The 55,785-nt window shown below is 61.4% G+C and carries 57 protein-coding genes, 1 pseudogene and 1 riboswitch; of the genes and pseudogenes, 27 read left to right on the forward strand and 31 right to left on the reverse strand.

Annotated features, from left to right (window positions below; translation table 11 throughout):
- Positions 1-119: 119 nt before the first annotated feature.
- Positions 120-314 (reverse strand): annotated as a pseudogene (locus tag ASU23_RS24610) (alcohol dehydrogenase catalytic domain-containing protein); the annotation flags it as partial.
- A gap of 181 nt (positions 315-495) precedes the next feature.
- Here ASU23_RS24610 and ASU23_RS34345 point away from each other — a divergent pair.
- Positions 496-642, forward strand: coding sequence for a hypothetical protein (locus ASU23_RS34345; protein ID WP_003945804.1), 147 nt, complete (start codon positions 496-498; stop codon positions 640-642).
- Between the two features lie 139 nt (positions 643-781).
- Here the strand turns inward: ASU23_RS34345 and ASU23_RS24615 are convergent, their stop codons facing one another.
- Both ASU23_RS24615 and ASU23_RS24620 read right to left on the reverse strand, forming a co-directional pair.
- Positions 782-1,420: a PAS and ANTAR domain-containing protein gene (locus tag ASU23_RS24615; protein WP_037132380.1), complete on the reverse strand. Its 639-nt coding sequence runs from the start codon at positions 1,418-1,420 to the stop codon at positions 782-784.
- A 168-nt stretch (positions 1,421-1,588) separates the two neighbouring features.
- The gene (locus ASU23_RS24620; RefSeq protein WP_058038889.1) at positions 1,589-2,464 is read right to left on the reverse strand and encodes a haloalkane dehalogenase; all 876 of its coding nucleotides are present in this window, start codon (positions 2,462-2,464) and stop codon (positions 1,589-1,591) included.
- A 62-nt stretch (positions 2,465-2,526) separates the two neighbouring features.
- On the opposite strand from ASU23_RS24620, the gene ASU23_RS35350 reads away from it, so the two are divergent.
- Positions 2,527-2,985 carry a MarR family transcriptional regulator gene (locus tag ASU23_RS35350; RefSeq protein WP_172827091.1) on the forward strand — a complete coding sequence of 153 codons (459 nt, stop codon included), beginning with the start codon at positions 2,527-2,529 and terminating at the stop codon, positions 2,983-2,985.
- Between the two features lie 125 nt (positions 2,986-3,110).
- Here ASU23_RS35350 and ASU23_RS24630 read toward each other — a convergent pair whose 3' ends face one another.
- From ASU23_RS24630 to ASU23_RS24640, 3 genes are all read right to left on the reverse strand, one after another.
- A complete protein-coding gene (locus ASU23_RS24630; protein WP_003945583.1) occupies positions 3,111-3,725 on the reverse strand; it encodes a hypothetical protein in 615 nt (204 codons plus the stop codon).
- Between the two features lie 49 nt (positions 3,726-3,774).
- Positions 3,775-4,563, reverse strand: coding sequence for a hypothetical protein (locus ASU23_RS24635; RefSeq protein WP_003945568.1), 789 nt, complete (start codon positions 4,561-4,563; stop codon positions 3,775-3,777).
- Positions 4,564-4,633: 70 nt separating this feature from the next.
- Positions 4,634-5,506 carry a hypothetical protein gene (locus tag ASU23_RS24640; RefSeq protein WP_058038890.1) on the reverse strand — a complete coding sequence of 291 codons (873 nt, stop codon included), beginning with the start codon at positions 5,504-5,506 and terminating at the stop codon, positions 4,634-4,636.
- 369 nt (positions 5,507-5,875) lie between these two features.
- Here ASU23_RS24640 and ASU23_RS24650 point away from each other — a divergent pair, with 369 nt between their 5' ends.
- Positions 5,876-7,252: a wax ester/triacylglycerol synthase family O-acyltransferase gene (locus tag ASU23_RS24650; protein ID WP_003945789.1), complete on the forward strand. Its 1,377-nt coding sequence runs from the start codon at positions 5,876-5,878 to the stop codon at positions 7,250-7,252.
- Positions 7,253-7,267: 15 nt separating this feature from the next.
- Here the strand turns inward: ASU23_RS24650 and ASU23_RS24655 are convergent, their stop codons facing one another.
- The 6 genes from ASU23_RS24655 to ASU23_RS24680 form a co-directional block, all read right to left on the reverse strand.
- On the reverse strand, positions 7,268-8,479 hold the full coding sequence (locus tag ASU23_RS24655) for a serine hydrolase (RefSeq protein ID WP_042452453.1): 1,212 nt from the start codon (positions 8,477-8,479) through the stop codon (positions 7,268-7,270).
- Between the two features lie 74 nt (positions 8,480-8,553).
- Positions 8,554-9,879, reverse strand: a complete 1,326-nt coding sequence (locus tag ASU23_RS24660) for an MFS transporter (RefSeq protein ID WP_058038891.1) — start codon at positions 9,877-9,879, stop codon at positions 8,554-8,556.
- Positions 9,880-10,011: 132 nt separating this feature from the next.
- A complete protein-coding gene (locus tag ASU23_RS24665; RefSeq protein ID WP_058038892.1) occupies positions 10,012-10,326 on the reverse strand; it encodes a DUF202 domain-containing protein in 315 nt (104 codons plus the stop codon).
- A complete protein-coding gene (locus ASU23_RS24670; RefSeq protein WP_081557457.1) occupies positions 10,323-10,694 on the reverse strand; it encodes a YidH family protein in 372 nt (123 codons plus the stop codon). The genes ASU23_RS24665 and ASU23_RS24670 overlap by 4 nt, the downstream gene beginning before the upstream one ends.
- Before the next feature lie 59 nt (positions 10,695-10,753).
- Positions 10,754-11,938, reverse strand: a complete 1,185-nt coding sequence (locus ASU23_RS24675; protein ID WP_007734683.1) for an acyl-CoA dehydrogenase family protein — start codon at positions 11,936-11,938, stop codon at positions 10,754-10,756.
- 12 nt (positions 11,939-11,950) lie between these two features.
- Complete coding sequence (locus ASU23_RS24680) at positions 11,951-13,507, reverse strand: long-chain fatty acid--CoA ligase (RefSeq protein ID WP_058038893.1); 1,557 nt, start codon at positions 13,505-13,507, stop codon at positions 11,951-11,953.
- Positions 13,508-13,622: 115 nt separating this feature from the next.
- Here ASU23_RS24680 and ASU23_RS24685 point away from each other — a divergent pair, with 115 nt between their 5' ends.
- Positions 13,623-14,231, forward strand: coding sequence for a TetR/AcrR family transcriptional regulator (locus tag ASU23_RS24685; protein WP_007734687.1), 609 nt, complete (start codon positions 13,623-13,625; stop codon positions 14,229-14,231).
- Here the strand turns inward: ASU23_RS24685 and ASU23_RS24690 are convergent.
- From ASU23_RS24690 to ASU23_RS24720, 7 genes are all read right to left on the reverse strand, one after another.
- Positions 14,189-15,391, reverse strand: coding sequence for a CaiB/BaiF CoA-transferase family protein (locus tag ASU23_RS24690; protein WP_058038894.1), 1,203 nt, complete (start codon positions 15,389-15,391; stop codon positions 14,189-14,191). The two genes, ASU23_RS24685 and ASU23_RS24690, sit on opposite strands and share 43 nt — an antisense overlap.
- A gap of 138 nt (positions 15,392-15,529) precedes the next feature.
- Complete coding sequence (locus ASU23_RS24695; RefSeq protein WP_058038895.1) at positions 15,530-16,390, reverse strand: hypothetical protein; 861 nt, start codon at positions 16,388-16,390, stop codon at positions 15,530-15,532.
- A 25-nt stretch (positions 16,391-16,415) separates the two neighbouring features.
- Complete coding sequence (locus ASU23_RS24700) at positions 16,416-17,189, reverse strand: ABC transporter ATP-binding protein (protein ID WP_058038896.1); 774 nt, start codon at positions 17,187-17,189, stop codon at positions 16,416-16,418.
- Positions 17,186-18,226 (reverse strand): iron ABC transporter permease, encoded by a 1,041-nt coding sequence (locus tag ASU23_RS24705; protein WP_042452436.1) that lies wholly within the window; start codon positions 18,224-18,226, stop codon positions 17,186-17,188. The genes ASU23_RS24700 and ASU23_RS24705 overlap by 4 nt, the downstream gene beginning before the upstream one ends.
- Positions 18,223-18,975, reverse strand: a complete 753-nt coding sequence (locus ASU23_RS24710) for a trans-aconitate 2-methyltransferase (RefSeq protein WP_058038897.1) — start codon at positions 18,973-18,975, stop codon at positions 18,223-18,225. Before ASU23_RS24710 ends, ASU23_RS24705 begins: the two co-directional genes overlap by 4 nt.
- The gene (locus ASU23_RS24715) at positions 18,976-19,989 is read right to left on the reverse strand and encodes an ABC transporter substrate-binding protein (RefSeq protein WP_042452430.1); all 1,014 of its coding nucleotides are present in this window, start codon (positions 19,987-19,989) and stop codon (positions 18,976-18,978) included.
- Between the two features lie 57 nt (positions 19,990-20,046).
- A riboswitch (cobalamin riboswitch) is annotated at positions 20,047-20,228 on the reverse strand.
- 41 nt (positions 20,229-20,269) lie between these two features.
- On the reverse strand, positions 20,270-21,127 hold the full coding sequence (locus ASU23_RS24720; protein WP_003945614.1) for a siderophore-interacting protein: 858 nt from the start codon (positions 21,125-21,127) through the stop codon (positions 20,270-20,272).
- A 184-nt stretch (positions 21,128-21,311) separates the two neighbouring features.
- Here ASU23_RS24720 and ASU23_RS34045 point away from each other — a divergent pair, with 184 nt between their 5' ends.
- Together ASU23_RS34045 and ASU23_RS24725 are read left to right on the forward strand one after the other, a co-directional pair.
- The gene (locus ASU23_RS34045) at positions 21,312-21,470 is read left to right on the forward strand and encodes a hypothetical protein (RefSeq protein WP_156423192.1); all 159 of its coding nucleotides are present in this window, start codon (positions 21,312-21,314) and stop codon (positions 21,468-21,470) included.
- A gap of 166 nt (positions 21,471-21,636) precedes the next feature.
- Positions 21,637-22,428, forward strand: coding sequence for an SDR family NAD(P)-dependent oxidoreductase (locus ASU23_RS24725; protein ID WP_058038898.1), 792 nt, complete (start codon positions 21,637-21,639; stop codon positions 22,426-22,428).
- A gap of 50 nt (positions 22,429-22,478) precedes the next feature.
- On the opposite strand, the gene ASU23_RS24730 is transcribed toward ASU23_RS24725, so the two are convergent.
- Positions 22,479-23,834: a DUF1254 domain-containing protein gene (locus tag ASU23_RS24730; RefSeq protein WP_058038899.1), complete on the reverse strand. Its 1,356-nt coding sequence runs from the start codon at positions 23,832-23,834 to the stop codon at positions 22,479-22,481.
- Positions 23,835-23,935: 101 nt separating this feature from the next.
- Here ASU23_RS24730 and ASU23_RS24735 point away from each other — a divergent pair, with 101 nt between their 5' ends.
- The 4 genes from ASU23_RS24735 (at position 23,936) to ASU23_RS24745 (ending at position 26,491) form a co-directional block, all read left to right on the forward strand.
- Complete coding sequence (locus ASU23_RS24735; protein WP_042920157.1) at positions 23,936-24,337, forward strand: nuclear transport factor 2 family protein; 402 nt, start codon at positions 23,936-23,938, stop codon at positions 24,335-24,337.
- 164 nt (positions 24,338-24,501) lie between these two features.
- Positions 24,502-24,657 (forward strand): DUF6131 family protein, encoded by a 156-nt coding sequence (locus tag ASU23_RS34350; RefSeq protein WP_003945564.1) that lies wholly within the window; start codon positions 24,502-24,504, stop codon positions 24,655-24,657.
- Positions 24,658-24,792: 135 nt separating this feature from the next.
- Positions 24,793-25,269 carry a hypothetical protein gene (locus tag ASU23_RS24740; RefSeq protein ID WP_003945539.1) on the forward strand — a complete coding sequence of 159 codons (477 nt, stop codon included), beginning with the start codon at positions 24,793-24,795 and terminating at the stop codon, positions 25,267-25,269.
- Between the two features lie 64 nt (positions 25,270-25,333).
- Positions 25,334-26,491 (forward strand): AI-2E family transporter, encoded by a 1,158-nt coding sequence (locus ASU23_RS24745; RefSeq protein WP_042453495.1) that lies wholly within the window; start codon positions 25,334-25,336, stop codon positions 26,489-26,491.
- Positions 26,492-26,498: 7 nt separating this feature from the next.
- Here the strand turns inward: ASU23_RS24745 and ASU23_RS24750 are convergent, their stop codons facing one another.
- Positions 26,499-26,714: a hypothetical protein gene (locus ASU23_RS24750; protein WP_003945874.1), complete on the reverse strand. Its 216-nt coding sequence runs from the start codon at positions 26,712-26,714 to the stop codon at positions 26,499-26,501.
- A 187-nt stretch (positions 26,715-26,901) separates the two neighbouring features.
- On the opposite strand from ASU23_RS24750, the gene ASU23_RS24755 reads away from it, so the two are divergent.
- On the forward strand, positions 26,902-27,171 hold the full coding sequence (locus ASU23_RS24755) for a DUF4235 domain-containing protein (RefSeq protein ID WP_003945929.1): 270 nt from the start codon (positions 26,902-26,904) through the stop codon (positions 27,169-27,171).
- A gap of 22 nt (positions 27,172-27,193) precedes the next feature.
- Here the strand turns inward: ASU23_RS24755 and ASU23_RS24760 are convergent, their stop codons facing one another.
- On the reverse strand, positions 27,194-27,601 hold the full coding sequence (locus tag ASU23_RS24760) for a RidA family protein (protein ID WP_003945735.1): 408 nt from the start codon (positions 27,599-27,601) through the stop codon (positions 27,194-27,196).
- A 111-nt stretch (positions 27,602-27,712) separates the two neighbouring features.
- Between ASU23_RS24760 and ASU23_RS24765 the strand changes: the two genes are divergently transcribed.
- Positions 27,713-27,928, forward strand: a complete 216-nt coding sequence (locus tag ASU23_RS24765; protein WP_003945782.1) for a BldC family transcriptional regulator — start codon at positions 27,713-27,715, stop codon at positions 27,926-27,928.
- Positions 27,929-28,000: 72 nt separating this feature from the next.
- On the opposite strand, the gene ASU23_RS24770 is transcribed toward ASU23_RS24765, so the two are convergent.
- The 3 genes from ASU23_RS24770 to ASU23_RS24780 are packed head-to-tail and all read right to left on the reverse strand — an operon-like array spanning position 28,001 to position 30,623.
- The gene (locus ASU23_RS24770) at positions 28,001-29,200 is read right to left on the reverse strand and encodes an acetyl-CoA C-acetyltransferase (protein ID WP_058038900.1); all 1,200 of its coding nucleotides are present in this window, start codon (positions 29,198-29,200) and stop codon (positions 28,001-28,003) included.
- Positions 29,197-29,859 carry a 3-oxoacid CoA-transferase subunit B gene (locus ASU23_RS24775; RefSeq protein WP_020906493.1) on the reverse strand — a complete coding sequence of 221 codons (663 nt, stop codon included), beginning with the start codon at positions 29,857-29,859 and terminating at the stop codon, positions 29,197-29,199. Before ASU23_RS24775 ends, ASU23_RS24770 begins: the two co-directional genes overlap by 4 nt.
- On the reverse strand, positions 29,856-30,623 hold the full coding sequence (locus tag ASU23_RS24780) for a CoA transferase subunit A (protein ID WP_172827097.1): 768 nt from the start codon (positions 30,621-30,623) through the stop codon (positions 29,856-29,858). Before ASU23_RS24780 ends, ASU23_RS24775 begins: the two co-directional genes overlap by 4 nt.
- A gap of 167 nt (positions 30,624-30,790) precedes the next feature.
- Here ASU23_RS24780 and ASU23_RS24785 point away from each other — a divergent pair, with 167 nt between their 5' ends.
- Positions 30,791-31,570 (forward strand): IclR family transcriptional regulator, encoded by a 780-nt coding sequence (locus ASU23_RS24785; RefSeq protein WP_058038901.1) that lies wholly within the window; start codon positions 30,791-30,793, stop codon positions 31,568-31,570.
- On the opposite strand, the gene ASU23_RS24790 is transcribed toward ASU23_RS24785, so the two are convergent.
- The gene (locus ASU23_RS24790) at positions 31,567-32,178 is read right to left on the reverse strand and encodes a helix-turn-helix domain-containing protein (protein WP_216637135.1); all 612 of its coding nucleotides are present in this window, start codon (positions 32,176-32,178) and stop codon (positions 31,567-31,569) included. The two genes, ASU23_RS24785 and ASU23_RS24790, sit on opposite strands and share 4 nt — an antisense overlap.
- A 103-nt stretch (positions 32,179-32,281) precedes the next feature.
- Between ASU23_RS24790 and ASU23_RS24795 the strand changes: the two genes are divergently transcribed.
- The 10 genes from ASU23_RS24795 (at position 32,282) to ASU23_RS24840 (ending at position 45,906) form a co-directional block, all read left to right on the forward strand.
- Positions 32,282-33,685, forward strand: a complete 1,404-nt coding sequence (locus ASU23_RS24795; RefSeq protein WP_058038902.1) for an MFS transporter — start codon at positions 32,282-32,284, stop codon at positions 33,683-33,685.
- 109 nt (positions 33,686-33,794) lie between these two features.
- The gene (locus ASU23_RS24800; protein WP_058038903.1) at positions 33,795-35,702 is read left to right on the forward strand and encodes an alkyl/aryl-sulfatase; all 1,908 of its coding nucleotides are present in this window, start codon (positions 33,795-33,797) and stop codon (positions 35,700-35,702) included.
- 17 nt (positions 35,703-35,719) lie between these two features.
- Positions 35,720-36,700 (forward strand): linear amide C-N hydrolase, encoded by a 981-nt coding sequence (locus ASU23_RS24805; RefSeq protein ID WP_054780862.1) that lies wholly within the window; start codon positions 35,720-35,722, stop codon positions 36,698-36,700.
- Between the two features lie 104 nt (positions 36,701-36,804).
- Positions 36,805-38,136 (forward strand): MFS transporter, encoded by a 1,332-nt coding sequence (locus tag ASU23_RS24810; RefSeq protein ID WP_058038904.1) that lies wholly within the window; start codon positions 36,805-36,807, stop codon positions 38,134-38,136.
- A 46-nt stretch (positions 38,137-38,182) separates the two neighbouring features.
- On the forward strand, positions 38,183-39,379 hold the full coding sequence (locus ASU23_RS24815) for an anhydro-N-acetylmuramic acid kinase (RefSeq protein ID WP_058038905.1): 1,197 nt from the start codon (positions 38,183-38,185) through the stop codon (positions 39,377-39,379).
- Positions 39,376-40,251 carry a MurR/RpiR family transcriptional regulator gene (locus ASU23_RS24820; RefSeq protein ID WP_003941452.1) on the forward strand — a complete coding sequence of 292 codons (876 nt, stop codon included), beginning with the start codon at positions 39,376-39,378 and terminating at the stop codon, positions 40,249-40,251. Before ASU23_RS24815 ends, ASU23_RS24820 begins: the two co-directional genes overlap by 4 nt.
- A 97-nt stretch (positions 40,252-40,348) precedes the next feature.
- Positions 40,349-41,266, forward strand: a complete 918-nt coding sequence (gene murQ / locus ASU23_RS24825; RefSeq protein WP_047269010.1) for an N-acetylmuramic acid 6-phosphate etherase — start codon at positions 40,349-40,351, stop codon at positions 41,264-41,266.
- On the forward strand, positions 41,267-42,046 hold the full coding sequence (gene nagB, locus ASU23_RS24830) for a glucosamine-6-phosphate deaminase (RefSeq protein ID WP_058038906.1): 780 nt from the start codon (positions 41,267-41,269) through the stop codon (positions 42,044-42,046).
- 60 nt (positions 42,047-42,106) lie between these two features.
- Entirely contained in the window at positions 42,107-43,522 is a 1,416-nt protein-coding gene (locus ASU23_RS24835; protein WP_058038907.1) for an FAD-dependent oxidoreductase, read from the forward strand.
- An 86-nt stretch (positions 43,523-43,608) separates the two neighbouring features.
- The gene (locus ASU23_RS24840; protein ID WP_054187591.1) at positions 43,609-45,906 is read left to right on the forward strand and encodes a serine/threonine-protein kinase; all 2,298 of its coding nucleotides are present in this window, start codon (positions 43,609-43,611) and stop codon (positions 45,904-45,906) included.
- A 27-nt stretch (positions 45,907-45,933) separates the two neighbouring features.
- On the opposite strand, the gene ASU23_RS24845 is transcribed toward ASU23_RS24840, so the two are convergent.
- Complete coding sequence (locus ASU23_RS24845) at positions 45,934-46,242, reverse strand: amphi-Trp domain-containing protein (RefSeq protein ID WP_037129603.1); 309 nt, start codon at positions 46,240-46,242, stop codon at positions 45,934-45,936.
- Between the two features lie 248 nt (positions 46,243-46,490).
- Between ASU23_RS24845 and ASU23_RS24850 the strand changes: the two genes are divergently transcribed.
- The 3 genes from ASU23_RS24850 to ASU23_RS24860 all read left to right on the forward strand — a co-directional run bounded on the left by ASU23_RS24850 (position 46,491) and on the right by ASU23_RS24860 (position 49,746).
- Entirely contained in the window at positions 46,491-46,934 is a 444-nt protein-coding gene (locus tag ASU23_RS24850) for a Fur family transcriptional regulator (protein ID WP_156423193.1), read from the forward strand.
- Between the two features lie 36 nt (positions 46,935-46,970).
- A complete protein-coding gene (katG, locus tag ASU23_RS24855) occupies positions 46,971-49,193 on the forward strand; it encodes a catalase/peroxidase HPI (protein ID WP_058038909.1) in 2,223 nt (740 codons plus the stop codon).
- A gap of 79 nt (positions 49,194-49,272) precedes the next feature.
- Complete coding sequence (locus ASU23_RS24860; RefSeq protein ID WP_003941446.1) at positions 49,273-49,746, forward strand: NUDIX domain-containing protein; 474 nt, start codon at positions 49,273-49,275, stop codon at positions 49,744-49,746.
- A gap of 17 nt (positions 49,747-49,763) precedes the next feature.
- On the opposite strand, the gene ASU23_RS24865 is transcribed toward ASU23_RS24860, so the two are convergent.
- Positions 49,764-50,582 (reverse strand): universal stress protein, encoded by an 819-nt coding sequence (locus tag ASU23_RS24865; RefSeq protein ID WP_058038910.1) that lies wholly within the window; start codon positions 50,580-50,582, stop codon positions 49,764-49,766.
- Positions 50,583-50,803: 221 nt separating this feature from the next.
- Entirely contained in the window at positions 50,804-52,546 is a 1,743-nt protein-coding gene (ctaD, locus tag ASU23_RS24875) for a cytochrome c oxidase subunit I (protein WP_058038911.1), read from the reverse strand.
- 199 nt (positions 52,547-52,745) lie between these two features.
- Here ctaD and ASU23_RS24880 point away from each other — a divergent pair, with 199 nt between their 5' ends.
- Positions 52,746-53,126, forward strand: coding sequence for a VOC family protein (locus tag ASU23_RS24880; protein ID WP_007726436.1), 381 nt, complete (start codon positions 52,746-52,748; stop codon positions 53,124-53,126).
- Between the two features lie 3 nt (positions 53,127-53,129).
- Here the strand turns inward: ASU23_RS24880 and ASU23_RS24885 are convergent, their stop codons facing one another.
- Both ASU23_RS24885 and ASU23_RS24890 read right to left on the reverse strand, forming a co-directional pair.
- Complete coding sequence (locus ASU23_RS24885; RefSeq protein WP_039972680.1) at positions 53,130-54,830, reverse strand: GAF domain-containing protein; 1,701 nt, start codon at positions 54,828-54,830, stop codon at positions 53,130-53,132.
- Positions 54,820-55,551, reverse strand: coding sequence for a response regulator transcription factor (locus tag ASU23_RS24890; RefSeq protein ID WP_058038975.1), 732 nt, complete (start codon positions 55,549-55,551; stop codon positions 54,820-54,822). Before ASU23_RS24890 ends, ASU23_RS24885 begins: the two co-directional genes overlap by 11 nt.
- Positions 55,552-55,785: the final 234 nt, after the last annotated feature.

A 55,785-nucleotide genomic window follows, 5' to 3' on the forward strand; every position in this document is an offset into this window, starting at 1 on the left:
TCGACTGCGTCGCGGCGGAACTCTTCGGAGTAATTTTTCTTTGCCATCGGGTTAGATCTTCTCGCTTTCCCTGGTCTGAGACCAGGATCAAGCGTGTCCAACCCGCGGGGTCAAGGCCCGATTCCCATCGGTTCATGGCCGAGAATGTCGCCGGCATTCATGAACGCACCCAGAGTCTCGTACAGGTGCAGATCGGATCCGCAGATATTCGTCGTGGTGACCTTGATGATTGCGTCGGTGGGTTCGACGATCTTCGGGTCCGGAACCGTATCGACGCTTACTTTCCGTTTGCCTTGCCAAGTCACTGCGCGCACTGGGATCGACCTCTCATCGTGGAAATGCTGTTCGCAGTCACCTGCCCGAAAGCACTGAAATGCAAACAAAATCGGTGAGGGTTGCGAGAAGTCCTGAGCGCGTTAGATTGAGATGGAGCTGGGTCCCGGTCTCTTTGCGCCGGCTCCAGGACCGAGACGACGAGATGATGAGGACGATCGCATGACCGACAAAGACGACAACGACCAGTCGCCCAAGGGCGGGCACCCAGGACCCGTGGACAAGGGCGGCGACGGCGGAATGGCAACGCGAGAACAGGCGCCTGAACTGGTCGAGGAGACCTCCGACGAGAAGTCTGACGACGAGTAGTTTCCTTTTACTCCGCGTTGGGTAACAACGGGGATAGGCCGCATCGGACCGTCCCGGAATCAATGCGGGCGAGGTTCTTCGAGGTTGAGCAGCCAGCCACGGGAACCGCCTTAAGCAGATCCCTCAACCCTGTTGTCATTCAACCCTGTAACAGCACGTGATCGAATCGGGTCCGCAGTAGTGTCGGGACCCGGAAGTCGTCAAGCGTTCGAACTATCAACTGTTCGGCAACATCCCGGAGTTTCACGTTGGTCTCTTGAGAACGCCACACGAGGATGTCGAAGGCGCGATCGGCCGAAATGCCGTAGATCACCATGAGCATGCCTTTGGCTTGCTCGATTACTCCGCGAGAAGCGGTGATTTCGTTGACCAGCACGTCGACAGACGCTTTCACCGTACTGTCGAGGGTTTCGGTGACGTCGATGTAGAAGCCTGAGCTGCCGACCACGGCACCCGACTCGTCCACGACGCTGTCGCCGACGACGATTACCGAGTGAGTGTCCCCTGCAGTGTCGATGATGCGGTGGCGGCTGCTGAACGGTCCGCCTGAAGTGCGGATGGCGTGCAGTGTTTGAGCAACGTGTCTTCGGTCGTCGGGATGCTTGTGCGAGAGCATCAATTCTGTCGTCGGAGCTACTTGGTCGGGTTCGTATCCGTGAATCCGTGCAACTTCGTCCGACCACTCCCACCGATCGCCGTTGCGGTGATAGAGAAAGCCGCCCACCCGGTGTGGAGCCCCCGATCCTGACGTTCGCCCCAACCCGTCCTCGTTCACCACACACGCCCCCTCGTTCTCGACCTCGTCCCAACCGGCGTACTCGCCAGTTAGTTATATCGGACAAATCCGGCGGAGGTGGTGTCGGTCCCATATTTCGGAGCATCGTCTGGATCGCTACCGCATGGGTCGGGGAAACCGGCCCTCAGAGTACTTGGCGACAGTCCCACGTCACTCGCGGTTGAAACAGTGTTGCCGCTGTGTCCATTCGGTGATCGCCGCCGCGATGGCCGCAGGCTGATCCTCGGGGGCGAGATGTCCTGCGGGACCGCACTGTTCCACCTCGAGATTTGCGATATTCGATCGGCTCCACGTGACTTCGTCAGGTCCGATCATGAGAAGTTCTGCGGGGCCGCTGAAGGTGAGAAGAAGTTTGGGTACGTCGGTGCTTTCTGCGAGCCAATCGCTGTACGCCGCCACACGTGAATTCACGTCACCGGGAGTTCCTTCGATGGGGAAGGATCGTGGCCACTCGAGAAGGGGTCGGCGACTCTCTCGTGACGGATAAGGGGAGCGATAGGCCTCGGCATCGGTTTCGGTCATTTCACCGAGAACCGTTCTGTGAAGCGCTATTTCGAGAAAGAAGTTCTCGTCGAGTACCTTCGTCTCTCCTGTGTCGGAGTCCCTCAGAGCTTCCACCCGTGCCCGTGCCTCTCCCGGGAAGTGTTCGTCCCAGGTCATCGGACGAAGGATCGTTTCGAAGAAGGCCACACCTCGGACGCGATCGGGGTGGCGGGCAGCCCAGTCCAGTGCAAGTGCCCCGCCCCAGTCGTGTCCGACGAGTACGACGTCGTCGAGTTCCATCTGGTCGAACCAGGCGTCGAGGTAGCGGGCGGTGTCGAGGAAGCCGTAGTTGATTGGCGGTTTGCCTGACCGCCCCATTCCGATGAGGTCAGGGGCAAGTGCACGGCCCAGATTTCCTATCTGCGGCAGGATGTTTCGCCACAAGTGCGAGGATGTGGGGTTTCCGTGGATGAGTACGAAGGGTGGTCCTTCACCGCGCGAGCGGTAGGCCATGGTCGAGTCGAGCACGGGAATTGTGGGCATTGCGACTCCTCAAATAGTTTCCATATACTCTAATTGAGATAGTAGCCATGTATTCTATTTGTATGCAAGATCGAGAAACATGGACGACAGGGTCGCTGGTGTGGCACCTTGGCTTGCGCTGGCGGGCGGGGGTTGACCGAGCGATCGCGCACCTGGGGTTGACTCACGCCCAGTATTCAGTGCTCGCGTCTCTGCATGGTCTGGTGAGTGCGGGGGAGAGGCCGAGTCAGCGAGAACTCTCAGCGCACACAGGATTGCAGCGAATCTACATATCCAAGCTCGTGCGAGCGTTGGAGAAGAGCGGGTTTGTTGTCAGTGAACGCGATAGTCGCGATGCGCGAGCCGTTCGCCTCGATCTCAGTGACGAGGGCAAACGAGTCATAGAGCTCGCTAAAGACATTGTCCGCCAATTGGATGCAAAGAATACGGAAGTGCTGACGAAAACCGGAGGGCGGGAACTCGCCGAGCTCCACCGCGCCCTTGACGCGTTACTCGACGCCACCGAAGCAGGAGATGGATAATGCGCCGGTCCGCTTCGTGGCGCAACCGAAGGCGATCGTGTGCGGACCCGGTCCACAAGACGTTCGTTGGGGGAGCGACGGAAGCGTCGATCCCCCAACGAGCCCTATTGTCTAGCTGTCGATCGTCACGGTGTCACGTTGATCGGTGTGGCTGATGCGAACTGCAGTGTGCCCGACATTGTTGCCGTCCCAGTGGCTGCGGCGGGGCAGACGGGTCCGGTGCCGGTGCGTGTGTAGTTCACGGTGCCGGTGTTGCTTGCCACGACGCGCTGGTTGGGAATATCGAATGGCAGCGGTCCGACAGTGCTGGCCCCGACGGTGACTGTGCATGTTGATCCGGGCATCGTGACGACTGCGCCTCCTGCAGGAATGACCAGGGATCCCTGAGCCGATCCGGTGTCTGCCGATACGTTCAATAGCCAGGAGCCGGAGGTCGTGACCACAGCGGGTAGGCCGTTAGCCTTGCACCCGGTCAGGCTGGGGGTGCCGATATTGACGTTGACTCCGCCGGTGCCGGTGTTGGAATTACCCGGCGCGGATGGGATGGTCCCGGAGCCCGTCGTACTGGAGCAGGTAAGTGTGATCGTTCCTGTCTTGATACTGAGATTGCTGCTCGAAGCAGTCACGGCTTGACCCGCTGGAGTGACGACGGTCGAAGCCAGAGCGGTGCCGGCTGCGACCGCAATCGCGGCTGCGGCGGCAGCTGTGACGATGGTGGTGCGGCGAACTGCATGGGACATCGATATCTCCTTGTTGTCGGTGATACTTCGTGAGTCGCCGGTGCTTGCTCTACTGCGTCCGCAGGCTGTCGGCGCCGATGTTGAACACATCGCTTGTGGTGGTCAACGAGTTGTGACCACTCGAAGACGGAACGTTGGCGCGAAGATTGACTGCCCAATTCAATGCGCCGAACAGTCCACATCCAGATGCGCCCGGTACCGCGAACGTCTGGTCGGCGTGCGTCACGTTTCTGACGGCGGCGGTATCCGGAAATCCTGGAACTTCCTCCAGGACACCATTTTCGGACACTCCGAGTTTGAACATGATCGGGTTGCTCGCAGAACCCAGATAGCAGTTGCCGCCCAGCAAGGGGTTGGAGATCTTCAATCTTGCCGGAAGTGTGACACCGAGTTGGAATGCGTCGACTGTTGGCAACGCGACCGGTTCGACTGTTGCCTTGATGGTGGTCAAGCCGCCGGGGAACGGTATACCGAGCCCGAAGATTCCTCCTGGTACCTCGATGGGGGTGGAATAGACGCCTTTGGTGCCGTCAGTGGGAGGAATGAAGATCTGGTCGAACCCGAATTCTGCGTCGGGGTTCTCGCGATAGGCGACACCGCCGGCGATATTCAACGAGCCGGAAGGAATCGGTACTTTGAGCCCGTTGATGTTCATTTCGCCGCCTTTGACGACGACATCGACACAGGTGCTTGTCTCCGGATTGGCTATCGGGCACTTTCCCCAGCCCCCGAACGGCGCATTGGGCAGCGGGGCCGCCGTCGCGGTTGACACCGCCCCGAGAGTGAGGACTCCCGCTGCGACGACGGCGAGCGCGGCTCTGAATCGTATTGTGCGCATGGACAAGTGAACTCCGTTTCGAGGTGGCAATCTGTCGTCGATGAAGGTTCTGTGGCAGTGGGTTGGATTGCTAGTTGGCACTACGTTCGGCAACGACGGCAGCGGGTTCGGGTGAGCCGGCCGGCTGGGGCCTGAGGCTGTCGGCACCGATGTTGTAGACGTCACTCGTCGTGGCGAGGGAGTTGGACGTGGTGGACGAGGGAAGCCCGGCGCGCCAGTTGACGATTGGATTCAGAACGCCGAACGGGCCACACCCGGAAGCTGTCGGGACCGCGAAGGGCTGTCCGGTGTGCCCGGTGTTTCGAACGACGGCAGTGTCCGGGAAACCTGGAACCTCTTCGAGGACACCGTATTCGGTCACATCCAAGTTGAGTTGGACGGGGTTGTTGTCCGAGCCCAGGTAGCATTTGCCGCCGAGGAGAGGGTTCGCGATCTTCAGTTTGACGGGTAGCTTCACACCAAGCTGAAATGCGTCCACGGTGGGGAGTGCAGACGTCGACTCTACGGTGGCCGAAGCCTTGTTCAGTCCGAAGAGATTGTTGAATGGCAGGTCGATTCCGAGTGCGCCCCCGGGGATGTCGATGGGTTTGGCGTAGATCCCCCGACTGTTGTCGTTGGGTGGGATGAATACTTGGTCGAATCCGAATTCAGCCTCTGGATTCTCCCTGTATGCAACTCCGCCTGCGATGCGCATCGCCCCGGCGGGAATGTTTACGGAAAGCTTGCCGATCTTCATGTTTCCGCCGGTGACCGTGACGTCCATACAGGTGCTGGTCTCGGGATTGTCGATCGGACATGAATCCCAACCGCCGAAGGGGATCTCCGCTGCCGGGGCGGCTCCTGCAAGGCTTGCTGACAAGCTTCCCACCGCAGCGGCGGTGGTGAACACAGTTGCGGTGGCGAGTGCGCCGAAAAGCCCACGCGACGTCGAACGTCGGGACATGTATTTCTCCTTTGGGTACAACCGACCAGTCGGGATTGTGATGATGAGTGACGGTAGTCACGTGTGACTTGGATGTACAGACAATTTGAGACAATTCCGACAAAAGTATTACTGCGATCGCCTCCGCTACTACTTGTGGCTGTGAGGATTGAAATTTGTTGCAGTGCTCTGTGTCTCGTCATTCACCCGCGAATCGCTGTGAGGTGCTTCGACCCGAAAAGGCGTTCGTCGACGGGAATATCGGACTCCTGTCGAAATCGAGGGGGCAATGTTTTGTCGGAGTCGCCAATGAGGGAAGTCAGGGCGAGTAACTTTGTCGAACAGCGGCTGATCGGTACTCCGGGCAGCTGCCCGAGAGAACGGATCGCCATGACGCTGATGCTGCCGCTCGACTCGATGTTCCTACTGATGGAGTCACGGGAGCATCCCATGCACGTCGGTGGCCTGTCGCTTTTCGTTCCGCCGGAAGGGGACGACGGCGAATTTGCCAGGTCGCTCTACCGTTCGCTCACCGACGTCGACTCGATTCGGCCACTCTTTCGCCGCAAGCCGGTGCAGTTCTTGTCGAACTTCGCGCCGGTGCGTTGGACGGAGGACGCAGACGTCGATCTCGAGTATCACGTCCGGTTGCTCGCGCTGCCCAAGCCGGGTCGAGTCCGTGAGTTGCTCGAGCTGACCTCCATGCTCCACGGCACGCTGCTCGATCGGCATCGGCCGCTGTGGGAGGCGTACGTGATCGAAGGTCTCGCCGACGGCCGAGTTGCCGTGTACATGAAGACGCACCACGCGCTCATGGATGGTGTGTCTGCTGTTCAGGCGTGGTACCGCAGCCTCTCGTCGGATCCGCACGATCGACATTCGATGCCTCCATGGGCGCAACGACCTTCTTCGGGGCGGGTTCGTGCCGGTCGCGGGCTGGACCTGCAGAGGCGGGTGGGCTCCGTGATCGAGACCGTGCAAGATGTGGTCGGGGTCGGCCCTGCGATAGTGAACGCCGCTGCCTCGGCAGTGAAGGACCACGTCGCACCGTTGCCGTTTGCTGCCCCGAAATCGATCTTCAACGTCCCGATCACCGGAGCGAGGCGTGTCGCCGCGCAGTCGTGGCCGATCGAGCGCCTGCGCAAGGTCAGCTGCGTTGCAGACGTGACGCTCAACGATGCGGTGTTGGCAATGTGCGCGGGTGCGCTACGGCGATACCTGATCGAACTGGACGAGTTGCCGGACAAACCGTTGATCGCGATGGTGCCGGTATCCCTTCGCAAAGGCGAAGAGGGTGAGGCTTCCGGCAATGCCGTAGGTGCGGTGTTGTGTGATCTGGCAACCGAATTGGCAGATCCGGCGGCCCGACTTCAGAGAGTTCACGACTCGATGAGTAGCGCCAAGTCCCTGATGTCGGGCCTGACGCCCCTGCAGATCACGGCGCTCAGTGCATTGAACGTCGCGGGTCTCGGGCTGCCGCTGATCCCTGGTTCATCCCGACTGATCACTGGGCGTCCAGTCTTCAATCTAGTGATTTCCAACGTCCCCGGCCCGACAACGACGCGCTATTGGAATGGCGCGAAACTCGAGAGCTGTTACCCGGCATCGATTCCGTTGGACGGGCAGGCGATGAACATCACCGTCATCGGCTACGCGGACACCATGCAGTTCGGGCTCGTCGGCTGCCGCCGCAATGTTCCGCACTTGCAGCGGCTCCTCGGCCATCTCGAGGAATCCTTGAGTGAGCTCGAAGCCGCCGCAGGTTGAATGCGTGAGGAAACCTCAGCTGACGGGGACCGCTCCGCGAGCGTTCGATACCAAGTGAGTGCCGATCTGAAGGAACGCGGGTACGAAGTTCGGGGTGTCGATTGCAGGCGAAAGGATGTGGGCTCCGAAATGCGCGACCACAAACTCCAGGTCGCGTGAGATCAAGAGCCTCTGGCCATGGATTCCGCTTGCCATGAACGATCCGAACGGATCATTGAGGATCCACCAGTAGTCGTGGTAGCTCATCGTCGCGGGGGCATCGACAGGGGCACGGGGGCTTCTGACCTCCGACGGATAGCCTGCGGGCACTCCCGCGGTCATCGATCGCGCGATGTGCGGTGGGATCACCTGACGATCCTCGACGGCACCGTCACAACGAATCATCTCACCCACTCTGGCCACGTCTCGAAGGGTCGCACTGAATCCGCCCGCCGCCATTTCCGTTCCAGCGGAGTCGACTATGTAGAACGCATCTTCTTCGGCTCCGATTCTTGACCAGACCAGCTCACTGAGTAGTTCGGCGAGTGAAGTTCCGGTCACGCGGCGCAGTATTTCTCCGACAGTCTCGACATTGCCGTTCTCGTAGCGGAATTCGATGCCGGTCGGGCCCGCAGTACGTGCCGTGGCGAGGTGCTCGAGAATGGTCTCCGGGCCGCGGTAATTCATGGGGCGCAGCTTCGGGGCGACTACGGCCCAGAAACGGCTGGCTTCGATGGTGCGATGGAACGGCCGACCGCCGTACGTTACATCAGTGCCCATGTGAAGAAGGTCCTGAATCCGATTGTCTCCGAACGCAGTTCCTGCCAACTCGGGAATGAATTTCGACGCCCGATCGTCGCGGTCGAACAATCCTTGTGCTTCGACCAGTGCAGCCATCAAACCGACGTAGGATTTCGCCATCGATGCATTGAGGTGCGGTTCGTGCGGTTTGCAACCGTGCAAGTAACTCTCGTACACGATGCGTCCCCGATGTAGCACTGCGATACCGTCACTGTGCGCACCCGCGAGGAACTCGGACACCGTCTGCTTCGGCTGATCCGGAAGGTTCAACGTGACACCGGACAGATCCGTGTAGTCGGTCGGGAGGGTCCATTTGGGTCCGTCGCCGCGCCACACACGGCGAGTCGCAACCATCTCTCGTATGGTTGTGGCTTGTTGGCGCACGTCGGCCGGGTCGGTGAATCCGCGCGCCCAGGGGATGTCATCCGTTGCGATGTTTTGTGCCATCTGAGGTCTACTTCCGTCTTGATTGCCGAGTTGGAGTGTTGATTGCCGCGTTCGTAGTTGATGAACTGAATTGCCTAGTGCCGAAGCGCATTCTGTTCATGTAGGGGGTTGGCGGATGGCCCGGAGAGTAGGGCCGCACTGTCGCGGGCGTAGGGGCGATACAGTGCGCCTGAAGCGACCCCGTTGACGGTGGTCAGCACTACGGTGACGATGAAGAGCGCGCCTTGCAATCCGATTCTGTCGCCGAGAGTTCCGACCAAGACAGCGTATCCGGCGTAGGCCAGCGCTTCGACTGTCGAGACGGAGACGGCAAAGGCCAGGGCTCGCAGTTCCGGACGAACTACGGCCATGATAATCGGCCGATTGACCACTGGGACCTGACCTTGAAGGACGCCGACGATCCCGAACAAGACCGCGTAGGCGCCGATGCTGTTCCAGGAAATCTGCGTAGCGATCAGTGCTGCGGCCGCGAATCCGAGTTGGCTGGCCTGAAGCATGATGATGCGGCCGTTTCGGGGTCGTTTGACGTGTACGGCGTCGTTGACTCGTCCGCCGACGAACGTGCCGAGCAGGTACCCGATTGCGAAGGGCGGTGCGATGATCGAAGCAGTTGCGGTCGTGAATCCGTGCTCCTCGACGAGAAATACGATGCTGAAGCTCATGATGACGTTCTGGCCCGAGAATGCGCGTTGTACGAGTAGGTATCGGAATGTCTTGATAGCGAGTAGCTCTCGTATCCCTTCGCGCCAGAATCTTGCTTTGGAGCCGAGATCGTCGGTGGTCGTCTGTGCGGGCGCATCGCCGGATTCAGGATCGTCGAGGAAAAGCATGACAAGCACACCGATGGCGATGCAGATTGCACCGGTGATGATGTATCCGTAGCGCCATCCATCTTCGAAGCGAGACAAAAGCCCGAATATCGGGGCGGTCGCGCCGGTGATGACGGCGACGCCGCCGTATACCAATCCCGTTGCGCGGCCCCTCCGGGCGTCCTCGTACAGATCTCCGAGGATGGACAATGCAATCGAGCCGGCGCCGGCGAAACCTGCGGCGCCGATCGCATAGAGGACGAGAAACTGAGTGAAACTGCCGGAAAATCCGGCCAGGATTACCCAGACACCCCAGAACCCTGAACAGATGGCAAGTACCGACTTACGAGAATATCGTCGGGCAAGGAACGCCCAGGGGATTGCCGTGAAGACCCCGACGGCCTTGGCCACTGCAACGATCGTGCCGAGCGCCGCCGATGACAATCCCATGGCCTCGCGCATGAGAGGGAAGAGCACGGACGTCACGCTGCTTTCGGCGTTGTCCATTGCCGTGGAGCCGGTCAGGAGTGCGAGGTTCTTACCTCGCCGACTGCGTGGAAACTGAGTAGGTGCCGCAAGTTCTGTGGTCATTGTTCCCTCTCGAAAAATGCCGATGATTGCTTGGGCGCGGTGGGCAGCGCTCGGCGGTCGACTGTGCACTGAGTCACAGTGAGCATTAATGGAGACAATATACATAAATAGACATACTGTCTATCTCTTTGTTCAAAGTTGGATGACAGTGTAGGTGCCGAGTCCCGCAACCGTGACGCCTACGGCCAAAGTCGCCATGACAATGAACGGTATTTCTCGAGAATCCTTGTCGTCCAGACTAAGTCGACGATGACGGATTGTCGTGCCCACGATGACTCCGGCAGTCGTAATGATGAGCGTGGCGAACACTGCGATTCGTAGAACGGACGGATGCAAAGCGATTTCGCGACCGATGATCACTGACACAGTCACAGAGGAGAGGGCAGTTCGTCGCCAGGCGAGCACGGTTCGCTCGGGTTGCAGTCCGGGCGGCTCGTTTTTCGTCACAACACGGTCATCCCTACGCCGAGACCCGCAACGACACACACCCCGCCGACGAGAAGCGCGATCATCGGTGACGTGGGTAAGGGAAGATCACGCCTCATCGCGGTTTGGACGGCCTTCCAGTGTCTGAGCGCGCCGAGCGCTACAGCCGACGCCACGACGGTGCACACGACTCCGAGCATTTTGTACATATTGTTGTCGTTTTCGGATACGTAGAACTGACCGACTGCGACGCCGCCTGCCAACAACCCCAACGCAGTTCGTATCCAAGCCAGAAATGTTCGTTCGTTCGCAAGACTGAATCTGTAGTCCGGTTCGTGATCGATCACGGTGATTGCCTCCGAAATGTCGAGTGCCCGCCAGGCCGTCACGTCGAGCGTATGACGACCTGGCGGGCGCGAAATTGGATACGACTGTCCTTGAATGATCTTCAGGTGGTGAGTAATTGACGCGCGATTCCGTTCTTCTGAATCTCGGAGGAGCCGGTGAGGATTCGGAACATCCTCAACCGCTGGAACAGTGATTCGACCTCCGAACCACGGATGACCCCGGCTTTTCCGTGAATCTGAACTGCGTGGTCGGCGATGGTGAAGGCCTTCTCGGCAACGAACAGCTTGCACATGAATGCTTCGGTACGCGGACTCCCACCGGCATCGAGTGTGGCGAGTGCGTCGTAGGTCATCGAGCGCGCAGCGTAGTAGTCGGTCGCCATGTCGGCGAGTTTGTGTTGGATGGACTGCAACATCGCAAGAGGAGCGCCCTGCACCTGGCGAGTCTTGCTGTACTCCAACGACAATTCCAGTGCTCGGCGGGCTCCGCCGAGGACGGTGGGGCAGTGCAACAACCGGTTGACTGTGACTCGACCGAGTCCGATTCTCAAGCCTTCGCCCACATTTCCGAGAAGCTGTTCCGGCCCCACGTAGCAGCCGTCGAGGATGATGTCCGCTTCGATGTGCTGACCGGACATCGGGACGTCACCGTCCGCCACTGTGCAGCCAGGAGAATCCAAGTCGACCAGGAAGGCCGAGTACGAATCCGGTCCGTCGCCGTCGGATGCCATCTTTGCGATCAGTACCGAAAAGTCGGCGAAGGGGCCCGCGGACGAGAACACCTTGTGGCCGTTCAGGCGCCATCCGGCACCGTCCGGGGTAGCTGTGGTGAGCATGCCGCGAACATCGGAACCTGCGTCGTTCTCGGTGAGAGAAAAGCAGCACGCCTTCTCTCCTCGCAGCACCGGAATCAAGTACTTTTCCAACTGGTGCTCGGTGGCGTATTGAAAGATCGATCCCGCGCGGAGTGGGCCACCCATGTCTCCGAGCACGGACGTCGCGAGGACCCGCGGCGATGCACCGACCTCTTCTTTGAGTGCGGCGAGTTCGGTAAAGGTGAGGTTCTGGCCGCCGAGTTCAGTGGGGAGGTGTATTCCGTAGAAGCCGAGTTCGCGGCTGCGTCTCCACACTGGCTCGAGCGTCTCACGGATGTAGTGGGATTCTTGAGTGAGACCCAATTCGGCTTCGTACTCGGCTAGTTCGCCGTCGAGATAGTCGCGTAGACGCTCGACGAGCGATTGAAGTCTTGGATTGTCTTCGTAGGTAGGGGTGAGAGCGAATGACATGTCTATTTCCTGTCAGTTGACGTGACGGTCAGCGGTGGTCCAGTAGGTCGCGCGAATCGCGCGGCGATCGATCTTGCCGTTTCGGTTGACAGGCAACGAATCTGCGAAGTCGACCGAACGTGGCTTCTTCATGCTTGCCAGACGCGTCGAGCAGTGCGCGATCAATTCCATTGCGGTGGTGTCAGTTCCATCTCTGGTCACGACAACAGCCTTGACTGCTTCGCCCCACTTCGGATCGGGAACTCCCACTACGCAGACTTCGGAAACGGCAGGATGTTCGTACAAAGCGGCCTCCACCTCGCTGCAGTAGATGTTGAATCCGCCCGAGATGATCATGTCCTTCTTGCGGTCGACGATGAACAGGTAGCCGTCTTCGCGGAAATAGCCGACATCACCCGTGTGGACCCAGCCATTCCTGAACGTCTCAGCCGACAGCTCGGGTTCGTGGAAGTATTCGCGGACACAGTCCGGACCACTGGCTACGATCTCGCCGATCGCGCCGGCCGGGACCTGTACGCCGTTGTCGTCGACCACGCGAACATCGGTGTCGTAGACGGGGCGTCCACACGAGAGAAGCAGTTCGGGGTCGGATTCGATGCCACGCACGATGTCGTCGGCAGTCAAAACTGTGACGACACTGGTTGTTTCGCCGAGTCCGTAGCCCTGGATGACGATGGGGCCGAACAGTGCCACCGCGTCACGCAGGCGTTGTGGAGAAACCGGCGCAGCACCCACCCCGATGCAGCGCAGCGAACTCAAATCGGTATCAGTCACCGCCGGATGGTCCATCAGGAGGTTGAGCATCGTCGGGACCACCATGGTGGTGGTGATCCGCTCACGTTCGATGGTCTGCAGGAACGTCCTCGTGTCCCATGCCGGCAGGATCACCACTGCGGCGCCCCTGGCGAACATTCCGAGCATCACCATGCCGGAAGCGTGTGTGATCGGGCCGGGGGCGAGGTAGCGATCACCAACAGTCGGCGCGCCTTCGGGGCTCATCAGTCGCTTGCGCATGTTCGCCAAGCGGTTGCCGTGACTCTGGACCGCAGCCTTGAGCTTGCCGGTGGACCCGGATGTGTAGTTGAGGACAGCCGGGGCGTCAATGTCGACGTCCACCTCGACGTTGTCTTCGCTGCCCCTTGTCGTCAGTTCGTGATAACTGTCCGCGCCGGGAGTCGAAGTGCTGTAGTCGATCACCCTGCAGTTCAGCCCTGCGTCGGCGACGACCTTCAGCGCCATCACGGCATGGGCGGGGTCGACGAAGAGGACACGCACATCGGCGTCGGCGAGGATATGCCCGAGTTCGTCGGCGCCCAGTCGTGCGTTGATCGGCACCCTGACGAATCCTCCCTTGTACAAGGCCATTTCGGTCACTACGAGTTCCCCGCAGTTTCCGGCAAAGGTTCCGATCATGTGTCCGGGCCGTGTCCCGGTCACTGCGAGAGCGGACGCGAGACGGTTTGCGGCCGTATCGAGCTCGCTGTAGGTCCACCGGCCTTCGCCGCAGACAAGGGCTTCGAGATCGGGGTAGTAGCTGGCGCTTCGGGCGAGATAAGTACCGAGGTTCATGGACAGCTCCAGAGAAAATCGACATCACGAATGTTAATGGACAGTCTGTCTATATTCGATCGTCCTGTCAATGTTGAACTATGCTTCGTACAACAGTGCGAAGGAAGGGAACCCAATGCCTCCAGAAGACAGACGTGTCCGGCGTACCCGACGATTGCTGCGGGATGCCTTGGTCTCGCTCGTTCTGGAACGGGGATATGCCGGGATCACCGTCGAAGACATCACGGACCGTGCAGATTTGGGTCGGGCGACGTTCTACAGTCACTACACCGACAAAGACGATTTGCTCGGTCAAGTCGTGTCCGATCTGGCCGATGACCTGCAAGAGCGGCTCGGTCCACTCATTCCCGCCTCTTCGATCGGATTCACCGGCAAGCCTGTGCTCGAGATGTTCAGGCATGCCGCTGAGGAACGTGACGTCTACCGTGTGATCCTGCGTGGTGAGGGGGATGGCAAGGCGCTGCGAAAGTTCGTCGAAGACCGCAGCGTCGCCGCTGTGCGGATATTTTCCGCACGGGCAGAAGCGCTCGGGGTTACTCCGCGAATCGACATCGAAGTACTCTCGCGGGCATGGGTGGGTGAACAGATCGCGGTCATGCAGTGGTGGCTCGAGTCCGACCCGCCACCGCTGACGCCGGAAGAAGTCACCGAGATGCTGCTCGAACTTTCGTTGCGGGGACGTTACTGGTCTTCGGGTTTCGACGGCGAATTGAAATCCGAATAGCCGCTGTCACGTCTCGCCGTTGCCGCGGCGGCTTCGTCGAGAACCGACTCGGTGTGCTCGCCCACGTACGGAGTCGGAAGTCGAAAACTGTTCAGTCCCAAGCTGAATTGCGCCGGGAATCTCATCTGGGGCCAGCTTTCTCCGTTTTCGGTCGCGACCTCGCTGAACAGGTTTCGAGCGACGACATGGGGATCGCTCATCAGTTGTCCGGCGTCGGTGAACACCGGCGCCCACGGGGCATTGATCGCAGTCAACGATTTTTCCCACCACCCGTATGTGTGCGTACCGAAGGTGGTGACCAGGAGTTCCCGCAACTCTGCCTTGTGCTGTGTTCGGGTCCATCGATCGTCGTAGCGCAGTGTGTTCAGTGCCGGAAACTCAGCGCTGAATGCTGTTCGGAACTCGATCCAGAACTTGTCTTCGAAAGTGGCAAGTGAAAGCAAGCAACCGTCGGACGTCTCGAAAATGTCGTTGTCTCCCTGGACGGTCGGTGAATCGGTAGGGTTCTCGATATCGCGGATCATGAGCGCGAAAGGCGCGCACCAGGCGGTTGCAGCCTCGGCGAGGGAAATGTCTATGTGTTGTCCGCGTCCGTGCTTGTCCACGCTGGCGAGAGCAACCGAGATGGACAGTGCTGCGTACATCGAACCCACCAGATCACCGGCCCGGATGCCAGGGCGGGTGACGACTCCGTCGGTGCACCCGGGAACTGCGAAAAAGCCGGAAAGGCCGAGGAAGTTCAATTCGTGCCCCGGCTTGTCGGCATAGGGTCCGGACTGCCCGTAACCGGTGATCGAACATAATACGATGCGTGGGTTGGCTTTTCGAAGTACGTCGTAGCCGAGTCCCATGCCTGCCAGTACCTGTGGCCGGAACCCCTCGACCACTGCATCTGCAGTCTCGACCAGTCGAAGGAACGTCTCGCGATCGGATTCGAGACGGAGATCGAGCGCGATCGATCGCTTGTTCCTGTTCAACGAAGCCATCCGTTCACCAGCTGCCCGCGTGGGATCAGGTCGCTTCGGGTTCTCGACCTTGACCACGTCGGCGCCCAGATCTGCGAGCAGCGTCGTCGCAAACGGGCCGGGCAGAAGGCGAGAGAGGTCGAGAACGCGCTTGCCGTGTAAGAAACTCCATTCCGACGTGTTGTCGCTGTCCATGTTCACACTCCGAAGACTGTCGAGGCAGTAGCCGATAACGCCAAACCCTCATCGGCACGGCATTGTTCGTAACTGCTGGATCCCAGGATGATCAACCTGATCGATAATTGGCAGACTATCGATTAATGAACAGGATGTCTACGAATTGATTGCGGCGAGGTTTTGTTCTGCTTTGTCGACGCGACGCTCAGCAACACGGAGTTCCTTCTCGGATTCTCGAACCGCAGCGTCACTGGTCTTCTCGGCGTTCCGTGCGAACTGCCGTTGCTGCTCAGCGTGCTCGAGTTCGGTGCGCAGTTCTTCAACGCGCCGTGCGACGTCGGAGAGCGTCGTTCTGGCTTCCTGGAGTTCGGCGGTCTCGGACTTCACCCGGCGGCGGATCTCGTCGGCCTGCGCCGTGGCTTCCTTCAATTCTGCTTTTGCTCTGGCTTGTTCGGCCTTCAGTTCCGGAGTTTTCGACTTCGGAGTCGTCGGCTCTTCAATCGCGGCGTGCTGCGGTGATTTCTCATTCACCACGGCGAGCCCGGCGGGTCCGAAACCGCTGTAACTCGCCGCGGTCACGACCCGTCCGAGTCGAACCTGCGCGGCAGTCTCCTCATCGGCCAGAGCGGCATTGAGGGTCTGCGCGACATCACGTAAAGCATCCTCGCCGACGCTTTTTCCCCGTGAAGCCGCGATCTCACCGGATTTGTGGGCGAGACTCCGCACCACCTGCTGCCTCTGTGTCGTCAGCCGTCGCAAGTCCGGGCCCGAGAGATGGCGTTGAGCGTCGCGTAGCGATTCGCCAAGCGCGAGAAGTGCATCCAGATCCTCTGGTGCATCGCGCGAGATGAGATTGACCAACCACCCCACGGTGGTCGGCTTCCGAAGTTTGCCGATTTCCGCGGCCAATGTGCGGTCGTTGTCCTCCCGGGCGGCCTTCACATGATGTGTACGCGCCTCGACGAACTCGCCGGGGTCGAGCCCGTACAGTTCGTTGGCGACATCATCGAGGGTCACGTATCCATATTGGCACTCGGAACGGTTACATGTGGCAAGGCGGAAGGTATCGCACGGTAGGTACTCCGCCGGGACCGTCCAGGCGAACCTCGGCGTCGACCTGGTAGACCTCGGCTATCAGGTCAGCGGTGAGGACCTCGGTCGGGCTTCCGTGGGCAACGATGGATCCCCGGTTCAGCATCACTATCGAATCGCAGAACATGGCGGCCAGATTCAGATCGTGCAATGCCATGATCGTGGTGGTGGGGAGGCGTCGCACGAGCGCGAGCAATTCGAGTTGATGGTTGATGTCCAGGTGATTGGTCGGCTCGTCGAGTAGCAACTCGTGAGGTTCCTGAGCGAGGGCGCGCGCGATCTGGACGCGTTGGCGCTCCCCGCCGGACAGGGTGTGCCACGACCGGTCCAGCATGCCGGCGAGGTCGGTGTGTTCGATCGCTGCCCGAACGGCGTCGCGATCGGAATCCGACTGCCCACCCCACAGTCCGCGGTGCGGTGTGCGTCCGAGTTCGACTACCTCCGCGACCGTCAGATCGATCTCGGTGTTGCTGTGCTGATCAACGGTCGCGATCCGACGCGCGACGTCGCGGCGTTTCCAGTCGGACAACGGGGTTCGGTCCAGGGTCACGACACCGGACGTCGGACGATTGTGCCCGGCAAGCAGTTTCAGCAGCGTCGATTTCCCCGAACCGTTGGGGCCGAGAAGCCCCACCGTACTTCCGGTTGTAGGCGAGACGTCGAGGTCGTCGACTATGAGCGCCCCGCCGACCCGCCAACTGACGCCGGCAGCTTCGAGTGTCATGGCCTGGCCTTCCGTCTCCAGAGGATGACGGCAAACGCAGGCACACCGACCAGCGCGGTCACCACACCGGCCGGGAGTTCCTGCGGCGCAATGGCTGTGCGTGCTACTGCGTCGACCCAGACAAGGAAGATGGAGCCGATCAGTGCGGACGCAGGCAGGAGTCGGCGGTGGTTCGAACCGACGAGAGCCCGCGCCGCGTGCGGGAGGACCAGGCCCACGAAGCCGATGGCGCCTGCGACGCTCACGATCACCGCGGTCATCAAGGCTGTTGCCAACAACAGGGTCACACGCACCCGCCACACGTTCACCCCCAGCGACGACGCCGCGTCCTCGCCGAAGGCAAAGGCGTCGAGTGCGCGGGAGTGAGTCAGACAGACCACGAGGCCGACTGCGACCACCGCAGCGCAGAGTGCGACGTCGAGCCAGTCGGCGCCGCCGAGTGAGCCCAGGAGCCAGAACATCACGCCGCGGGTCTGCTCGGGATCGGCCGAGGTGATGACGATGAACGAGGTGAGCGCGGAGAACAGTTGGGTCGCGGCGACACCGGCCAGGATCACCCGATCCGGCGTGCCGCCGGCCGCATGGGCGAGCAGCAACACAAGGGCGAAGGAGATCACCGCGCCGATGAAGGCGCCGCTCGACAGGCCGATCACTCCCGACCCGACTCCGAGGATCACGATCAGTACGGCACCGGTCGAGGCGCCGGACGAGATACCGAGGACAAACGGATCGGCCAGCGGATTGCGAAGCAGCGACTGCATGATCGCACCGCACAACCCGAGACCGGCACCGCAGAGCGCGGCGAGCAGGGTACGCGGCAGACGGAGGTCCCAGACGATGCCGTCACGGATAGGGGTGACGTCCGCCGCGGTACCGCCGAGATGGCCGACGACGATCGAAGCCACCTCACCGACCGACAGACCGGCCGGCCCCAACGTGATTGCCACGGCAGCCGATCCGGCCAGCGTGACAACACCGATCATCCACAGCAGGGTGACGGTCGTCGGGTTGTCACGCAGCCGAACTCTTGTCGTCATCTCACGCCGTAGACCACGTAGTCGTCGAACAGCTGCCAGACCGTCCCTGACTCCCGAAAACCTGCTTGCGCGAGCGCCGCCAACTGGAAGTCGACGGCCGTGGGCGCAGTGGCGTCACGTCCGGCGAATCTGCGCTCTCGCTCGTCGGTCATTGGTCCGATGCCGGGAGTTGCCCGCAACTCCTCCCACCAGCTCTCCCACTCGGGAGCACCGGCAGCAAAGGCGGAGCGTTGCGTCTGCTCGTCGTGAGCCTTCGCCCATCGCCCGATGACAGGGAAGCGGCTGTCGAAACGAAAGTGATCACCGTTGAGCAGGACTCCGTCCGGACTCAGCAGTTCGCGGCACTGCCGGTACACCTCGACGAGCTGCTGCGGTTGCAACCAGTGCAGCGCGGTTGTCGACACTATCGCCTGAACCGGCGCAGCCACCGAATTCGGCCAATCGGCTCCCGCCAGATCTGCGTCGATCAGCTGCAGTCGGTCACCGAAACGCGTCGACGACTGGTGGGCGAGCTCCAGCAGCATCGGGTCGTAGTCGATCCCCACAACGCTCGCATGCTCGAACTTCTCGAGAATTCGGGCGCTCAGTGAACCCGGCCCGCAGGCCAGGTCGACAACCGTGAACGGGGTGTGCGCGTGCTGCAATTCGAGAACGTCGAGAATCACGTCGAAGCGCTTCTCACGGTCGGCGATGTATGCCGCCTGCTGGTCGTCCCACCGACGCACCAGTTCACAGATCTCCGCGGACATCTAGACCACACCCAACTGGCGCAGCCCGTCGGAGAGCTGTTCGATGCCACCGACATTGCGGATCGAGGGATCCATCGTCGTTCCTTCGAGGATGATGTAACGCTTGTTCTTCACTGCGGTGAGCTTGCTGGCGACCGGGTCCGATTCGAGGAACGCGATCTTGTCTGCGGCACTGTCGCCGTCTCCACCGCGGTCGAGATCTGCGAGCACCAGCACGGTCGGGTCTCGATCGAGCACACTCTCCCAACCGATTTCGGGCCAATACTGCTTGTTGTCGTCGAAGGCGTTCTTCGCACCCACCGCGTCGGTCATGATTCCCGGTGCACCGCAGCACCCGGCGAAGTACGGAGTCTTCGTGGCTGCGTACCACCACGCCAGCGTCACGTTCTCAGCTCCCAGTGCCGCCGTGGCGGTGGCCGCGCGATCCTTCAAACTCTCGGTGAGCTCGACACCTTTGTCCTTGGCATCGAACAGTGTTGCCACGTCGTCGATTTCGTCGTACAAGTCGTCGAGCGTGAGGGCCTTGCTCTGCTCGGCATCCTGACCGGTGCACTCGCTGGGTGACTGATATGTCGCGACACCGAGGTCGGTGAACTTGATCCGGTCGGCGATGCCCTCCGAGGTGAACGTGTAGTTGAACGTCGTGTAGACCATGTCCGGTTCGCGTTCGAGGACACTTTCGAATGACGGGAACTCGGTGTCGAACGCCTGGACCTGACCACGCGCCTCGCGCAGTTCTGGGAGGACATCGTCATCGCTCATGGCGTACCCGGCCATCCGGTCCTGCACTCCCAGCGCGAACAGCATCTCTGCTGCAGGTTGATTTACCGCGATTGCCCGTTCGATCGGTCGCTCCACCGTGACGTCTCGGCCACAGTTCTGGACTGTCACGCGCGATTGTTCGGAAGAGTTGGATTGTCGGGCAGCACTGTCGTCGGAGGAGCAGGCAACCAACGACGCGCTCAACAGGGCAGCGACGGCGGCGGCGGGTAGGCGAAGTCTGGACAGACGCATGGAATCTCGTTCTCGCAGGGGCTCGTTCGCGGAGCCCGTTACCGTGTGAACAGGCGCCTGTTGACCCCTGCTGCCAGCCGGTATTCGGACTCGAGATCGCCCCACCCGAGCGCCTTCCCAGATTCTCATCCAGTGGCGTAAGCCCGGGCGGTCACCCTCACCGCTGCGCGTCAGTTCCGGATTCACACCGGATTCCCTGACCCCCTGTGTGGAGGTCCGCTGGCACAGAGGAACTTATCACCGCAGTGCACCGCCGGTCAGGTCGGCTGGTGTGAGGCAATCAGATCTCGATGGCCAGGTCGTCGATGTCGGTGAGGGTTCCGCCGTCGGCGAGGATGCGCTCGTAGTTCTCGCGTCGACGGAGGTCGATTTCGGTGTTGCTGACGCCCTCCTTCCAATATCCGAATATCGCGACGTCGTTTTTGTCGAGTCCGACGGTCGATCGAAAGTGCTTCCGGATTGCGCGCATCTCGTTGCGTTCACCGGCGCCCCACACGACGTAGCTCGCGGGATTGGCGAGCTCGCGTGCTCGTACCGCCAGTGGGCCGTCGGGCTCGGCCGGATCTGCGCTCACGCGGTGAAGCTCCAGGCCGGGGAGGGCGGGCAGTTCGGCGAAGGCGACCTCGTCATCTGTTGTGACCCAGCCGATTCCGACGACGTCGGTAGGTAACTGCTCGATGATCGAGTGCAATGCGGGTATTGCGGTGCCGTCCAGAAAAAGTGCGATACGTCGACCAGGAACATCAGGGATCAAGAAGTGTGGCCGCGGACCGGTGAGGCCGAAGGTGTCACCGACGGCCAACGCTGCTGCCCACCTCATCATCGGACTGGTCTGTCCGTGCAGGACCACATCGACGACGATCGATCCGCTCGCTGAATCGTAGGAACGCACCGTGTACACGCGCGAAGCGTCGTCGAAGGCCGGCCCGAGATTCATGCGTACGGTCACATTCGGGCGTGACCAGGTCGGATCGTCGGTCGACTCCGTCAAACGAGCCGTTATCCGCAGCAGGTGATCGCTCGGTCGCTCCATCGCTTCGACGATCGCGAGAACGTCGTTGAGTCCGCGATTGTGGTCAGCGGTCCGTAGGACAGTCGTCGGGGGAGTTGTTGTGCGCGAGGCGTCTGCATGTGTCATCGACTGTGCTCCTGGATCGGGTTTTCGGGATGCCGCCAGGTTAGCGCTGCCTAAGTCGAGCGAGTTGTCCAGAAGTGACATCTGATTACCTGAATGACAGAAGTGACATCTGATTACCTGAATGATTCGGGTCTCGAAACGACGCGGTTGAGCGAGTGGTGCCGGCGCTGCTACCGTGCCTGTGATGTCCATACGCCGCTGTTCTCTCGCTTCCGGCCGTGCACTGCGCGCGGCCCGATTCGGCGTAGCGACTTTCCGACGTGGGCGTAAGGCGATCGACCGCCGCCCGTCCGGTCTTGTCTGGATCGAAAGAGCCTTGGCCGCACCGGCCGGATCCGTCTGACATTCGCCACTTCGGCGAGCATTGCCTCGCCGGGATTTTGCAGTGCCACACCTGTTGCAGTGCTGCGCATTTCCCGTACCTGAGATTTCTCGCGGGTGAGTTGTGAGTGTCGGCGCCACCGAGCCTGGAATGCCAGCCAACTCGTTTTCGTGAAAGGTACACAGCAATGAATCGTTTCGAAGGTCGTCGTATTCTCGTCACCGGCGCAGGATCTGGAATCGGGCAGGCCACCGCGCTGCGGTTGCTCGCCGAAGGTGGCCGCGTGGTCGCTGCCGACATCTCCGAGCAGGGTTTGGCGAACACCCGGAAATCGGCAGAACATGCTTCGACGGAGGATCGCCTCGACACCTTCGTCGTCGATATCGGTGACGAGGGTTCCGTCATCAGGGTTGTGGGTCAGGCGATTTCGTCTCTCGGGGGATTGGACGTACTGGTCAACGCCGCCGGGATACTGCGTGGTGGGCACACCCACGAGACCTCGCTGGACCTGTGGAATCAGGTGCTCTCCGTGAATTTGACGGGCACTTTCCTCGTTACCCGCCAGGCACTGCCGGCTCTCCTTGCCACCGGCAACGCAGTCGTGGTGAATTTCAGTTCCACCTCCGCGGCCTTCGCGCACCCGTACATGGCCGCGTATGCCGCAAGTAAGGGAGGAATCCAGTCCTTCACTCACGCACTGGCTCTCGAATACGGCAAGCAGGGTCTGCGTGCCGTCGCGGTGGCTCCGGGCAGTGTGAAGAGCGGGATCACCGACACTACGGCGTCGTACTTGCCGGAAGACACCGACTGGTCGCTCTTCGGCAAGTTGTCACCGATTCTGAGCACTGATCTGGAGTCCGGTGGTGCCCCCATGGCCGGGCCGGAAAGTGTTGCGGGAGTTATCGCGATGTTGGCATCCGACGATGGTGCCTTCATCACTGGCACGGAGATCCGGATCGACGGCGGCACGCACGCCTGATTCTGCGTCCGTCTGACGGCCCGCACAGGCAGGCCGTCAGACGCGAGCCGTCATTCTCGCGAGCGAGTGATGGCGGGGACGACGTAGGACTGATCGAGCACGGCGGGCGAAGGTTCGTACATTCTCAGTACCGGTCGGAAATCCCCGCGCGGTGCGGGCAGCCAGTTTGCCTTCGCCGTGGGGTCTTTCGGCTCCTCGTGGCTGATCGTGATCGTCAACGCACCGTCGGCGTCGTGGACGATTCCTGGAGTGCGGTCGCCGATCGAGTATCGGTCGACGGGGTTCGCCACGAGGAAGAAGTCCGGCACCGAGTACATCGTCAGCGACCAGAAGGCGCTCACCGGCGGAGTGGGGTCGAGTCTTATTGTGTAGGTGTGGGTTCCGTTCAACTGCTCGCCCTGATCGTCGACGTAGGTCATGATGTACGCCGCTTCGTAAGGGTGGTTGCCCCACAGCCCGCCCTTGGCGGCCGCGGCGCGTTCGACGATGCGCAACTTGGGATCGGCGATCTTGAATTGTGAATCGTCGATTGTGCCGACCTCGAAGTAGTCGAGGTTGTAGTCGAAGGCGTGGAATGTGAGCTTCCATCCGTTGACTTCGGGGCTGGAGCCTTTCGTGAGGGCCTCGAGCAGGTTCTTCTCACCGATCGTCAATCCGTCAGCCAACGCGGCTGCCTCGTCGGCAGAGAGTGAAGCGGCAGAGTGTGAGCTATAGGGAGAGGCCCCGGGCTCGTCGATTCCGATCGGGGAGAAGGAATCCTGGAGTTCTCGATCGCGTGGGGCCGGCGGAAACGCCTGTGACCAGATGCGGAGTTTCTCGAGGAACAGGAGGTCCTGGCTTACCCCGGGTTCGGGCACTGGGAGACCCGCCGAGTTTCCGGTGGAGTCGACGACGGTCAGCGTGGTGGCGTCCTGCAAGGCGTGCACCGCAGGGAGGTCGTCGTCGCCACCGCATGCCCAGCGGCCCACGATCGACGCAATGTTCGTGGGAAATCTGATCACCGTGGTCTGGTCCGCCGGGGTTCCCGTCCAGGTGGGTGGGACGAGAAGGAAGTCTCCGCTCTTCGTGCCGGTGGCCCGATGCCCGACGTAAGCGAAATTGTTTGTCCAGGCGTCCACGAACTGGAGGACGTAGTAACGGCCATCGGTATCGGGGACGTGCAGCGCAACGGGGCCGACAGAGAGGTCGATCTGCGCCATGGAGTACACGGTGTCGTTGTTGATAGTGACGAAAGTGTCTGCCGGCCCGGCCAGTGTGCGGGCGTGGCTGAAGGTGTTGAAAGGTGCGGCGGGGTTCGCTCCGACACCGTTGTGAACATACCGATGGACCTGGTCGAGATTGAAAACGAGGGGAAATCCGTAGATATACGCCTGAGCTGCAAGCTCGGTGCGACTGGTGTCTGTCATCTCTGCCCTCTCGTCGTGCACGTCGGTTCGAAGTCCACCCTGCGGGAACCCTGCCGTCGGGGCATCACCCGCCGAGGGTGACGACGGTAGAGGGAGAAGACATGTCGGATCAGGAGAGTGCGGCATTGGTCGCTGTCGCAGACGAGTGGAACGTCGCGATGTGCTCGAACGACGCCGAACGGATCGGCGATTTCATGGCAGACGACTGGGTGATCGTCTCGGAATCCGGAGTGTCGACCAAAGCGGAGTTCCTGGGCTTCGTGGCCTCGGGCGACTTGACTCATTCGGCGATGGACCGCGTCGGGAGCGCTCGCGTGCGTTTCTTCGGTGACGTCGCACTGTTCACTACGCGGATCGTCAATACCGCGCACTACGGCGGCAGACAATACGACGCCGACGAGTGGACCACCGACGTGTTCGCGCGGCGAGACGGTCGTTGGCGCTGCGTGTTGAGCCACATCACGCCGGCGGTCGAGGCGAAGATCGAGGACGTGGAACTGTGAGGTAGAGATAAGAGAAAGGCTGATGTTTTAACGGAGGCGCTATTGGGTAGTAATACGAGTTTCGCATTTATGAATGTATTTATCGGATTTATCGATTGTGAAGTTTCTGTAGTAGCGTCAGTTGAGTAGATCATTTTGATACGCATACCGGATGAGGTTCTCACATGATTGTTCTCGGCATTATTCTGGCGTTGATCGGCTTTTTCACGGGGTTGAGCATTCTGACCACCGTCGGCATCATCTTGGTCGTCGTAGGTGCAGTTTTGTCCATCCTCGGTGCTACCGGGCGCGCAGTGGGCGGACGAAAAGTCTGGTATTGATCAATACTGCGCGAGTAGCTGAGAAGGCGGTACCCGATCTCTTCGGAGATCGGGTACCGCTTTTTGTGCTCCAACTAGTTTTCGGTCTCTCTACCCCAAATTATCGATCTGAGCGGCATCGGGTAAACATGAAGGATGCTTTCTCGAGACCATGACGAAGAGAAATCTGCCGAGCGATTCAGATTCCCTCGCAGATGGAATCAGGTTGACGAATCGCGCCGCGGTTTGGTGTTGGCGTGGGTGGCCTTCACGTTGACGTTCGGCGGAGCACGTCTGGTGACGTGGTTGATCCAGATCGACACCAGAGACGTCGGCGACATCAGCGCCGGTGGCACTCATCTGCATCACTATCTATGGGGAATTCTGCTGTTGGCCGGGGTGGCGATCTTCGGACTCGTAGACCGAAGCCCTCGCGCAAGAACATGGATGGGCATCGCGTTGGGCATCGCACTCGGGCTCATCGTCGACGAGGCTGCGTTACTGATCACTCTCGACGACGTCTACTGGCAGAGCGACGGTTGGCCCAGCATCGCCATCGCTGTGTCGATTATCGGAGTGGTAGGAACCGGTCTCGCGCTGACACGAAGCGGAGCGGAGAAGCCTCGAGGTTGATCCGGCCACGGCACGGGTACTCACTCCCGTGCCGGGAAGTCGCGCGGATCGTGAGGTGGCTTGAATGGATCCCAGTTCCGCGGACACCTCACCGGATTCCGACAGTGAAGTCAAAGCTGCAGATCCGATGGCGGAAGCCGAACGTGAAGCCGCAGCATTGGCGACGCCCGTCCGGCCGCTGGGCGAACCGGGGCCGAGGTTCGATCGTCGTTCACCGTTCTTCATCGGTCTGAGCGCGGCGGCCGGTGTTGCCGTGACGTACGCGGTGATCGAAGTGCTCCTGGCGGCGCGAGGCATGCTGATCCTGATCGTGGTCGCGCTGTTTCTCGCGGTGGGCATCGAACCGATGATCGTCTGGCTGGAGCGGAGACATTTCCGACGCTGGATCGCAGTCACCGTGGTACTCCTCGGAATTGCAGTGATGTTGGCGCTGTTTCTGGTTGCTGCGATCACCCCGCTGGTCGAGCAGGGACGTCAGTTCGCATCACACGCTCCCGAACTTCTGACACACATTCGTGACCGGTATCCGATCGTCAGCGACCTCGACGAGAAGTATCACCTCGAGGAGCACCTCACCACCCAACTGGACGGTTCGGGGTCTGCGCTCGCGACGGGTTTGCTCGGAGCGGGGCGGGCGGTGTTCAGCGCAGTCGCCGACGCTGGAATCGTTGCTGTACTGACGACGTACTTCTTGATCGACTACCCACGAATCCGCACGAATCTGTATCGGCTGGTGCCACATTCGCGGCGGCCACGAGCAATCGCCATCGGTGATCAGATACTGGCAGGTGTGGGTGGGTACGTCCTCGGCAATGTTCTGATCTCCGTGATCACCGCAGTGTGCACCTTCGCGTGGTTGTTGATCTTCGACGTGCCGTATCCGTTGATCCTGGCGCTGCTGGTCGCTCTGCTCGATCTGATCCCGATAGTCGGTTCCACGATCGCAGGGGTTGTCGTCGCCCTGGTCTCCCTGACAGTCTCTGTCCCAACGGCATTGGCGACAGTTGCGTTCTTCATTGCGTTACGTCTGCTCGAGGACTACCTGCTCGTTCCGAAGATCATCGGGAAGACGGTGGCGGTCCCGGCACTGGTGACCGTTGTCGCGGTGCTGTTGGGTGGAGCGTTGCTCGGTATTGTCGGTGCGTTGCTGGCGATTCCGGTCGCTGCGGCCTTGCTGCTGCTTGCAAGGGAGACGCTCTTTCCGCGCCTCGACGCTTCTTGACCGGCTTCTATCGGACGCTTCGCGCGCGACGCCGAGAACCAGGATTCGGCTTGGGGCACATCCGAGTCGGGATGGTTTCTCCCTCGGCGGTGATACGGAATACCGAGACTTTCTCGCTACAACCGTGATTCAGATCGACCGCGTATGCGATTGCGGCGCGATCCGAGACGAAATCTTCCATCACCGTTGTACCGTCCGGTAGTTCGATTCTGTAGTTTTCCATGACTTACACAACCTTCTTTCGCTAAGACGATCCTACCCGGCTCGAGAAGTGGCAAACCCGTGGAACACAACGTGCGACAGTCGTCTTCGTGCCTCGCCGGTGCAATGTTTCGACACCTCGCCTGCCGGGTAGTGAGAGTCGGTCAGCCGCTCAGGCGGTACGTATCGAACCACGGAGGATCCGCGCAATGAGCGCAGTATCGAAAGCGATGTACAAGCCACTCTCACTGGCGACCAGCGTCCTGGGCGGCATCTTGGCCGGCGCTGTCTTCCAGCAGGTGTGGAAGCGCATCGGTGACGACAAGAATGCGCCCGAGCCCAAAGACTTGAGCAGGTCGAGCAAGGAAGTCCTGATCGCCGCAGCCCTGCAGGGAGCCATCTTCGCTGTTGTGCGAGCCGCAGTGGATCGTGCGGGGGCAAAGGGCTACCGGGCCCTTGCTCACGAAGATCCTCGGTAGGAACGCCCGGTTCGGTTCGAGTTCAGTCGACGACGGCCGCGATTGCCTCGATCTCGACCAGTTGATCGTCGTAACCGAGAACGGTCACACCCATCAGAGTGCTCGGGGCGTCGTGATCACCGAACGCGTCGCGGACTACCTCCCACGCCGCAACCAGGTCGGCTTGATTGCTCGACGCCACCAGAACGCGGGTGTTGATCACGTCGGTGATGGACGCGCCCGCGTCCGAGAGAGCTGTTCTCAGGTTGTCGACGGCCTTGGCTGCCTGTCCTGCGTAGTCACCGATGGCGGCAGTAGAGCCGTCCGCGTTCAGAGGACAAGATCCGGCCAGGAAGATCAGTCGGGCCTCGGCGGGAGCCGTTGCTGCATAGGCATATTCAGCCACCGAAGAGAGTGACGTGGAACGGATCAGAGTTACCGACTTCGACATTATTTCCCCAAGGAATAGTAAAGTTTTGCAGCGAGTCTTTCACAGCACGCCAGGGGTTGCCAATTCATCGTCGGACCCATCCCTTCAGTCGGCAGCTACGAATGACTGTCAATGAGCCGAGAAGAAGAGCACACAGCACCTGTCGACGAGTGGCTGACGACCAAACAGGTTGCAGCACTGTTCCACGTCGACAGGACCACGGTGTCCAGATGGGCGAGGGAGGGCAAAGTCGGCACTCTGAGAACCCTTGGCGGGCATCGGAGGTACCGGCGATCGGAGATCGAGACGTTGCTGCGTAACCGCTCGACGACGCTCGATCACCAATAACCTCCGGCACGAAACAGACAGGTCGCCGAGCATGATGAGGGCTCGGCGACCTGTCTGGTGAGCAGGAAGTAATCAGGCCTTGGAGACGCGGACGATGAGTGCGTCGCCTTGTCCGCCGCCGCCGCAGAGTGCGGCTGCGCCGATGCCGCCGCCGCGGCGTTGCAGTTCGAGGGCGAGGTGCAGGGCGATGCGGGCGCCGGACATGCCGAGGGGGTGGCCGACGGCGATGGCGCCGCCGTTGACGTTGACCTTGGCGGGGTCGAGGCCGAGTTCGCGGGTGGAGGCGATCCCGACGGCGGCGAATGCTTCGTTGATTTCGACGAGGTCGAGGTCGGTGGGGTCGATGCCTTCCTTCGCGCAGGCTTTGGCGATGGCCCGGGCGGGTTGGGACTGGAGGGTGGAGTCGGGTCCGGCGACGACGCCGTGGGCACCGATTTCCGCGATCCAGGTCAGGCCGAGTTCTTCGGCCTTGGTTTTGCTCATCACCACGACGGCGGCGGCGCCGTCGGAGATCGGGGAGGCGGAGCCGGCGGTGATGGTGCCGTCCTTGCTGAACGCGGGACGCAGTGTGCCGAGGGATTCGGTGGTGGTGTCGGCGCGGATGCCTTCGTCCTGGGCGAAGACGATCGGGTCGCCCTTGCGTTGGGGGATGGAGACGGGGACGACTTCGTTGTCGAAGAGGCCGTCTTTCCAGGCGCGGGCCGCGTTCTGGTGTGAGGCGGCGGCGAAGGCGTCCTGCTCGGCGCGGGTGATGTGGGCGGTTTCTTGTTGGTTGACTTGTTCGGTGAGCAGGCCCATGGCCTGGTCGGTGAAGATGTCGTGGAGGCCGTCGTAGGCCATGTGGTCGCGGAGGGTGACGTCGCCGTATTTGAAGCCTTCGCGGCTTTTTTCGAGCATGTGGGGTGCGCGGGACATCGATTCCTGCCCGCCGGCGACGACGATGTCGAATTCGCCGGCGCGGATGAGTTGGTCGGCGAGGGCGATGGCGTCGATGCCGGAGAGGCACACTTTGTTGATGCTCAGGGCGGGGACGTTCATGGGGATGCCGGCGGCGACGGCGGCTTGGCGGGCGGGCATCTGGCCGGCGCCGGCGGTGAGGACCTGTCCCATGATGACGTAGTCGACCTGTTCGGGTGCGACTGAGGACTTGTCGAGGGCGCCTTTGATGGCGATGCCGCCGAGGTCGGACCCGGAGAGGTCTTTCAACGATCCGAGGAGTCGACCCATCGGGGTACGAGCTCCCGCAACAATCACAGTGGTCGTGTCGGTCATGCCAGTTCAACTTTCAGTTCGGTGCCGGTTGCGGCGACTACGTCTTCGACGCTGACATCGGGGGCGAGTTCACGCAGGACGAGTGGGCCTTCGTCGCTCACGTCGATGACGGCGAGGTTGGTGATGATCCGATTCACCACGCCCTGGCCGGTCAGGGGCAGGGTGCACGCGTCGACGATCTTGGGGTTGCCGTCGCGGTCGTTGTGCTCCATGACGACGATGACACGCCGGGCACCGTGGACCAGGTCCATTGCGCCGCCCATGCCCTTGACCATCTTGCCGGGGACCATCCAGTTTGCGAGGTCACCCGTCTTCGACACCTGCATACCGCCGAGGACTGCGGTGTCGATGTGGCCGCCGCGGATCATCCCGAACGAGAGGGCCGAATCAAAATATGCTGCACCGGGGTTGACGGTCACGGTCTCTTTGCCGGCGTTGATGAGGTCAGGATCGACGTTGTCCTCGGTGGGATACGGTCCGGTGCCGAGAATTCCGTTCTCCGAGTGCAGGACCACACGAACGTCCGAGCCCAGGTATCCGGGAATCAGTGTGGGAAGGCCGATTCCGAGATTGACGTACTCCCCGTCGATCATCTCTGCAGCCGCCCGCGCTGCCATCTGCTGGCGCGTCCAACCCGTCACTGTCACTGGTGCGGTCATCGTGAGGTTCCTTCCGAAGCGCTGACGGTTCGCTTTTCGATTCGCTTGTTCTGAGGGCCGGTGTGCACAATTCTCTGCACGAAGACTCCGGGCAGGTGCACCGATGCCGGGTCGATTTCACCGGGCTCGACCAGACGTTCCACCTGCGCGATGGTGACCCGTCCCGCCATCGCGGCGAGCGGGTTGAAGTTCATCGCGGTCTTGTCGAACACCAGGTTGCCGTCGGTGTCACCGAGAACGGCGTGCACGAGTGCGTAGTCGGCGTTGATCGCCTCTTCCATCACGTAACGCTTGGTTCCGAAGACGCGAGTCTCTTTCGGAGGCGATGCAATAGCGATCGAGCCGTCGGCGTCGTAACGCCACGGCATTCCGCCGTCGGAGATGGGGCTACCCACTCCGGCCGGTGTGAAGAATGCGGGGATTCCGGTTCCGCCGGCGCGCAGACGCTCGGCGAGCGTTCCCTGCGGCGTCAGTTCCACTTCGAGTTCGCCGGCCAGGTACTGCCGGGCGAACTCCTTGTTCTCACCGACGTACGACGCGGTCACTCGTCGGATACGGCCGGCGCTCAGCAAGATTCCGAGACCGTGATCGTCGACGCCGCAGTTGTTGGAGAACACCTCGAGCTCGGTTGCACTCGTAGCTGCGATCGCGTCGATCAACACGTCGGGGATGCCGCACAAGCCGAATCCGCCGACGGCCAGCGTTGCGCCGTCGACGATGTCGGCGACCGCCTCCGCTGCGGACTCGTACACCTTTGCTGTCATGTTCTCTCCCTGCCAAGCGTTCATTGAGTAGACACTCACTCACTTCGATATCCAGTGAACTATCTCCAGTTCACAGGTTCAAGGAATCTCGAACATCAACCGAGAACTGATCGACTACTGATCGTCTGAAGGAATTTCGTTCATTGAATGGACGCTAGGATGGCTGCATGCCAACTCACGGGCAATCGCCGGCCATGGTCGCGCGGGTGGCTGCACTTTTGCGAGCCCTCGGCGCGTCCGAACCAACGGGCACTTCCACCACGGAATTGGGCAAGGTCACCGGCCTCGCTCGGCCCACTGCGCACCGACTGCTCACGTCCCTGGCTGCCGAAGGACTGGTCGACCGTGACGCACGAACCGGTCGGTGGTCTCTCGGCCCGGAGTTGTACCTCCTGGGGGCGGCGGCCGGAAATCGGTACGACATCACCGACCGGGCTCGCGACGTCGTCGACGAACTTGCCCGGGTCACGGGGGAGAGCGCCTTCCTGTCGGCACGCCGAGGTGACCAGACCGTCTGCATCCTGAGTCAGGAAGGCAGTTTTCCACTGCGATCTCACGTGCTGCACGAGGGGAAGCGATTCCCGTTGGGGGTCGCGTCGGCGGGGCTTGCCATCTTGAGCCATCTACCGACGCGGGACGTCGACGACTATTTCGCCCGAGTGAATCTGGAATCGGAATGGGGTGGGATCCACAGTGAGGCATCAATCCGTGAGCGAATCGAGTCGACGCGTGTCACCGGGTACGCGGTTAATCCAGCCCTCATCGTCGAGGGAAGCTGGGGGATGGGTGCCGCGGTGTTCGACCGCAACGGGCGCCCGGACTGGGCGCTGAGCCTGACCGGAGTGGAAACACGCTTCCGGCCCGCGCGTCATGCCGAGTTGGGAACGCTACTCCTCGAGCACGCTCACACACTGTCGAACCGATTGAAAACGCATGCAGTGAACTAACTTTCGGGAACCAGGTCTTGTGCAGTAGTAGTTTTTGCCTTCGTGCGCACATGTGCCTTCTCGCCTTGCGGGCCGAAAAGATGCAAGATTTCCACCACCTGTTCATCGGCAGGCCCGAACCAATGGGGCTCGGCAGTGTCGAACTCCGCGACTTCCCCGGGGTGTAGGAGAACCTCGTTCGCCCCCAGGATGAGACGCAGATCCCCGGCGAGGACGTAGAGCCATTCGTAGCCGGCGTGGGTGACGAGCTTCGGTGGACGCGGCCCGATCACCTGCTTGAAGACCTGCACGCGGCCGGGATAGCGCGTCAACGGAACGACGGCACTGCCGTTCTTGCGTCGGCTCGGGGTGAGGTGAACCCGGGGATCGCCCGTAGCGGGAGCGCCGACGAGTTGGTCCAGCGCGACCCGGTGCGCTCGGGCAAGCGGCAACAACAGATCGAGGGTGGGACGACGCTTCCCCGATTCGAGGCGTGAGAGTGCGCTGACGGAGACGCCGGTGACCTCGGACAGCGCCTCGAGAGTCAATCCGCGATCGCGTCGAAGCGTGCGCAGCCTCGGTCCGATATCGGTGATCAACTGCTCGAATTCAGCATCCATGCCGTCCATCTTTGCAGTTTCCGCAAAATTCTTACCGACTTCGGACGCTGGAGAGCAACGATCCTTTCGACAGTCGAGTACGGCAGAGCACTTCGAGAGATGGAGTCCGACCATGAAACCTTCGAGCGGGATCGAACCGCAAGTGATCGGACTTGATGCACGGCGGCGATGGGGCATCCTGGCGATCTGCTGCACGAGCCTGTTCGTCGTCGGGTTGGACACGACCATCGTCAACGTAGCCCTGCCGACGATCGGTGAGGGATTTCGCGTCGGAACCCGTGGTCTGGAATGGGTCGTCAACGCGTACACACTCGTCCTGGCCAGCTTGCTGATCTCGTCCGGAGCGGTGGCCGATCGATTCGGCAGGAGACGAGTCTTTCAGATCGGGCTTGTCGTTTTCGGGGTGGCGTCGATTGCCTGCGCACTCGCTCCGTCCGTGGAGGTGCTGATCGCGGCGCGGATCGTCCAAGGCGTCGGTGGGTCGATGCTCAGTCCGGTTGCCTTGGCGATCGTGGTCAACGTGATGACCGACCCGAAGGAGCGGGCCAAGGCGATCGGGGTGTGGGCCGCGGTCTTCGGCCTGAGTATGGCGGCAGGGCCGATCGTCGGCGGTGTGCTCATCGAGTGTTTCGGCTGGCGATCGGTTTTCTGGATCAACGTGCCGGTGATCTTGGCCGTGCTCGTCTTGACTGCTGTGTTTGTACCGGAGTCCCGAGCGCAGCAGTCGCGACGTCTCGACCTTCCCGGTCAGTTGCTACTGGTGATTCTTGTCGGCGGGGCGGTCGCCCTTCTGATCGAGGGTCCGCGAATCGGATGGTTCTCTGCCGCGGCGACGGCAGGGTATGTCGTTGTTGCTGCAGCGTTGGCCGCATTCATCCGCGTCGAATCACGCAAGCGCGAGCCACTGATGGATCTCGCACTCTTCCGCCGCAGACCGTTCTCGTTGGCTGTGATCGGCGCTGTCGTGGTGTTCGTAGCGTTGAACGCGACGCTACTGCTCGGCACGTTCTACTTGCAGCACTCCCGCGGTATGAGTCCGGCCCTGGCCGGCGCGATCACCCTCCCGATGGCTGTTGCGGCAACGGTCTGCGCGCCGTTGTCCGGAATACTCGTCGGACGCTTCGGCCCGCGGCGGCCGCTGCTGATCGCCGGTAGTTTCACGACGCTCGGTGGACTGTGCCTGGTCTCGCTCGACAACAACACGGCGATTCCGATGCTGTTGGCCGCTTACCTGTTTCTCGGTATCGGATTCGGGTTCTCGAATGCCCCCATCACCAACACCGCCGTCAACGGGCTGCCGAGATCGCAGGCGGGGCTTGCCGGTGGAATAACTTCCAGTGCACGCCAATTCGGTGCCGCTCTCGGTGTGGCGCTGGCCGGCGGCATTATCGGCGGCAGTGCACCGGTAGACGTCGCACAGGCATCGAGGCTGGGATGGATCCTGGTTGCCGGATGTGGGATCGCAGTCCTGTTAATTGCACTCGCATCTCGGAATTCCGAGGAACTCCCCGGCTGATCACCTCGCGTGTTCGTGCGAGCTTCACCCTGCGCGGGTGATTCCAAGCGCGCGCCCAACCGATACAGATGATGGGGTATCAGATCGTCGTATCCGAGCAGGGAGTGCCATGTGCCAGACACCTAAGGACGCAACACCGGCCACAGTCACGGCGAATCGCGAGGCAGTCGCGCGGTATGCCATGGATGACCGGCAGGATTTTGCCGACGCGGATCGAGGGTTGATCGCTCCGTTGCCGGGCAACGTTCTCGGCGACGACGGGCATGTGGTCTTCGACCCGGACGCTTTGGCGTACATCGGTGACGACGTTCCCGCACCCGACACCGTCAACCCCAGCCTGTGGCGCCAGAGTCAGGTCATACGCCGAGGTGGGCTTTACCAGGTGACGGATCGCCTCTACCAGGTGCGGAACAACGACATCGCGAACCTGACGGTCGTGGAAGGTGACGAGGGACTGATCGTCATCGACTGTATGGCGGGGGTCGAATCGGCACGTCAGGGTATGAAGATGATTCGTGAGCACGTCAGCGACAAGCCGGTTGCGGCGATCATCTACACGCACACCCATATCGACCACTACGGCGGAGTCAAGGGAATCGTCGACGTCGAGGACGTTGCGTCGGGAAAGGTTCCGATCATCGCACCCGGCACGATCGCATCGTTCGACAAGTTCGCGATCGGTGAGAACGTTGTGGCCGGCAATGCCATGGCCCGGCGGTCTTTCTATGCCTTCGGTGGATTGCTCGACCTCGGCCCGAAAGGGGCAGTCTCCTGCGGAATCGGCGTGCTCAGCACCAAAGGCCCTCAGATCTCGTATATTTCGCCGACCGACAGCATCACGGAGACCGGAACGAAGCGTGAGATCGCCGGTCTGGAATTCGAGTTCCTGTATGCGCCGGATACCGAGGCCCCGGAGGAAATGCACATCTGGATCCCCGAACTCGCCGCGCTGACCTGTGCGGAGAACGCCAATCATTCGCTCCACAACATCCAGACCCTCAGAGGCGCGCGCACTCGCGACGCTCGGAACTTCGCTCGGTATCTGGACGAGACTCTCGAACGATGGGGAGACGAAGCGGCTGTTCACTACGGACCGCACACGTGGCCGGTGTGGGGTAACGAGAACCTGGTGCCGTTCATCGAATCGCAAAGGGACACTTACAAGTACATTCACGACCAGGCGCTCCGTCTCGCGAACAAGGGGTACACACCGCTCGAAGCTGCCGAGGTGATCGAACTACCGGACGAACTCGGGCGCAAGTGGTACAACCGCGGATATCACGGCACTCTGCACCACGACGTTCGCGCCGTGTACACCAAGGAACTGGGAATGTGGGACGGCGATCCGGTGTCGCTTCATCCTCATCCGCCGGTCGAATCGGCGAAGAGGTTCGTCGATCTCCTTGGCGCGCAGAAGATCCTGGACGAGGGTAAGCGGGCATTCGACGCCGCGGACTACCGATGGGCGGCAGAGATCCTGCACAAGTTGGTGTTCGCGCAACCGGAGAACGCCGAAGCGAGGAACCTGCAAGCCGACGTCTACGAGCAGATGGGCTATCAAGCCGAAGGGCCGCAGTGGCGCGGGATCTATCTCTCGGCCGCGTTGGAACTGCGTGAGGGCGCCCAGCCTGCCCCGTACGTGACGGCAAGTCAGGACAGTGTCCTCGCGATGCCCATCGACATCCTCTTCGACTTCGTCGCAATACATCTCATCGGCGACAAGGCCACCGACGCGGAACTGCGGATCGACTTCGTGTTCACCGATCGCGGCGACGAGGCATGGACTGCGTGGGTCAAGCGTGGCGTCCTCAATGCGCGCAAGGGCGCGTCACCGAACACGCAACTGACGGTCTCGGGCCCGAAGGCGGCGCTCGTGGGAGCGCTTCTGCAACCGGGCGCGGCCGCCGAACTGACCAAGGCCGGGCAGATTTCGCTCGACGGAGACGAATCAGCGCTCGAGACGCTGGGAGGGTTGCTCGATACCTTCGATCCCAGTTTCAATATCGTCACGCCGTAACGAAGGGATAGCTTTCGATGTGTACACGCTTGGTCTACTTGGGGCCCAACGACACTGTGATCACTGCTCGATCGATGGATTGGAAGGTCGACCTCGGAACAAACCTCTGGGCATTCCCGCGCGGCATGACCAGAGAGGGCTGTGCAGGTCCGAACTCGATACAGTGGACGTCGAAATACGGAAGTGTTGTCGCGACGGCCTACGACATGTGCACGACCGACGGGGTCAACGAGGCTGGGCTGTCTGCCAATCTTTTGTGGTTGGTCGAGTCCGAGTACCCGACGTATGACGGTTCGACCCCGGGATTGTCGATCGCGGCGTGGGCGCAATACGTCCTGGATCGCTTTGCGACAGTTCAGGAAGCGGTCGAAGTGCTCGCGTCGGAACCGTTCACGGTAGTGACCGCCGCCGTTCCCGGCGAAGACCGCCTCGCAACGCTGCACATGTCGCTCTCGGACGCTGGGGGAGACAGCGCGATCATCGAGTACGTCGGTGGACGCCCGACGATTCATCACAGCCGTGAGTACCAGGTGATGACCAATTCGCCGATCTTCGATCAGCAACTCGCCGTCAACGAGTACTGGAAGCAGATCAACGGAACCGTCATGCTGCCCGGAACCAACCGTGCCGCTGACAGATTCGCTCGGGCGTCGTTCTATGTCGATGCGATACCGCAGACGGACGATCCGCGGGCGGCGTTGGCATCCACCTTCAGTGTTATTCGGAATGTGTCGGTGCCCCTGGGGATTTCGACTCCCGATGAGCCCAACATTTCATCGACCCGTTGGCGCACCGTCGTCGATCACAAACGCACGCTCTATTTCTTCGAGTCGGCGATGACGCCCAATATCTTCTGGGTGGACGTGGCGTCGATGGATCTCGCGGAAGGGACACCCGTCCGAAAGCTCGGACTCGGACCGAACGAGAGCACCGTCTATTCCGGTGACTCCACTGACCAGTTCGAACGGGCGGAGGCATTCACGTTCGCGGGAGCATAAGGCTTCGGGGCGTAGTAAAAATCCAATCGTGAAACTTCTTGACATTTCCACTCTGTTCAGATGAAACTTTGTTGCATATTCGGGTTTCGTCAACGGAGGACGGCATGGGCATCACAGTGCAGACACGGAACGATGGTGCGCAGCTCAAACGGCGCAGGGCGCTCGTCGCCGGCTCCGTCGGAAATTTCATCGAGTGGTACGAGTTCGGTGTGTACGGGTTCTTCGCGACGATCATCGCGTCGAACTTCTTCAGCGCCGACGGCTCCGGCGACCTCGAAAGCCTGATCAAGACCTACGCGTCGTTTGCGCTGGCCTTCTTCTTCCGCCCAGTGGGGGCCGCGCTGTTCGGTCGACTCGGTGACCGCATCGGCCGACGCCCCACCTTGGTGATCGTTCTTCTGCTGATGTCGGGTGCGACGACCCTGATCGGTGTGCTGCCCACCTACGAGAGCGTCGGAATTCTGGCACCGCTGCTCTTGACGGTCCTTCGAATTCTGCAGGGATTGTCGGCCGGTGGTGAGTTCGGCGGTGCGGTGTCGGTGATGACCGAGTTCGCTCCGCCCGGACGACGTGGGCTGTACGGCTCGTGGCAGTCGTTCACCGTCGCACTCGGACTGCTCGCCGGTGCGGGGATCGCAGCACTCCTCGCCACTGTCCTCGACCCGGGACAGCTCGGTGACTGGGGCTGGCGCATTCCGTTCCTCCTTGCACTTCCGATGGGTCTGGTTGCTCTGTGGCTCAGGCTCCGCCTCGAAGAAACGCCGTCGTTCGAGCGTGCTCGATCAGTCCAGTCCGAACCGACAGCTGATGCGCCGGCGCCTGTAGTGCAGCCGACTGTCGGAGAGACAGCCAAGGCGATTCTGCTCGGAATCGGGCGGTTGATGGGGTGGTCTGCTGCCGGTTACACGTTCCTCGTCGTGATGCCGACTTATCTTCAGAGTTCGCTCAACGCGACTTTCCATCAGGCACTTGTTGCTTCCGTGCTCGCCAATGCGGGCTTCGCGGTGACCATTCCGATCGCGGGTGGACTCAGCGATCGCATCGGACGACGCGCGGTCATGCTTACCGGCACCGTGATAATTCTGGTCTTGGCTCTGCCGCTGCTCAACGTCCTGCAGAACGAGCAGACGTCTTTGACAGCCAAGGGATTTGCAGTGTTTGCCGCCGGCGCCGCAGTGGGACTTGTTGCCGGACCCGGACCCGCCATGCTCTCCGAGATGTTCCCCACCTCGGTTCGGTACACCGGATTGGGACTCGCATACTCCCTGTCCAACGCGGTCTTTTCGGGCTGCGCCGGTTTGATCATCACGTGGCTGATCAAGGAAACTTCCAATCTCGATATTCCGGCCTACTTCGTGATGGCAACGTGCGCCGTCAGTGCGATCGCCTTGAGTACCTTGCGAGGAAATGCCCACAAGCGGGCACTCGTCGACTGACCGCAGCTTTTCCGAATGCCGAAACGATCCGAGTAAGGGATATTTCATGAGAGTCATCGGTCTGATGTCCGGTACTTCGTACGACGCTATCGATGCTGCCGCAGCAGACATCCGGATCGACGGGGACACTCTTGTGCTCACCCCACTGGGCATGGTCAGCGAACCGTATTCCGGTGAGTTGCGGGCTGCGGTGGCGGCTGCGGTCCCGCCGGCGTCCCGCACTGTCGGTCAGATCTGCCAACTCGACACCGAGATCGGACAGGCATTTGCGGCCGTCGCTGCGCGGGCGAACGAGGAACTGTGCGGTGGCAGTGCGGAATTGATCTCCTCACATGGTCAGACGATGTTCCACTGGGTCGAAGGAGCGCAAGTAAAAGGCACTCTCCAGCTCGGGCAGCCGGCCTGGATAGCCGAGAAGACCGGATGCACGGTCGTGTCGGACCTGCGCTCTCGCGACGTGGCGACGGGTGGTCAGGGCGCACCACTTGTCAGCGCATTCGACGTATTGTGGCTCAACGGAAGAACTTCGGGTTCCGTCGCGCTCAATCTCGGTGGCATCGCGAACGTCACTGCTCCGGGTGGCGTCCCGACATCGACGGCAGATGGTGCCGCAGTACCGATTGCCTTCGACACCGGCCCCGCAAATGCGCTGATCGACGCTGCGGTAAGCGAATTCACCGCGGGGGAGCAGTGGTTCGATCTCGGAGGTGCTCTGGGCGCAGCGGGCACACCGAACGTCGATCTGCTCGCACAACTACTGAGCGAACCGTATTACGCGCAGCCCGCTCCCAAGAGCACAGGCAAGGAATTGTTCCATCGGGACTACCTACTCGCCGCACTGCGGGGCTACGAATCCTTGTCTCTGGCCGACATCGTCGCGACACTGACTGCACTGACCGCCCGGACCGTCGCCGATTCCGTCAAAGCGCTGGCGGCTACCGAAGTGGTGGTGTCAGGCGGTGGCACCAAGAACCCGACGTTGATGGCGATGCTCCGTGACGAACTGGGCGACATCGCGCTTGTCTCTTCGGACGAGCTCGGCGTCACTTCCGACATCAAGGAAGCATTGGCTTTCGCGGTTCTCGGCTATCTCACCGCACACGGATTGCCTGGAAGCATCGCTTCGTGCACCGGTGCGCGTCACGCCAGTGTGCTCGGATCTCTGACGCCAGGAAGCCGTGGGCTGCCTAGAATCACATCGGTGCCGTCAGCTCCGAAAACGATGCGAATCGAGGCGTTATGACTTTGGACCGGAGTGCTCCGGCGTCCGTCGACCTGCTTGCTCGTATTCGTGCATCACTGAGTAGCCTCTCGCCTGCCGAGCTGCGGATCGCCGAAATCATCGAAGCCGACCCCAGTCTGGCCTCCACCCTGACGGTCAACGACCTCGCCGAACGAGCGTCGACAAGCACGGCGACAGTGGTCCGCACAGCCAAACGACTCGGTTTCGAGGGTTATCCACAGCTTCGTCTCGCGCTGGCGGCGATCAGCGGGTCCGGTACAGAGAACACGATCCCGCTCGGTGTGGACATCGTTGCTGCCGACTCGGCCGGTGAGGTGATGGCCAAGCTCGCCGAGTTCGAATCCGAACAACTCAAGGGCACGGCGCAATTGACAGATCCTGCTGCGCTCGAAGAAGTTGTGTCCCGGATTCGATCCGCCCGCCGCGTCGAGGTCTACGGCATCGGCGCCTCTGGCATCGTCGCGCAAGACCTCACGTTGAAGCTCTCTCGCATCGACGTCAACTGCCGGGTTCATCTCGACCGAGACGCGGCCATGGTCAGCGCCAGCTTGCTCGGACCGGACGACATCGCAGTGGGGATCTCACATTCGGGTGAGACTTCGGATGTCGTGGAACCACTTGCCCTTGCCCGTCGAACCGGGGCGTCGACGGCTGCGATCACCGGAGGGGCACGATCGACGCTCGCCGTGCAGTCACATCACGTTCTGCTCACTGCCGGTAGAGAATTCGGTTTCCGATCGGCTGCGATGGCAAGCCGCACCGGTCAGCTGTTGGTAGTCGACACAATTTTTGCGATGGTGGCGCACTCGCTGCCCAGCGCACTCTCTGCTCTGCAACGAAGCCATGATGCCATTGCTTCGAAGCGGCACTGACGAGGAGTCGTCGCTGTGAGTACTGACGAGGAGTCGTCGCTGTGAATACTGACGAGGAGTCGTCGTAATGAATATCGATCGAGGAGGACTCGCCACAATGCAATTGGAAATGCTCTCCACCGAGAGACCCAACCCTCTGACCCGCGATCTCGATGTCATGTCGGTGTCGGGTCTGCTGACGGTGATGAATCAACAGGACGCAATCGTGGCCGGCGCGGTGGCAGCGGTACTACCCGCCATCGAAGCCGCAGTCGACTTGATCGTCGCGGCCCGAGCACAAGGTGGTCGACTGATCTACCTGGGAGCGGGGACAAGTGGGCGTCTGGGTGTTCTCGACGCGGTGGAATGCCCTCCGACGTTCGGGACCGATCCGGGCGAGGTGATCGGCATCATCGCCGGTGGCCCTGGAGCGTTTCTGAACGCCGTCGAGGGGGCAGAGGACGATCCGCGAGCGGCTGGGGTCGATCTCGACGCAATCTCGTTGAACGCCAACGACGTCGTGGTGGGTCTGGCTGCCAGCGGTCGTACCCCCTACGTCATCGGGGGACTCGATCACGCCCGCGAACTCGGCGCTGCAACAGTGGCAGTCTCGTGCAACCGGAACGCGGCAATGAGTTCTCACGCCGGCGTGGCCATCGAAGTGGAGACCGGCCCCGAGATCCTCACCGGATCGACGAGGCTCAAGGCCGGAACTGCGCAGAAGATGGTGTGCAACATGCTCTCCACGGCGAGTATGGTTCGCTCCGGGAAGGCATTCCACAATCTGATGGTCGATCTTCGGCCGACCAATGCCAAGCTTGTCGATCGTGCGAACCGGATCGTCGCGGCAGCCACCGGAGTCGATACCGAGATCGCTGCGGAGACCATCGACGATGCCGATGGTCATGTGAAGGCAGCGGTCGTCATGTTGTTGGCCGAATGCGACTTCGCCGAAGCAACCGAACTGTTGGACCGCGCTTCGGGTTCGGTACGTGAGGCCATCGTCGGAGCCGGCAAGAGCAGTGAGGAAGTCTGAATGGAAATCGTCATAGTTCCCAGTCCGGAGGACGGCGGGCGAATCGCTGCAGATATCGTGTGCGGCGCAATCGAAAACGGAGCGCGGACGCTCGGCCTCGCGACCGGATCGTCACCGCTGCACATGTATCGAGAGCTGATCAAGAGGCATCGAGAATCGGGAGTGTCGTTCGCGGCGATGAGCGCGTATCTTCTCGACGAGTATGTAGGTCTCACGTCCGATCAGCCGCAGTCCTACGCGCACACCATCCGCACGGAACTCGTGGATCACCTCGACATCGACAATGCGCGAGTGTTCAGCCCCGACGGCGGGGCCGCGGATCCCAGTGACGCGGCCCGGCGTTACGACGCTGCCATCGCCGAAAACGGTCCCATCGACGTGCAGATCCTCGGCATCGGCCTGAACGGACACATCGGTTTCAACGAGCCCTCCTCCTCGCTTGCATCGCGCACCCGAGTGAAGACCTTGACCGAGAGGACCCGCGCCGACAATGCACGGTTCTTCGCAGACCCAGCCGACGTACCGCATCATGTGATCACGCAAGGGCTCGGAACCATCAGTGATGCACGGCATCTCGTCCTGATCGCGGACAGCGCCCGCAAAGCGCCCGCCGTCCGGGCCGCGGTCGAAGGTCCGGTCTCGGCATTCTGCCCGGCGTCGGTGCTGCAGCTGCATCCACACGTGACCGTCATAGTCGACGAGGCAGCTGCCGGCGAACTCCAACTAGCGGACTTCTACCGCTACACAACCGAGCACAAGCCTGCAGAGCAAGGTTACTGAAAAGCGGGCTGCTGAAAGCGGACTTGATCTCCAGCGCAGTTGAGGTCCTAGCCTCGGGGGATGATCAACGCCAGAGGTCCAGCGGTATCCCCGCCTGCGGCGCCCCGATTCTTCTCACCACCGCTCAGTGTCGCGATCGTCGGAGCGGGGCCGGCGGGAATCCACGCCGCCGGCGCTCTCGCCGAACTTGCGCCCGGCACCAAGACAGACGTGTTCGAGCGTCTACCGACGCCGTACGGACTGGTGCGCTACGGTCTCGCACCAGGGCACCCCGAGTCCGAAAAGTTCGCCCATTCTCTGCACACCACGCTGGTCGCCAGTGAGTTCCGGCTGTTCTGCAACGTGGAGATCGGAAAGGACCTTTCCGTCGATGACCTACGTTCGTCCTACGATGCCGTGATCATTGCAACCGGTGCGCCGCGGGATGCACCTCTCGACATTCCCGGCGTCGAGCTTCCAGGTTCTTTCGGTGGCGCCGAGTTTGTCGGTTGGTACAACGATCACCCGGACAGCTCGCCGCAGTGGCCGCTGAACGCGGAATCGGTCGCAGTGATCGGAGGTGGCAACGTCGCACTCGACGTCACCCGTATGCTCCTCGCCGAGGCGCAATCGCTGCAGGCCACGGACGTCTCCGACCAAGTTCGGGAAGGGATCGCCGGCAGTCGAGTTCGCGAAGTACACATCTTTGTCCGGCGCGGACCAGCCGACGCTCGCTTCTCCCCGAACGAGTTGCGCGCTCTCGGTGAACTACCCGGCGTAGATGTTGTCGTCGATTCTGTCGATGTCGTACCGGACCGGCATGTCGAGCGGATGACCAAACAGTTGGTGCACACCCGACTGGCAGTCGAGACACTCCGTGGTTTCGCGGACACTGCGCCTGCCGACCGAACTGCCCAGCGTCGAGTTCACCTGCACTTCTACCGACAGCCGGCGCAGATTCTCGGCAACGGGAAAGTCGAGGCACTCCGCGTCGAGCGGACAGTCCCGGACGGATACGGTCACGTCACCGCTTCGGGTATCTGTACCGACTATCCGGTTCAAGCTGTGTACCGGGCAATCGGATTTCTCGGGACGCCACTTGCCGGGGTGCCTTTCGATCACGGACGCGGCAATGTTGCGCACCAGGGCGGCGCAGCGGTCGACGAGAGCGGCTCGCCGATCGCAGGTTTGTTCGTGACGGGCTGGATGAAGCGAGGTGCCGCCGGGCTGATCGGTGCGGCTCGGCCTGATGCACGCCAAACCGTCGAAACCTTGCTGCGACAGTTGGATTCGGCATACGAGCGTCGAGCCGGCCACGGCCGTATCGCGGAGGTCCTCAGGGCCGGCAGAGTGGTGCCCGTCGATTGGGACGGATGGCTTCGCATCGATGCCGCCGAACGTGCCCTCGGTGTGAAGCATGGGCGTGATCGGATCAAAATCAAAGAGCGCGACGAACTCGTTCGCATCGGCACGGAGTCGGCAGTTCACGCCGAATAGATTCGCTGGGGTCTGGAGTACCACCGGGGTTACGCTGAAGTGAGTCACTCCGATTCATTGTGATCGAGGTGCGGAACAGAAGTGTCATGAATGAACGTGGTGCGCAGGCCAGTGACGCGACAATCGCGAGCGGGCCCCTGACCGAACGGGGCACCGTCACCGAGTTGCGCCCCTCAACGCTGCCGGTGATGCGTGACGGCCAGAACGGTGCAGACGGCCTCGGCCGCCTTGTGGCGGATTGGGAGGAGGGACGAACCCCGTCCGACCTGAGCGACTATCTGCCTGATCCAGCCAAGATTCGTCGGGCGGCGCTGATCGAATTGGTCGGAATCGACATGGAGTACCGCTGGCTGAAAAATGATTGCCCGAAACGGCTCACGGATTACTGTGCCGAGTATCCCGAATTACTCGAAGAACCATTGCCGGCCGAGCTCCTGTACGAGGAGTTCCGGCTGCGGAAGCAGGGTGGGGAGGACGTCGCAGCAGCCGAGTACCTCAGCGAGTTTCCCTTGCAGGCAGAGAGTTTCGAGCAGATGTTCGACCGTGATTCGATGGCCGGTCGCGAAGACGTGATGATGTTGGGACTCTCGGGTTTCGACGAGTTCGAAATCGGGCAGCACCTGGACGATTTCGAGCTGGTGTTGGAACTCGGGCACGGCGCATTCGCCCGAGTGTTCCTCGCTCGGCAACTCTCGATGCAGCGGTGGGTTGCGTTGAAAATCTCGCGCAACGTCGGAGTCGAGCCGCAGACTCTCGCCCAGCTCGACCATCCCAACATCGTCCGGGTCTTCGATCAACGGTTGCTCGAGGAACGCGCACTGCGAGTCCTGTTCATGGAATACGTGCCGGGTGGGACCCTGCTCGACGTGGTCAAACTTGTCCGCGTGACACCGCAGGCGCAGCGGTCCGGACAACTACTTCTCGACGCCATCGACAAGACCCTGGCGAAGAAGGGAGAGATGAAGCCCAGCGAGACGAGCCTGAGGAGCGAGATCGCTGCGATGTCGTGGCCGGAGACCGTGGCCTGGATGGGGATGCGACTGGCCGATGCCCTCGAGTATGCGCGTGAGCACGGCGTATTACATCGGGACATCAAGCCGGCGAATGTCCTGCTCAGCGTCGAAGGCATCCCCAAGCTCGCCGACTTCAACGTCAGCTCGAGTGAGGAGGTCTCGACCGAGGACGCTGCATGTTTTGTCGGAGGCTCGCTTGCCTACATGTCTCCGGAGCAATTGGAGGCCTGTGCGGTGGGGGCGCCTGGCACACTCGACACCCGTAGCGACATCTATGCACTGGGCGTGATGTTGTGGGAACTCCTCACCGGGAGTAGGCCTTTCACGGACGACGGTACGGGGGAGAGCCCACCGTCGCCCAAGAAGGCGCTCGAGGCCCGCCGGCGCGGGGTGGATCCCGCAGCCGAGGCACGGCTACCGGACGACTGTCCGCCGGCGCTGCGCCGAGTTCTGGTCAAGTCTCTCTCGCCGGAGAGAGACGGAAGGTGGTCTGGCGGCCGAAAGTTGGCTCGTCAGTTCGCACTGTGTCTGGACCGGTCTGCTCGCAATCTGGTGGACCCACCGGAAGGGAGTCCACGTTCGACGTTGTGGAAGTGGGCGCTGCCGATAGTGCTTGCCGCGATCGGAATTCCGAATCTTCTTGCGGCGGGCTACAACTACTACTACAACAAGATGCTGATCATCTCGGGTCTCTCGCCGCAGGCTCAGCAGCATCTCGAGCAGGTTCATCTGGTCATCGGGGTGGCTGCGTTCTCTCTCGGTGCCGCAGCGATCCTGTATTGGTGTCGGCTTGCACTCACCGTGCCTCACGGACTGCGCAACGGTCAGACGTACAGCGCGGAGGTCTTGAACAAAGCGCGTACCGCGACGCTGAATGTCGGACATCGCGCGGTGGTGATCGCATTCGGGCTGTGGGTTCTGGCCGGTATCGCATATCCGGTCGCATTGCAGATTGCCGCCGGCGGAATTCCGCAGCGAGCCTACGTGCACCTGATGTCGTCGCTGGCGGTGTGCGGCGCCGTCGCAGTCGCGTATCCGTTCTTCATCCTGACGTATTACTCGGTTCGATGTCTGTATCCGATCTTGTTGTCGCACGGCGAGTTACGAAGCGACGACGGACGCGATATTCGCTCACTGGGTCGGAGCAGCACGCGTTACCTCGCAGTCGCGGCGTCGGTTCCCCTGGTGGGAATCGCGGGGCTCAGTTTTGTCGGTTCGGGTGCCGGTGAGGAACTCAACGCAACAGTCCGTGCGCTGTGTTTGGGCGGGATCGCCGGATTCATCGTTGTGTATCAACTGTTTCGACGGATCGAAAGTGACCTCCGAGCACTGCTGCGCGTCGTGTCTCTCGAGGTGTCGGCGTCTCCGTAAGTGCCGAACAACCGTATTCGAGTCGGCCTATGTGGAAGTGCTCTTGCGTGGTCGGCTGCGACGAACTGCTTTGGTGCGAGGCGGAGACTTCTCTTCCGATTCTTCCTGAGGGTCGTCGCGCCAGTGAATCTCGATTTCTATCTCGACTTCGTTGCCGTCGACTTCGATCTCGAGTTCCCACCGAACCTGTTCCGGAACACTGATTTCGATCGAGTCCCCACCCGACCCCAGCTCCACTTCCGATCCACTGGCGAGGGCTTGGCCGAGGGCGATGAGTCGGTCGGCGACTTCCTGCCGTGAGAGTTCTGACTTCCTCTTGATCTCCAGTTTGGGCACGAGCACTCCTGACCTCGGCGGATTCTCCCTTTCACGGTAGTTGGACGAAGGGGAGATTGTCGGAGTTTGTGGAACCACACAGCAGGACGCGTCGACGCACAACAAACCTGAAGGCGGTGTGGGGACGCCAGAAACAGCGAGGAATCCGGCTCACTTCCCGCACGGACGAATCGGTCGGGAGGGCCCTGTCAGCGATGATTTTCGCGAAAGTCTGGGTTCAGTCCAGAAGATTGCGCAATAGTGGAAAGGTGCCTTCGACGCCGGATTATGCAGCCCAACTGCGTAACGCTGAGCTTCGCGTGACTCGTCCCAGAGTCACGGTGCTCGAGGTTGTGCATGCACGCCCACACGCAGCCACCGAGACTGTCTTCGATGCTGTGCGGGCTGTTCTGCCGGGGGTGTCGCGGCAGGCGGTCTACGACGTGTTGCACGCTCTCACCGACGCCGGGCTGATCAGGCGGATCCAACCGTCCGGATCGGTGGCGCTGTACGAGTCACGCGTCGGCGACAACCATCATCACGTCGTCTGCCGGTCCTGTGGGGTCGTTGCAGATGTCGACTGCGCAGTCGGAGAGGCACCGTGTTTGACGCCGTCGGCGCACAACGGTTTCGTTCTCGACGAAGCCGAGGTCATTTACTGGGGCCTGTGTCCCGGCTGCTCGACAACTCAGAGTTTGCGATCACAAACGTGATCGAAGTCCGTTCTACTCGCTCATGGAGGGATTACCGTGTCCGATAGTTGCCCGGTTGCTCACGACGGAAACACCGAGAGCACCAGCGAAAGTGAAAACCCCGCAATCCCGTCTCCGACGCCTACCGGGAATCGTCCGAGAACAAACAGCGACTGGTGGCCGAATCAGCCGGATCTCTCTGTCTTGCATTCACATTCGTCGAAGTCGAATCCGATGGGTGCCGACTTCGATTACGCCCAGGAATTCGCCAAGCTCGATGTCGAGGCGCTAAAGCGCGACGTCATCGCGTTGATGACGGCGTCGCAGGATTGGTGGCCGGCCGACTACGGGCACTACGGCGGACTCTTCGTGCGTATGAGCTGGCATGCTGCCGGCACCTATCGCATTGCAGACGGCCGCGGCGGTGGCGGCCAAGGTGCTCAGCGTTTCGCCCCGCTCAACAGTTGGCCGGACAACGCCAGCCTCGACAAGGCCCGGCGCCTGCTTTGGCCCGTGAAGCAGAAGTACGGAAAGCAGGTTTCCTGGGCCGACCTGCTGGTGTTCGCGGGCAACTGCGCCCTGGAGTCGATGGGGTTCAAGACCTTCGGCTTCGGATTCGGCCGAGAAGACATCTGGGAGCCCGAGGAGATCTACTGGGGTCCCGAGGACACCTGGCTCGGCGACGAGCGTTACAGCGGAGACCGTGAGCTGTCCGGACCGCTCGGAGCCGTGCAGATGGGCCTGATCTACGTCAATCCCGAAGGACCCAACGGGCAACCGGATCCGGTAGCGGCCGCCCGCGACATCCGAGAAACGTTCGCCCGCATGGCGATGAACGACGTGGAGACAGCTGCGCTGATCGCCGGCGGTCACACCTTCGGCAAGACGCACGGAGCCGGACCGGCCGACCTCGTCGGACCGGAACCGGAAGGTGCTCCCATCGAGCAGCAGGGACTGGGCTGGAAGAGTGCCTTCGGCACGGGTGTGGGTAAGGACGCGATCACCAGTGGTCTCGAAGTCGTGTGGACTCCCACTCCGACGAAGTGGGACAACACCTTCTTGGAGATTCTGTACGGCTACGACTGGGAGCTGACCAAGAGTCCGGCGGGTGCGTGGCAGTGGATTCCGAAGGACGGCGCGGGGGCGGGCACCATCCCGGATCCGTTCGATTCGTCGGCCGGACGCACCCCGACGATGCTGACGACCGACCTGTCCCTACGCCTGGATCCGACGTACGAGAAGATCACCCGGCGCTGGCTCGATCATCCGGAAGAATTCGCCGAAGAGTTCGCCAAGGCTTGGTACAAGCTCCTTCACCGTGACATGGGACCGGTCACGCGCTACCTGGGACCTTGGGTTCCCGAGCCGCAGTTGTGGCAGGACCCGGTTCCCTCGGCCGATGATCAACTGATCGGGGACGCAGACATCGCGATCCTCAAGAGTCGACTTCTCGACTCCGGGCTGTCCATTTCGCAGTTGGTATCGACGGCGTGGGCGTCTGCCGCGAGCTTCCGCAGCACGGACATGCGCGGCGGCGCCAACGGTGCGCGAATCCGACTGGAGCCGCAGAAGAATTGGGAAGTCAACGAGCCCGCAGCTCTCTCCGCGGTGCTTCAGACTCTCGAGCGGGTTCAGCAGGACTTCAACCAGGCTGGTGGAGCAAAGGTTTCTCTCGCCGACCTGATCGTTCTGGGTGGTACAGCGGCCGTCGAACAGGCTGCGAAGAACGCCGGACAGGACATCACGGTCTCGTTCACGCCGGGCCGAACGGATGCAACGCAGGAGCAGACAGACGTCGACTCGTTCGAGGTACTCGAACCCCGGGCCGACGGATTCCGGAACTACCTCAAGGGAGGCGAGAAGCTTCCGGCAGAGATTCTGTTGGTCGACCGCGCGTACATGCTGTCGCTGACCCCGCCCGAGGTGACAGTGCTGGTCGGCGGACTTCGCGCGCTGAACGCGAACTTCGGCAATACCCGTCACGGCGTGTTCACCGATCGTCCCGAGACGTTGACCAACGATTTCTTCGTCAACCTTCTCGACATGGGTACCGAGTGGAAGCCGTCGAAGACGGACGAAAACGTCTACGACGGTGTTGATCGCGTGACGGGCGATCCGAAGTACACGGCAACTGCGGTCGATCTCGTTTTCGGATCGAATTCGCAACTGCGTGCACTCGCCGAGGTGTACGCCAGTGCAGACGCCAAGCAGAAGTTCGCCGAGGACTTCGCCGCAGCCTGGACCAAGGTGATGGACCTCGACCGGTTCGACGTGAACTGATCCAGCAGATCGTCGACGACGCCCCGCGAGCTTGTTCTCGCGGGGCGCCGTCATTTCACGCGCACGATAGCGTGGTCGTGTGGCCGATCAATTTGCGCTGGTACCAGCGGTGTACGTGATGTTCTGTCGAAGCAACCCGGTACAACGGCGCGAGGTGCTGCTGCAATTGCGCGAGGGCACGGGATTCATGGACGGATACTGGGCTCACGCTGCTGCGGGCCACGTCGAACTGGGGGAGTCGGCGATCGACGCTGCCGTTCGGGAGGCTGCGGAAGAACTTGGTGTCGAGTTGCTTTCCTCGGAACTGAAGCCGCTGACCGTGTTGCATCGCCGCCACGCGGACGGGAGCGAACCGGTGGATCATCGAGTGGACTTCTTCTACGAATGCCGCACGTGGTCGGGTGAACCACGCCGGATGGAGCCGTTGAAATCTGCAGATCTGCGGTGGTGGCCGGTTGACGAACTCCCGGAGAAGTTGGTCGACCACGAGCGTTTCGTAATCGAAGCCCATCACTCCGGTCAGCTCGCACCCATCCACAGTTACGGCTTCTGACCGGGTGACGATCTGATTCAGGCTTCGCTGGCAACGATGACCGGGCAGTGTGCTTTTCGAATCATCGCACTGCTCGTGGTGCCGAGAGCGGTGTCGTCGAACGAGCCTCGCCCACGCCGACCCACGACGAGAAGCCGTGCCTCGGTGGAGAGTTGTTCAAGAATGGCAACCGAGGGGCCGTCGAACTCGATCTGACGGATCGCGACGCCAGGGTAGAGCGTGGCCCAACCCGACAGTTGCCACGTCAGCGGCGTCGAGTGCTGGGGCGAGTGCCCGGATGCGACGTCTCGACGCAGTTCGGCCTCTGGCGGCGCTGCGTGCACGACGACCAGTTCGGTGTTCGCTGCCTCTGCTTCCTTGAATGCGATGGCCAGAGCGCTTTCGCTGTAGGCGCTTCCGTCCAAACCGACGACAACCGGCAAGGCTGCCGCAGCGCTGCTTTCACGCGGTGTTCCGACTCTTGCGAACGAACATGTCGGTCCAGGTGCGGCGGGATCGTCCTGTGTTGCGACGATCAAGGCGGCCTCGGACGTCAACGCGGTGAGGATTGCGGTGTTCTCCCCGGAGATCAGATCGGTCCGGATCCGAAGATCTGGCGACACCGACTCGGCGATCTGAATGGCCTCCATGAACAGGCCGGTCGGCGATGCCGAGGTGTTCAGATCGGCGCTCGGAGCTACGAAAACGATTCGCATCCAGAGACCGTGGCGATGTGCGAACTCAGCCGCCCACGTGATCACGTCGGGGCGCACCGGGGATCCGTCGATGCACACGACCACCGCTCCGTCCGCGGACCACTCCGAGGTGATGAGATCAGTCGATAGTTCGGGCTTCATCGTGAACTCCTCGAGCTGTGTCTGTTGAATGCGAACTAGCTTGCAGGACAGTGCCGAACAGCAATCCTGCGACGATTATCGAGCACGCGGCAGTCGTCAGGGGCAACCACACGAGCGTCGTGACAGCGAACATGAGCACGAGCAACGGGGCGAGGAGATGGCCGGGTTTCGCTCGGCGTTCGTGGTGCTGCTTTTCTGCCCAGGCTCGGTGCTTCGTGCCGTCATTCATGTTGTTTCACCTCAGTTCTCACGTCGGAAACCGACTTGTGACCAAGCAGTCCGACATGCGCCTCGTCGCGCATTCTTTCGACCATGTGGGGGTAGTGCAGTTCGAATGCCGGCCGCTCACTGCGGATTCGGGGGAGTTCGGTGAAGTTGTGTCGCGGTGGTGGGCAGGACGTCGCCCATTCGAGCGAGTTTCCGAAGCCCCAAGGATCGTCGACGGTCACAATTCGGCCGTACCGGTAGCTCTTGAAAACGTTCCAGATGAACGGAATCGTCGAGGCTCCGAGCACAAACGCGCCGATGGTCGAGATCGTGTTGAGAAGAGTGAAATTGTCCGACGGCAGGTAGTCCGCGTACCGTCGAGGCATGCCCTGGGTGCCGAGCCAATGCTGGACGAGAAATGTTGCGTGAAAGCCGATCAGGGTCAACCAGAAATGGATCTTGGCGAGCTTCTCGTCCAACATCCGGCCGGTCATTTTCGGGAACCAGAAGTAGATTCCGGCGTATGTCGCGAACGCGATTGTCCCGAAGAGCACGTAATGGAAATGCGCGACAACAAAGTACGAGTCGGTGACATGAAAGTCCAAGGGCGGGCTGGCAAGGATGACGCCGGAGAGTCCGCCGAACAGGAATGTGACCAGGAAGCCGACGGAGAACAGCATGGGCGATTCGAAAGTCAACTGCCCCTTCCACATGGTGCCGATCCAGTTGAAGAACTTGACTCCGGTGGGAACTGCGATCAGGAAGGTCATGAACGAGAAGTAGGGGAGGAGAACGGCGCCGGTTGCGTACATGTGGTGCGCCCACACAGCGATCGACAGTGCAGCAATTCCCAATGTTGCGTAGACCAATCCGGTGTATCCGAAGATCGGCTTGCGGCTGAAGACGGGGAAGATCTCCGAGACTATGCCGAAGAACGGCAGCGCCAGAATGTAGACCTCGGGATGGCCGAAGAACCAGAACAGGTGCTGCCACAACATGACTCCACCGGTGGCGGGGTCGAACAGGTGCGCTCCCAGGTGCCGGTCCACCCACAGTCCGATCAAGGCAGCAGCGAGCAGCGGAAAAACGAGGAGGATCAGCATGCTGGCGACCAGCGCATTCCACGTGAAGATCGGCATGCGGAACATCGTCATACCCGGGGCGCGCAGGCAGACGATCGTCGAAACGATGTTGACTGCGCCGAGGATGGTGCCGACCCCACCGAGAGCGAGACCGATGATCCACAGGTCGGCGCCCATGCCGGGGGAGTGGAGTTCGCTGGTGAGCGGTACGTAGGCGGTCCAGCCGAAATCTGCCGCACCACCAGGTGTTACGAATCCGGCGGACGCGATCAGGCCGCCGAAGAGATAGAGCCAGTAGCTGAAGGCGTTGAGTCGCGGGAAACACACGTCCGGCGACCCGATCTGCAGTGGCATGAGGTAGTTGGCGAATCCGAAGAACACCGGGGTCGCGTACAGCAGGAGCATGATCGTGCCGTGCATGGTGAACAACTGGTTGTACTGCTCGTTGGACAGGAATTGCATTCCCGGAACGGTCAATTCCATGCGCATGAGTAGTGCCATCAGTCCGCCGATCAAGAAGAAGGCAAACGATGTCACGATGTACATCAGACCGATCATCTTGTGATCGGTGGTCCTGAGGATCTCGACCAGTTTCGAACCCTTCGGAGCGGTTCGGGGAATTGCATCGGCGGGGGAATCGACCTCACCGACCGGCCGGGGCGCGAGATCAACCACGACGGCCGCCTACGCACATCGACGTGACGAAAGACCGAGAATGCCTGGGACTGTGGAACATAACGCAATGATCGTGGCGACCGGGAACTCGGACGAGGGGAAAAGGTCCCTAGGATCGGAACAGAGGCATGGCGTAGATCACGTGGTCCGGTACGGTCGAGAGAGTTGTCTTCACGAGCCGAAAGAAAGCGAGATGGTCATGGCATGTCGTATCAGTGAACTGGTGCTCGGTTGCCGGGAACCCGAGGTGCTGGGCCGGTTCTGGTGCGAGGTCCTGGACTTCGTCGTGCTCGATCGAATGGACGACGGTTCGTTGGAGATCGGCCCACGCGAAGGGTTCGGCGGTCCGCAGCCGACGATCATCCTCAGTCGCAGAGACGAACCGGAGAAGGGTAAGCCCCGCCTGCATATCGACGTCAACGCCACCGATCGCGATCAGGAGGCCGAACTGGAACGCCTGTTGAGTCTTGGTGCGCGGCCGGCCGACATCGGCCAGACAGGGCACGAACAATGGCATGTCCTGGCCGATCCGGAAGGTAACGAGTTCTGCCTGCTCAAGGCCCAACTGGATCCGCTCTGACGCTCAACGATGCTGGATCGGCAACGGACTTCGCCTGGGGCTCAGCGGAACACGCCACACCAGTTCGGTGACACCGTTCTCGCTGGTGATGTTGCTCGAGCCTCCGCACTGACGAGCGCGGGTCGCCAGGTTGTCGAGACCGTGGATTCTGGTTGCCTGGTCGATTCCCACACCGTCGTCGACGATGCTGATGACAAGCTCCTCGGTGGCCCGGATGGTGACGTCGATGGCATCGGCATGTGCATGCCGCAGAGCGTTGCTCAAGCCCTCGCGCACAACGGCTTCGGCGTGCGGGGCAAGTCGAGACGGGACGGAACTGTCGATGGTTCCCTCGAAAGTGACGCTGGGAGTGATCGACGAGTGGCCGGACAGACCGTTGACGGCATCGAGTAGTCGCCGCCGCAGGCTTGTGGGAGTAGACATCTCGCTCGTATGGAGGTCGAAGACTGCGGTGCGGATTTCACGGACTGTTCGATCGAGTTGATCGACAGAGGTGTCCAATACGGTTCGAACGGTGTCCTCGTCGCCTGGACGTTGCAGCACCCCCTGCAAACTCAACCCGGTGGCGAACAGCTGTTGGATGACGTGGTCATGGAGATCCCGCGCGATTCGGTCGCGATCTTCGAGGACGTCGACCAGTCTTTCTTTCCGTTGCTGTTCTGCGAATTCGACAGTGACAGAAGCGATGTCTGCCATCGCCGTCAGTTGCTCGATCTCGTCCACTCCCCACGGGCGGTTGCTGCGGCGTGACGCGAAGAGAACACCGCCGCCGAACGAGGTCCCGGAGAGGGGGAGTGCGACCACTGATTCGTCGCCGGAAACGTTCAGTGCCGGAACGGAACTGCCATGTGGTGCAGAGATCGGCCGCCGGCTCCGCGCAGCGTCGTCGATCACGGTCCCGGACAGATCGACGGCTGATCCGGTCGCGGGGACAGGCTGGGAATCAGCAGCATCGGCGACGTGGACTACCGGCTCTCTGCCGAGGTCGTAGCGAACGACGCACACAAGATTTCCATCCGTGAGGTGCCGCGTCGTCCGAACCAGTTCCGATAGCGTCTCGTCGCGGGATCCGCCGCTGAGCAGACGTGCATTGACGGCGGCGACGGCCTTGAGCCAGGCTTCTCGCGTCCGGGATTCCTCGAACAGACGCGCATTGTCGATGGCGATGCTCGCAGCATTTGCCAGAATCTGGAGTACAGCCTCGTCGCGGTCGTCGAATGCAGTCCGTTCCGAGCTGTCCGCGAGGTAGATGCTGCCGAACACCTCGCCCCTGACGAAGATCGGAACACCGAGAAACGTGTCCATCGGCGGATGATTGGTCGGAAACCCTGCCGAGGACGGATGCGAGGAGATTCGGTCGGTTCGAACCGGGCACGGTTCTCGAACGACCAGGCCCAGCAGGCCGTGACCTTCGGGAAGATGCCCGATCTTGGCAACCTGCCCCTGAGTCATACCGGAGTGGATGAATCGGGACAAGCGTCCGTCGGGGGATTTCACGCCGAGCGCGCCGTAGTCCGCTTCGAGGAGATGTCGCGCGACGTCGACTATCTGTTGCAGGGTTTCGTCGAGCTGGAGTGTGGACCCGACGGTCAACACGGCACTGAGCAGTTTGGGAATTGCAGTCGGGTTGAGAGCAGTCAGCTCTGCGCTTCCGGCGATGTCGCCGAAAAGGCTGAGCATGAGCGCGTCGCGGCTACCTGGCATGGTGCGTGCCCGTGGTGGCGGAGAAGGGCGAGCCGGATGGCGTCAGCAGGTGAGTGGTCGCCTGGCCCGAAGGATCCGGGTGCAAAGTGCCCGCACGAAGCTTTGTCGCCAGAACTGCGGCCTGCGTTCGACGTTCGAGACCCAGTTTCTCGAGGATGCGTGAGACGTAGTTCTTGACTGTTTTCTCCGAGAGTTCTGCGTGCGAGCTGATCTCTCGATTGCTCAGTCCCTTGCCGATCAACTCGAAGATCAAGAGCTCCTGATCGGTCAACAGGGCTGCCGCAGTACCCGACTTCTGTTCGGACCGGATGCGCCGGACCAAACCGATCACCGCCTGGGTGTTCAACAGCGACTTGCCGGTAGCAACCGTGCGGATCGCCGACACCAGGTCGTGGCCGCGGATGTTCTTGAGGACGAATCCTCGTGCGCCGGCGATCAGGGCGTCGAGCAGTGCGTCGTCGTCGGAGTACGACGTGAGCATCAAAGTGGCGGCGCTCGGGTAGGTCGACGCCAGTTCTCGGCACAGTTCCACACCGTTACCGTCGGGAAGTCTGACGTCCATGACAACCACGTCGGGTCGGCATTCGGGTATTCCGGCCGAGGCTTCGCGAACACACGACGCCTCGCCAACAACGTTGAATCCCGATACCTGATTCAACAGGTCTGCCAATCCACGACGGACGATCTCGTGGTCGTCGACCAGATAGATGCCGATCGTCACGGTGGTCACCTCTTCCAGCTCACGCCTGCCGTCGATGTTACCGGACGGTAATGTCCCGACAGGATCGGGTTGTCCGACCGATGGTCGACAAAAAACCCGCGTCGAAGGGTGCGAGACCGAGTCTCGATTGCACAGAGTCAAAGGTCCCGACCGTCACGAGATCTGAATCACCCAGATCTCGTGAGGCGGTGGGTGTGAGCTGAATGTGATTGCACCGGTGGCTGTTCGATCCGC

Source organism: Rhodococcus sp. KB6 (assembly GCF_001445685.1).
Taxonomy (GTDB): Bacteria; Actinomycetota; Actinomycetes; order Mycobacteriales; family Mycobacteriaceae; genus Rhodococcus_F; species Rhodococcus_F qingshengii.

Coding starts and splice junctions, on each gene's coding strand:
- ASU23_RS24755 (WP_003945929.1), top strand. CDS start 26,902: ATGAGCGCAGTATCGAAAGCGATGTACAAGCCACTCTCACTGGCGACC.
- ASU23_RS24700 (WP_058038896.1), bottom strand. CDS start 17,189: ATGACACTCGAAGCTGCCGGCGTCAGTTGGCGGGTCGGCGGGGCGCTC.
- ASU23_RS24655 (WP_042452453.1), bottom strand. CDS start 8,479: ATGGCACAAAACATCGCAACGGATGACATCCCCTGGGCGCGCGGATTC.
- ASU23_RS24815 (WP_058038905.1), top strand. CDS start 38,183: ATGAGAGTCATCGGTCTGATGTCCGGTACTTCGTACGACGCTATCGAT.
- ASU23_RS24680 (WP_058038893.1), bottom strand. CDS start 13,507: ATGAACCTCGGTACTTATCTCGCCCGAAGCGCCAGCTACTACCCCGAT.
- ASU23_RS24785 (WP_058038901.1), top strand. CDS start 30,791: ATGCCAACTCACGGGCAATCGCCGGCCATGGTCGCGCGGGTGGCTGCA.
- ASU23_RS34350 (WP_003945564.1), top strand. CDS start 24,502: ATGATTGTTCTCGGCATTATTCTGGCGTTGATCGGCTTTTTCACGGGG.
- ASU23_RS24835 (WP_058038907.1), top strand. CDS start 42,107: ATGATCAACGCCAGAGGTCCAGCGGTATCCCCGCCTGCGGCGCCCCGA.
- ASU23_RS24885 (WP_039972680.1), bottom strand. CDS start 54,830: ATGCCAGGTAGCCGCGACGCGCTCATGCTCAGCCTTTTCGGCGACATC.
- ASU23_RS24705 (WP_042452436.1), bottom strand. CDS start 18,226: ATGACGACAAGAGTTCGGCTGCGTGACAACCCGACGACCGTCACCCTG.
- ASU23_RS24675 (WP_007734683.1), bottom strand. CDS start 11,938: ATGTCATTCGCTCTCACCCCTACCTACGAAGACAATCCAAGACTTCAA.
- ASU23_RS24735 (WP_042920157.1), top strand. CDS start 23,936: ATGTCGGATCAGGAGAGTGCGGCATTGGTCGCTGTCGCAGACGAGTGG.
- ASU23_RS24650 (WP_003945789.1), top strand. CDS start 5,876: ATGACGCTGATGCTGCCGCTCGACTCGATGTTCCTACTGATGGAGTCA.
- ASU23_RS24800 (WP_058038903.1), top strand. CDS start 33,795: ATGTGCCAGACACCTAAGGACGCAACACCGGCCACAGTCACGGCGAAT.
- ASU23_RS24660 (WP_058038891.1), bottom strand. CDS start 9,879: ATGACCACAGAACTTGCGGCACCTACTCAGTTTCCACGCAGTCGGCGA.
- ASU23_RS35350 (WP_172827091.1), top strand. CDS start 2,527: ATGCAAGATCGAGAAACATGGACGACAGGGTCGCTGGTGTGGCACCTT.
- ASU23_RS24880 (WP_007726436.1), top strand. CDS start 52,746: ATGGCATGTCGTATCAGTGAACTGGTGCTCGGTTGCCGGGAACCCGAG.
- ASU23_RS24710 (WP_058038897.1), bottom strand. CDS start 18,975: ATGTCCGCGGAGATCTGTGAACTGGTGCGTCGGTGGGACGACCAGCAG.
- ASU23_RS24720 (WP_003945614.1), bottom strand. CDS start 21,127: ATGACACATGCAGACGCCTCGCGCACAACAACTCCCCCGACGACTGTC.
- ASU23_RS24640 (WP_058038890.1), bottom strand. CDS start 5,506: ATGTCCCGACGTTCGACGTCGCGTGGGCTTTTCGGCGCACTCGCCACC.
- ASU23_RS24805 (WP_054780862.1), top strand. CDS start 35,720: ATGTGTACACGCTTGGTCTACTTGGGGCCCAACGACACTGTGATCACT.
- ASU23_RS34045 (WP_156423192.1), top strand. CDS start 21,312: ATGTCCATACGCCGCTGTTCTCTCGCTTCCGGCCGTGCACTGCGCGCG.
- ASU23_RS24795 (WP_058038902.1), top strand. CDS start 32,282: ATGAAACCTTCGAGCGGGATCGAACCGCAAGTGATCGGACTTGATGCA.
- ASU23_RS24865 (WP_058038910.1), bottom strand. CDS start 50,582: ATGAAGCCCGAACTATCGACTGATCTCATCACCTCGGAGTGGTCCGCG.
- ASU23_RS34345 (WP_003945804.1), top strand. CDS start 496: ATGACCGACAAAGACGACAACGACCAGTCGCCCAAGGGCGGGCACCCA.
- ASU23_RS24620 (WP_058038889.1), bottom strand. CDS start 2,464: ATGCCCACAATTCCCGTGCTCGACTCGACCATGGCCTACCGCTCGCGC.
- ASU23_RS24780 (WP_172827097.1), bottom strand. CDS start 30,623: ATGACAGCAAAGGTGTACGAGTCCGCAGCGGAGGCGGTCGCCGACATC.
- ASU23_RS24765 (WP_003945782.1), top strand. CDS start 27,713: ATGAGCCGAGAAGAAGAGCACACAGCACCTGTCGACGAGTGGCTGACG.
- nagB (WP_058038906.1), top strand. CDS start 41,267: ATGGAAATCGTCATAGTTCCCAGTCCGGAGGACGGCGGGCGAATCGCT.
- ASU23_RS24725 (WP_058038898.1), top strand. CDS start 21,637: ATGAATCGTTTCGAAGGTCGTCGTATTCTCGTCACCGGCGCAGGATCT.
- ASU23_RS24760 (WP_003945735.1), bottom strand. CDS start 27,601: ATGTCGAAGTCGGTAACTCTGATCCGTTCCACGTCACTCTCTTCGGTG.
- ASU23_RS24630 (WP_003945583.1), bottom strand. CDS start 3,725: ATGTCCCATGCAGTTCGCCGCACCACCATCGTCACAGCTGCCGCCGCA.
- ASU23_RS24775 (WP_020906493.1), bottom strand. CDS start 29,859: ATGACCGCACCAGTGACAGTGACGGGTTGGACGCGCCAGCAGATGGCA.
- ASU23_RS24790 (WP_216637135.1), bottom strand. CDS start 32,178: ATGGACGGCATGGATGCTGAATTCGAGCAGTTGATCACCGATATCGGA.
- murQ (WP_047269010.1), top strand. CDS start 40,349: ATGCAATTGGAAATGCTCTCCACCGAGAGACCCAACCCTCTGACCCGC.
- ASU23_RS24820 (WP_003941452.1), top strand. CDS start 39,376: ATGACTTTGGACCGGAGTGCTCCGGCGTCCGTCGACCTGCTTGCTCGT.
- ASU23_RS24715 (WP_042452430.1), bottom strand. CDS start 19,989: ATGCGTCTGTCCAGACTTCGCCTACCCGCCGCCGCCGTCGCTGCCCTG.
- ASU23_RS24685 (WP_007734687.1), top strand. CDS start 13,623: ATGCCTCCAGAAGACAGACGTGTCCGGCGTACCCGACGATTGCTGCGG.
- ASU23_RS24730 (WP_058038899.1), bottom strand. CDS start 23,834: ATGACAGACACCAGTCGCACCGAGCTTGCAGCTCAGGCGTATATCTAC.
- ASU23_RS24690 (WP_058038894.1), bottom strand. CDS start 15,391: ATGGACAGCGACAACACGTCGGAATGGAGTTTCTTACACGGCAAGCGC.
- ASU23_RS24635 (WP_003945568.1), bottom strand. CDS start 4,563: ATGCGCACAATACGATTCAGAGCCGCGCTCGCCGTCGTCGCAGCGGGA.
- ASU23_RS24810 (WP_058038904.1), top strand. CDS start 36,805: ATGGGCATCACAGTGCAGACACGGAACGATGGTGCGCAGCTCAAACGG.
- ASU23_RS24770 (WP_058038900.1), bottom strand. CDS start 29,200: ATGACCGACACGACCACTGTGATTGTTGCGGGAGCTCGTACCCCGATG.
- ASU23_RS24750 (WP_003945874.1), bottom strand. CDS start 26,714: ATGGAAAACTACAGAATCGAACTACCGGACGGTACAACGGTGATGGAA.
- ASU23_RS24740 (WP_003945539.1), top strand. CDS start 24,793: ATGCTTTCTCGAGACCATGACGAAGAGAAATCTGCCGAGCGATTCAGA.
- ASU23_RS24745 (WP_042453495.1), top strand. CDS start 25,334: ATGGATCCCAGTTCCGCGGACACCTCACCGGATTCCGACAGTGAAGTC.
- ASU23_RS24840 (WP_054187591.1), top strand. CDS start 43,609: ATGAATGAACGTGGTGCGCAGGCCAGTGACGCGACAATCGCGAGCGGG.